The 47,917-nt window shown below is 64.0% G+C and carries 45 protein-coding genes and 1 pseudogene; 23 read left to right on the top strand and 23 right to left on the bottom strand.

Annotated features, from left to right (window positions below):
- The 3 genes from AWB82_RS29315 to AWB82_RS37365 form a co-directional block, all read left to right on the top strand.
- A partial coding sequence (locus tag AWB82_RS29315) for an effector protein Tle3 domain-containing protein (RefSeq protein ID WP_235023486.1) occupies nucleotides 1-834 on the top strand: 834 nt, incomplete at its 5' end.
- 3 nt (nucleotides 835-837) lie between these two features.
- Nucleotides 838-1,527: a T6SS immunity protein Tli3 family protein gene (locus AWB82_RS29310; protein WP_086972824.1), complete on the top strand. Its 690-nt coding sequence runs from the start codon at nucleotides 838-840 to the stop codon at nucleotides 1,525-1,527.
- A gap of 247 nt (nucleotides 1,528-1,774) precedes the next feature.
- Nucleotides 1,775-2,386 carry a T6SS immunity protein Tli3 family protein gene (locus tag AWB82_RS37365; protein WP_143756908.1) on the top strand — a complete coding sequence of 204 codons (612 nt, stop codon included), beginning with the start codon at nucleotides 1,775-1,777 and terminating at the stop codon, nucleotides 2,384-2,386.
- 96 nt (nucleotides 2,387-2,482) lie between these two features.
- Here the strand turns inward: AWB82_RS37365 and AWB82_RS29305 are convergent, their stop codons facing one another.
- From AWB82_RS29305 to AWB82_RS29255, 10 genes are all read right to left on the bottom strand, one after another.
- Nucleotides 2,483-3,703 carry an SAM-dependent methyltransferase gene (locus AWB82_RS29305; RefSeq protein WP_086972823.1) on the bottom strand — a complete coding sequence of 407 codons (1,221 nt, stop codon included), beginning with the start codon at nucleotides 3,701-3,703 and terminating at the stop codon, nucleotides 2,483-2,485.
- Nucleotides 3,700-4,470, bottom strand: a complete 771-nt coding sequence (locus tag AWB82_RS29300) for a DUF1365 domain-containing protein (RefSeq protein WP_235023485.1) — start codon at nucleotides 4,468-4,470, stop codon at nucleotides 3,700-3,702. The genes AWB82_RS29305 and AWB82_RS29300 overlap by 4 nt, the downstream gene beginning before the upstream one ends.
- Nucleotides 4,467-5,777: an NAD(P)/FAD-dependent oxidoreductase gene (locus tag AWB82_RS29295; RefSeq protein ID WP_086972821.1), complete on the bottom strand. Its 1,311-nt coding sequence runs from the start codon at nucleotides 5,775-5,777 to the stop codon at nucleotides 4,467-4,469. Before AWB82_RS29295 ends, AWB82_RS29300 begins: the two co-directional genes overlap by 4 nt.
- A 114-nt stretch (nucleotides 5,778-5,891) precedes the next feature.
- The gene (locus AWB82_RS29290; RefSeq protein WP_086972820.1) at nucleotides 5,892-6,497 is read right to left on the bottom strand and encodes a lipocalin family protein; all 606 of its coding nucleotides are present in this window, start codon (nucleotides 6,495-6,497) and stop codon (nucleotides 5,892-5,894) included.
- Complete coding sequence (locus tag AWB82_RS29285) at nucleotides 6,494-7,564, bottom strand: SAM-dependent methyltransferase (RefSeq protein WP_407643057.1); 1,071 nt, start codon at nucleotides 7,562-7,564, stop codon at nucleotides 6,494-6,496. The genes AWB82_RS29290 and AWB82_RS29285 overlap by 4 nt, the downstream gene beginning before the upstream one ends.
- 56 nt (nucleotides 7,565-7,620) lie before the next feature.
- The gene (locus AWB82_RS29280) at nucleotides 7,621-8,424 is read right to left on the bottom strand and encodes a DUF1295 domain-containing protein (RefSeq protein ID WP_086972818.1); all 804 of its coding nucleotides are present in this window, start codon (nucleotides 8,422-8,424) and stop codon (nucleotides 7,621-7,623) included.
- Between the two features lie 171 nt (nucleotides 8,425-8,595).
- Entirely contained in the window at nucleotides 8,596-9,324 is a 729-nt protein-coding gene (locus AWB82_RS29275) for an anti-sigma factor (protein ID WP_086972817.1), read from the bottom strand.
- Nucleotides 9,321-9,926 carry a sigma-70 family RNA polymerase sigma factor gene (locus AWB82_RS29270; protein ID WP_086972831.1) on the bottom strand — a complete coding sequence of 202 codons (606 nt, stop codon included), beginning with the start codon at nucleotides 9,924-9,926 and terminating at the stop codon, nucleotides 9,321-9,323. The genes AWB82_RS29275 and AWB82_RS29270 overlap by 4 nt, the downstream gene beginning before the upstream one ends.
- Before the next feature lie 105 nt (nucleotides 9,927-10,031).
- On the bottom strand, nucleotides 10,032-10,472 hold the full coding sequence (locus AWB82_RS29265; RefSeq protein WP_086972816.1) for an SET domain-containing protein: 441 nt from the start codon (nucleotides 10,470-10,472) through the stop codon (nucleotides 10,032-10,034).
- A 457-nt stretch (nucleotides 10,473-10,929) separates the two neighbouring features.
- Complete coding sequence (locus tag AWB82_RS29255) at nucleotides 10,930-12,183, bottom strand: MFS transporter (RefSeq protein WP_086972814.1); 1,254 nt, start codon at nucleotides 12,181-12,183, stop codon at nucleotides 10,930-10,932.
- 130 nt (nucleotides 12,184-12,313) lie between these two features.
- On the opposite strand from AWB82_RS29255, the gene AWB82_RS29250 reads away from it, so the two are divergent.
- On the top strand, nucleotides 12,314-13,186 hold the full coding sequence (locus AWB82_RS29250) for a LysR family transcriptional regulator (protein WP_086972813.1): 873 nt from the start codon (nucleotides 12,314-12,316) through the stop codon (nucleotides 13,184-13,186).
- A 23-nt stretch (nucleotides 13,187-13,209) separates the two neighbouring features.
- Here the strand turns inward: AWB82_RS29250 and AWB82_RS29245 are convergent, their stop codons facing one another.
- The gene (locus AWB82_RS29245; RefSeq protein ID WP_086972812.1) at nucleotides 13,210-13,488 is read right to left on the bottom strand and encodes a hypothetical protein; all 279 of its coding nucleotides are present in this window, start codon (nucleotides 13,486-13,488) and stop codon (nucleotides 13,210-13,212) included.
- 109 nt (nucleotides 13,489-13,597) lie between these two features.
- Here AWB82_RS29245 and AWB82_RS29240 point away from each other — a divergent pair, with 109 nt between their 5' ends.
- Nucleotides 13,598-14,986, top strand: a complete 1,389-nt coding sequence (locus tag AWB82_RS29240) for an FAD-binding oxidoreductase (RefSeq protein ID WP_086972830.1) — start codon at nucleotides 13,598-13,600, stop codon at nucleotides 14,984-14,986.
- Here AWB82_RS29240 and AWB82_RS29235 read toward each other — a convergent pair.
- Nucleotides 14,983-16,050, bottom strand: coding sequence for a DMT family transporter (locus AWB82_RS29235; RefSeq protein WP_086972811.1), 1,068 nt, complete (start codon nucleotides 16,048-16,050; stop codon nucleotides 14,983-14,985). The genes AWB82_RS29240 and AWB82_RS29235 overlap by 4 nt on opposite strands.
- Nucleotides 16,051-16,176: 126 nt before the next feature.
- Between AWB82_RS29235 and AWB82_RS29230 the strand changes: the two genes are divergently transcribed.
- Nucleotides 16,177-16,467, top strand: coding sequence for a hypothetical protein (locus tag AWB82_RS29230; protein ID WP_086972829.1), 291 nt, complete (start codon nucleotides 16,177-16,179; stop codon nucleotides 16,465-16,467).
- A 93-nt stretch (nucleotides 16,468-16,560) separates the two neighbouring features.
- On the top strand, nucleotides 16,561-16,899 hold the full coding sequence (locus AWB82_RS29225; RefSeq protein ID WP_086972810.1) for a cupin domain-containing protein: 339 nt from the start codon (nucleotides 16,561-16,563) through the stop codon (nucleotides 16,897-16,899).
- On the opposite strand, the gene AWB82_RS29220 is transcribed toward AWB82_RS29225, so the two are convergent.
- Nucleotides 16,896-17,798: a LysR family transcriptional regulator gene (locus AWB82_RS29220; RefSeq protein WP_086972809.1), complete on the bottom strand. Its 903-nt coding sequence runs from the start codon at nucleotides 17,796-17,798 to the stop codon at nucleotides 16,896-16,898. The genes AWB82_RS29225 and AWB82_RS29220 overlap by 4 nt on opposite strands.
- A 121-nt stretch (nucleotides 17,799-17,919) precedes the next feature.
- Between AWB82_RS29220 and AWB82_RS29215 the strand changes: the two genes are divergently transcribed.
- From AWB82_RS29215 to AWB82_RS29195, 5 genes are all read left to right on the top strand, one after another.
- Nucleotides 17,920-18,873 carry a hydroxymethylglutaryl-CoA lyase gene (locus tag AWB82_RS29215; RefSeq protein WP_086972808.1) on the top strand — a complete coding sequence of 318 codons (954 nt, stop codon included), beginning with the start codon at nucleotides 17,920-17,922 and terminating at the stop codon, nucleotides 18,871-18,873.
- Nucleotides 18,870-20,018, top strand: a complete 1,149-nt coding sequence (locus tag AWB82_RS29210; protein WP_086972807.1) for a CaiB/BaiF CoA transferase family protein — start codon at nucleotides 18,870-18,872, stop codon at nucleotides 20,016-20,018. Before AWB82_RS29215 ends, AWB82_RS29210 begins: the two co-directional genes overlap by 4 nt.
- 59 nt (nucleotides 20,019-20,077) lie before the next feature.
- On the top strand, nucleotides 20,078-21,517 hold the full coding sequence (locus AWB82_RS29205) for an MFS transporter (protein WP_086972806.1): 1,440 nt from the start codon (nucleotides 20,078-20,080) through the stop codon (nucleotides 21,515-21,517).
- 237 nt (nucleotides 21,518-21,754) lie between these two features.
- Nucleotides 21,755-22,144, top strand: a complete 390-nt coding sequence (locus AWB82_RS29200; RefSeq protein ID WP_086972805.1) for a hypothetical protein — start codon at nucleotides 21,755-21,757, stop codon at nucleotides 22,142-22,144.
- Between the two features lie 102 nt (nucleotides 22,145-22,246).
- On the top strand, nucleotides 22,247-22,504 hold the full coding sequence (locus AWB82_RS29195) for a hypothetical protein (protein ID WP_086972804.1): 258 nt from the start codon (nucleotides 22,247-22,249) through the stop codon (nucleotides 22,502-22,504).
- Nucleotides 22,505-22,562: 58 nt separating this feature from the next.
- On the opposite strand, the gene AWB82_RS29190 is transcribed toward AWB82_RS29195, so the two are convergent.
- Nucleotides 22,563-22,874 (bottom strand): hypothetical protein, encoded by a 312-nt coding sequence (locus tag AWB82_RS29190; RefSeq protein ID WP_086972803.1) that lies wholly within the window; start codon nucleotides 22,872-22,874, stop codon nucleotides 22,563-22,565.
- Between the two features lie 896 nt (nucleotides 22,875-23,770).
- On the opposite strand from AWB82_RS29190, the gene AWB82_RS29185 reads away from it, so the two are divergent.
- Both AWB82_RS29185 and AWB82_RS29180 read left to right on the top strand, forming a co-directional pair.
- The gene (locus tag AWB82_RS29185; RefSeq protein ID WP_086972802.1) at nucleotides 23,771-24,928 is read left to right on the top strand and encodes a porin; all 1,158 of its coding nucleotides are present in this window, start codon (nucleotides 23,771-23,773) and stop codon (nucleotides 24,926-24,928) included.
- A 192-nt stretch (nucleotides 24,929-25,120) separates the two neighbouring features.
- On the top strand, nucleotides 25,121-26,878 hold the full coding sequence (locus tag AWB82_RS29180) for a ShlB/FhaC/HecB family hemolysin secretion/activation protein (RefSeq protein WP_086972801.1): 1,758 nt from the start codon (nucleotides 25,121-25,123) through the stop codon (nucleotides 26,876-26,878).
- A gap of 4 nt (nucleotides 26,879-26,882) precedes the next feature.
- Here the strand turns inward: AWB82_RS29180 and AWB82_RS29175 are convergent, their stop codons facing one another.
- From AWB82_RS29175 to AWB82_RS29155, 5 genes are all read right to left on the bottom strand, one after another.
- Entirely contained in the window at nucleotides 26,883-29,240 is a 2,358-nt protein-coding gene (locus AWB82_RS29175) for a beta strand repeat-containing protein (protein ID WP_086972800.1), read from the bottom strand.
- 286 nt (nucleotides 29,241-29,526) lie between these two features.
- Nucleotides 29,527-29,895: a hypothetical protein gene (locus AWB82_RS29170; protein ID WP_200818222.1), complete on the bottom strand. Its 369-nt coding sequence runs from the start codon at nucleotides 29,893-29,895 to the stop codon at nucleotides 29,527-29,529.
- Nucleotides 29,896-30,036: 141 nt separating this feature from the next.
- Complete coding sequence (locus tag AWB82_RS29165) at nucleotides 30,037-31,320, bottom strand: ATP-binding protein (RefSeq protein ID WP_086972799.1); 1,284 nt, start codon at nucleotides 31,318-31,320, stop codon at nucleotides 30,037-30,039.
- Nucleotides 31,317-31,979, bottom strand: coding sequence for a response regulator transcription factor (locus tag AWB82_RS29160; RefSeq protein ID WP_086972798.1), 663 nt, complete (start codon nucleotides 31,977-31,979; stop codon nucleotides 31,317-31,319). Before AWB82_RS29160 ends, AWB82_RS29165 begins: the two co-directional genes overlap by 4 nt.
- A gap of 198 nt (nucleotides 31,980-32,177) precedes the next feature.
- The gene (locus AWB82_RS29155) at nucleotides 32,178-33,323 is read right to left on the bottom strand and encodes a porin (protein WP_086972797.1); all 1,146 of its coding nucleotides are present in this window, start codon (nucleotides 33,321-33,323) and stop codon (nucleotides 32,178-32,180) included.
- A 280-nt stretch (nucleotides 33,324-33,603) separates the two neighbouring features.
- Here AWB82_RS29155 and aldA point away from each other — a divergent pair, with 280 nt between their 5' ends.
- From aldA to AWB82_RS29125, 6 genes and pseudogenes are all read left to right on the top strand, one after another.
- Nucleotides 33,604-35,028, top strand: coding sequence for an aldehyde dehydrogenase (aldA, locus tag AWB82_RS29150; protein WP_086972796.1), 1,425 nt, complete (start codon nucleotides 33,604-33,606; stop codon nucleotides 35,026-35,028).
- 139 nt (nucleotides 35,029-35,167) lie between these two features.
- Entirely contained in the window at nucleotides 35,168-36,472 is a 1,305-nt protein-coding gene (locus tag AWB82_RS29145; RefSeq protein WP_086972795.1) for an MFS transporter, read from the top strand.
- The gene (locus AWB82_RS29140; RefSeq protein WP_086972794.1) at nucleotides 36,469-37,686 is read left to right on the top strand and encodes a mandelate racemase/muconate lactonizing enzyme family protein; all 1,218 of its coding nucleotides are present in this window, start codon (nucleotides 36,469-36,471) and stop codon (nucleotides 37,684-37,686) included. The genes AWB82_RS29145 and AWB82_RS29140 overlap by 4 nt, the downstream gene beginning before the upstream one ends.
- Nucleotides 37,687-37,703: 17 nt before the next feature.
- Complete coding sequence (locus AWB82_RS29135; RefSeq protein WP_086972793.1) at nucleotides 37,704-39,353, top strand: GMC family oxidoreductase; 1,650 nt, start codon at nucleotides 37,704-37,706, stop codon at nucleotides 39,351-39,353.
- Nucleotides 39,354-39,509: 156 nt separating this feature from the next.
- A complete protein-coding gene (locus tag AWB82_RS29130) occupies nucleotides 39,510-40,430 on the top strand; it encodes a LysR substrate-binding domain-containing protein (RefSeq protein WP_086972827.1) in 921 nt (306 codons plus the stop codon).
- An 11-nt stretch (nucleotides 40,431-40,441) separates the two neighbouring features.
- Nucleotides 40,442-41,322, top strand: a pseudogene (locus AWB82_RS29125) (LysR substrate-binding domain-containing protein).
- Nucleotides 41,323-41,329: 7 nt separating this feature from the next.
- On the opposite strand, the gene AWB82_RS29120 reads toward AWB82_RS29125, so the two are convergent.
- From AWB82_RS29120 to fae, 4 genes are all read right to left on the bottom strand, one after another.
- Nucleotides 41,330-42,700 carry an MFS transporter gene (locus tag AWB82_RS29120; RefSeq protein WP_086972792.1) on the bottom strand — a complete coding sequence of 457 codons (1,371 nt, stop codon included), beginning with the start codon at nucleotides 42,698-42,700 and terminating at the stop codon, nucleotides 41,330-41,332.
- Nucleotides 42,701-42,809: 109 nt separating this feature from the next.
- The gene (locus tag AWB82_RS29115) at nucleotides 42,810-44,249 is read right to left on the bottom strand and encodes an NAD-dependent succinate-semialdehyde dehydrogenase (protein ID WP_086972791.1); all 1,440 of its coding nucleotides are present in this window, start codon (nucleotides 44,247-44,249) and stop codon (nucleotides 42,810-42,812) included.
- Nucleotides 44,246-45,283 (bottom strand): aldo/keto reductase, encoded by a 1,038-nt coding sequence (locus AWB82_RS29110; protein WP_086972790.1) that lies wholly within the window; start codon nucleotides 45,281-45,283, stop codon nucleotides 44,246-44,248. The genes AWB82_RS29115 and AWB82_RS29110 overlap by 4 nt, the downstream gene beginning before the upstream one ends.
- A gap of 12 nt (nucleotides 45,284-45,295) precedes the next feature.
- On the bottom strand, nucleotides 45,296-45,805 hold the full coding sequence (gene fae / locus AWB82_RS29105) for a formaldehyde-activating enzyme (RefSeq protein WP_086972789.1): 510 nt from the start codon (nucleotides 45,803-45,805) through the stop codon (nucleotides 45,296-45,298).
- Nucleotides 45,806-46,084: 279 nt separating this feature from the next.
- On the opposite strand from fae, the gene AWB82_RS29100 reads away from it, so the two are divergent.
- The 3 genes from AWB82_RS29100 to bamE all read left to right on the top strand — a co-directional run.
- On the top strand, nucleotides 46,085-46,777 hold the full coding sequence (locus AWB82_RS29100; RefSeq protein ID WP_086972788.1) for a 4'-phosphopantetheinyl transferase family protein: 693 nt from the start codon (nucleotides 46,085-46,087) through the stop codon (nucleotides 46,775-46,777).
- Nucleotides 46,778-46,813: 36 nt separating this feature from the next.
- The gene (locus AWB82_RS29095; protein ID WP_086972787.1) at nucleotides 46,814-47,575 is read left to right on the top strand and encodes a phosphatase PAP2 family protein; all 762 of its coding nucleotides are present in this window, start codon (nucleotides 46,814-46,816) and stop codon (nucleotides 47,573-47,575) included.
- A gap of 58 nt (nucleotides 47,576-47,633) precedes the next feature.
- Nucleotides 47,634-47,917, top strand: a 284-nt coding sequence (gene bamE / locus AWB82_RS29090; RefSeq protein ID WP_086972826.1) for an outer membrane protein assembly factor BamE domain-containing protein, incomplete at its 3' end; no start/stop codon positions are given.

The raw sequence follows: 47,917 nt of genomic DNA, 5'->3' as shown, positions 1-47,917 counted from the left end.
CCACACGACCGAATCATGGGCATGACGCCGCTCCAGAGTATTGGCTGGCAGGGCGTTGAGCCCAAGCTGTTGGACGAACTGGACGACACAGTAAAGCAGCGCATGCTAGCGCGGGTTACGCCAGTAGGGGATGAGCCGGGCGTCAAGCCTTTTGGCAAGTTGCCGCCTATCCAGGATCCCGTTCCGGGAGTTGATCCTAGCGCCTTTTGGAACGGCAATCGTGGTATCCCGAGGCTTTGGGCTAAACCACCGTTGGACCAGACGGTGCGTATCAATGCGGAATCCGTACCTAATCCATTAAGCGCCGAGGACATGCGTCCTTTTGAGCAGTCGCGAAACAAACAACCCGCGATGGGTGCAATTGATCCAAAAACAGGACGCCTTCGCGAGCCTTCTAATCCGTATCTGGCTTCGGCAGTCGATCCTCACAGAACACTAGAGCGTGCCCCCGATCCATACACGCAAGGGCGGGTGTATAGCCGCGAAACAGAGGAGGAAAAGATGGAGTTCTTGAACAACTACCACCCCGAACCGACCAATCACAGCACAATTCCTGACAGCGTCGAGTTCATGAAGCGGGTGGTTGCCTATGACTTGCCGATCGGTTTCTGCGATGCCGCTGACGATGTCGAATTCTGGAGCGAGCTAATTAAGCGAGCTGACTGGACGCAAGGTTATGACGTGTACTTCAATTCGGGCACGTTTGAACCGGTCGCCAAGCCTTCTACGGTCGATTGGAAGACCGTAAGGGATGAAGTGAATGAGGCCGATGCGATGAGACTGAAGCAAAAGCTCGAAGGCGATCAGCGATTTGAACTGTACGGACGGCGCTAAATCATGAAGAGAGTTCTACTTACTGGGGTGCTTTTCTTGATGTTGCAAGCGTGCGCGAACAGCGGGCCGAAGCCGTTTATCTACGCGGACTTTGAGCGCGCAAAGGTTCTGCCCTACGATTCGCCCCCACAAGTAATTTATAGAATTGACGATCATCGTTTTGTCACTTTGGAGCGCTATCGCGACTGCAATTATGGTGATACATACTTCAACGACACAAAGACCTCAGTGCGAACGTACTTGGGTCGTGCCGGTATCGAGAATTTCCAAGGAAAACTCATTATTTCCGATCCGACAGAAAGGAATATCGTGATTCCTTCATCAGCTCCGCCCCAATATGTCTGTGGAGATCGTGGGTGTTCCGTCTCACTGATCTACTCGATTGATGGCGGTGTGACTTTCGACTGGAACCCTTTCATACACTCTTTCGTTCCGTACAAAGACACGAGTGAATATACGGTTTTGGTGACTTCGGATTCATACTATATAGCACGAGCAGAAGGGTCTGGAGCATACGTTAAGAAGTTTCCATTGGTATCTGGATACCGCTATGGGCAAGGTGAGATTCCGGGAGGGCGTCACATCGAGTACGGCGTCAAATTGCCTTCCGACATGCACTCTCCATCGGGCCAAGAGCGCTTTTCCTGTGATGCCTCTATCCGTCCGACCAACCCCGACGCTCCGCTAAAATAGGTCTCTGCAACATGAACCCCGTCCGTTTTGGCGATTTCACCACCCATAATGGCGTTGTTAAAACGCATCGTCGACTTTCTCGCTCGCCGGCAAGGCCCAAGGTGAAACGTCGAGTGCCGGCGAGCGTGCAAATTGATCCGAATATCATCGTAGGGACGGGGCTATATCATGAAGAGAATTTTACTTACCGGTCTGCTTTTCTCGATGTTGCAAGCGTGCGCGGGCAGCGGGCCGAGGCCGTTCGTCTATGGAGACTTTAAGGCCATCAAAGGTTCTGCCCTACGATTCGCCCCCACAAGTAATTTATAGAATTGACGATCATCGTTTTCTCACTTTGGAGCGCTATCGCGACTGCAATTATGGTGACACATACTTCAACGACACAAAGACGTCAGTTCGAACGTACTTGGGTCGTGCCGGTATCGAGAATTTTCAAGGCAAACTCATTATTGCCGATCCGACAGAAAGGAATATTGTGATTCCTTCATCAGCTCCACCTCAATATGTTTGTGGAGATCGTGGATGCTTCGTCTCGTTGATCTATTCGACCGATGGTGGACGTACATTTTATGGAAAACGCTTCATGCACTCCTTCGACCCCTACACAGACACAAGCGAATATACAGTATTGGTAACGTCCGACTCGTACTACGTTCAACAAACGGGGCCGGCGAGCGAGTACGTTAAGAAGTTTCCATTGGTATCTGGATACCGCTATGGGCAAGGTGAGATTCCGGGAGGGCGTCACATCGAGTACGGCGTCAAATTGCCTCACGGCATGCATTCTCCATCAGGCCAAGAGCGCTTTTCCTGTGATGCCTCTATCCGTCCGACCAACCCCGACGCTCCGCTGAAATAGATCTCGGCAACACGAAGAACCCGTCTGCTTTGGCGATTTCACCATCCACGATGGCGTTGGGAAAAAGCCATCGCTTGATGACAGAACCGCACACGATCAACGCCCACACGCCTCGCGCGACACCACGAAGTGCATGACATCGGTGCGCGCTTCATCGAAACCGGCTTCGCAATAAGCCAGATACAACCGCCACGTGCGCACGAAGGCTTCGTCGAATCCCTGCGCGCGGACCGCATCGGTATGCGTTTCGAACGCATGTCGCCAATAGCGCAGCGTGCGGGCGTAGTCCGCGCCGAACGAGAGCGTCGCGCGCGCATCGAGTCCCGCGCGCCGCGCCGCGCGCACGAAGCGCTCCGGGCTCGGCAGCATGCCACCCGGAAAAATGGTCTCGCGAATGAAATCGCTCGACGCGCGATACGTGGCAAAACGCGCATCGTCGATAGTGATCGACTGCACGAGCGCCTTCGCACCCGGCGCGAGGCAGCGGCGCAGCACGTCGAAATACGTGGGCCAGAAGCGCTCGCCCACCGCCTCGAACATTTCGATCGACACCACCGCGTCGTACTGGCCGCGCAAATCGCGATAGTCGCGCAACGCGATATCGGCGAGTTCGCTCAGTCCGTCGCGCGCGATTCGCTCCACGGCGAACGCGTGTTGCGCGGGCGAGATCGTCACGCCGTGCACGCGGATGCCGAGGCGCGCCGCGTGCCGCGCGAAGCCGCCCCAGCCGCAGCCGATCTCCAGCACGCGCATGCCGGCCGCGAGCCCGAGCGTATCGACGATGCGCTGATACTTGCCATGCTGCGCCGCTTCGAGCGCAAGCTCGGCGTCGCCATCGAACCATGCGCTCGAATAGGTCCAGGTCGGATCGAGCCAGAGCGCATAGAACGCGTTGCCGATGTCGTAATGCGCGTGAACGTTGCGGCGGCTGCCCGCGCGCGTGTTCAGGCGCAGCCGATGCCGCACGTTGTGCCAGCATTGCGCGACGAAGCCGCCCGCGACCGTGCGCGCGAGCGCCGCCTCGTTGCGGAGCGCGAGTCGCAGCAAGGCGCACGGATCGGGCGTGTCGAGCCATTGCGCGCGATACGCCTGAGCAAAGCCGATGTCGCCCGCGCGCAGAATCGCGCGGCAGGCGCGCCAGTCGTGGATGAACAGACACGCGGCCGGTTGCATGAGCGGATCGCCGAATACGCAGCGTGCGCCGTCGGGCGTGACGAGCACGAGATGTCCCACGTCGATTCGGCGCAAGAGGCCGAGAAAAATCCGCGCGGACAGCGGCATTGCCGATGGCGCGGAAAAGGACCGCAGCAAATTCATGATCGAGCCTTTTTTTTCGTTTCTTCCGCGTTCGGCGGATGCTTGCCGTGAAAAGGCACGCGCTTCATCCAAAGCCGTAGCGCCTGCCAGTGAATCCTCACGATGACGCCCGCGGCGAATAGCGGCGCGAGCAGCAGCGCGCGCCACGCGAGCGCGCCGGTGAGCGGCTGCGCGACGAGGCCGATCGCGGTGCGGATCAGAAGACCGTCGCGGTCGCGATAATCGATCGAGATGCTCAAACGATCGCCACGCCGCCGCACGCGAAACGCGTAATCGCCGACGACATCGCAAAAAGGCGAGACGTGCAGCGTCTTGCGGCAGACGAGCACGGTGTCGTCGGTGATCGGCGCGTGATCCTTCGCGCTCAGCAAGTAGCCGCGATGCTCGCCGAAGGTGTTGCGCACATCGGCGTAAAGCGCGCGCAACGCGCCCGCGCGGTCGTGGCAGAACCAGAAGCTCACCGGATTGAACGCGTAACCGAACACGCGCGGAATCGTCAGCAGATGGATTTCGCCGTCGGCGGGAATGCGCGCCTGCGCGAGGCACGCGCGCATCCAGAGATCGAGATCGCAGTCGTTGCGCGGACCGTAGTCGCGTCTGAAAAGCGCGAGCGGCCGAATGCGGTCGATGCCGAACCACGCGCAGCGCAGCGCATCGAGGCGCGCGACATCGCAACGGACGTATCGCACCGGATAGTCGAAGCGATGTCGCGCCGGACGCAGCCGCTCGTGCATCACGCGGCCCGTCAGCCATTGCGCCGTTCTCATGGTTTCGCCCATGCCGGTTGGACGCCGAAATCGCGCGCGACGCGCAACGCGGATTTCAAGCCGTCTTCGTGAAAGCCATAGCCGGTCCATGCGCCTGCGTGCCACGTCCGGCGCGCGCCCTGAATGCGCGGCAAACGCGCCTGAGCGTCGATGGCCGCGAGATCGAAGAGCGGATGCTCGTACTCGTAGCGGCCGAGTTGTGCGCCGGGCGCGGGTTCATCGACGGGATTGAGCGTGAGGACGACCGGCGTCCTGAAAGGCAAGGGCTGAAGCTGATTGAGCAGATAGCTCACGCAGACCGGCGCGGCCGCGTCGCGCACGAAGCCCGCACGCCCCGCACGCGCACCGATGTAATTCCACGCCGACCAGACGCGGCGGCGGCGCGGCAGGAGCGCGCAATCCGTATGCAGCACCGCGAGGTTGCGCTGATAGCGCACGGCGCCGAGCACCGCGCGCTCTTCGGCGGACGCGTCGTCGAGCAGGCGCAGGCTCGTCGGCGCGTGCGTCGCGAGCACGATGGCGTCGAAGCGCTCGGGGCCGGCATCGTCGGTCATCACGATCACGCCGTCGTCGTCGCGGCGAACGCCTCGCACGCGCGCGTGCGTGCGCACGTCGTCGAGCGTGGCCGCAATCCGCCGCACATACTCGCGCGCGCCGCCCACGACCGTTCTCCACGGCGGCCGGCCGTTCACCTGCAACAGCGCGTGATTGAGACAGAAGCGCAGAAAGGTCGCGGCGGGAAAGCGCAGGATGTCGTTCGCGGCGCTCGACCAGATCGCCGCGGCCATCGGCAAAAGATAGTGGCGCTGAAACGGCGCGCCATAACCGCCCTCGACGAGCAGTTCGCCGACCGAGCAGCGATTCGCGCTCACCCGTTCCAGATGCATATGAGCCGATGCGTTGAAGCGCACGATGTCGCGCAGCATGCCGATGAACGACGGCGAAAACAGATTGCGCCGCTGCGCGAAAACGGTATTGAGATTCGTGCCCGCCCATTCGAAGCGTCCGCCGTCGAGCGACACGGAAAACGACATGTCGCTGCGATGCGCGGCCACGCCGAGTTCGTCGAAAAGCGCGATCAGATTCGGATACGTGCGGTCGTTGAACACGAGAAAGCCCGTATCGACGGGATGTTGCACGCCATCGAGCGCGATATCGACGGTATGTGTATGGCCGCCGAGATAATCGGCCGCTTCGAAAAGCGTCATGCGATGCGCGCGCGAAAGCAGATACGCGCTCGCGAGACCGGCGATCCCCGCGCCGATCACCGCGATGCGCAGCTGTCCTTCTTTTGTCGATGAATCCATGCTGGACGGTCTCCTCGCGCCAAAAGGTCTCCTCGCGCCGCGTGGACGTGGCTGTTTCCGACAGATACGAGAGAGACGCGCGCGCGGATGCACGCGCGTCGCGCTTGAGTCAGGTCAGTCGCGCTGGCCCGGACTTTGAAACCCGGGCTGGCCGATTTGCCCGGGCGATTGCGGCACGCGACGAAAACGCGCGGTGTCGTAGCCCATCGCGTCGAGACGCGCGAGCATCGAGCGATAGACGTCGTCGTTCATCGACGGTTCGCGCGAGAAAATCCAGCCGAGCTTCCTGTTCGGATAGCCGAGGATCGTGTAGCGATAATCCGGATCGACGTAGAGAGTGAGTTGCGTCACGTGAATGGGCCAGAAAGGTTGCACGCTCCATTCGCCGCCGTTGCTGCCCGGCTTCACCGTATCGATGAAGTGATACGTCGTTTCCTCATGCTCGAAACCGTTCTTGCGGCCGTGAAAGACGTCGTCGATTTTTCCGTCCGCGCGCAGCGACCACTGCACGTGCGTGCCGACGAAATCGCGCTCCGCGAAGTACGGAATATTCGCGATGACGTACCAGCGTCCCATGTAGCGCGGCACGTCGACCGGCACGGTTTCAAGCGGCTGGTTTGCTCGCGGATTCGGGTTCGGCGGACTCGAACAACCCGCCACCGCCACGACGACGCCAGCCGCCAGCAACGCAACGACGAGCGCCCGTTTCGTGTTTGTCATGACGTCACCTTCATCGGACGTTTCTCGAACAGATAGTGCGCGACGCCCCATTCGCGGCCGCGCGCATAGCCGAACAGTTCGGCCACCGCCATGTAGAACATGCGCCAGCGCTGGAACCAGATCGCGGCGGCGTCGCCGTAGACGTCGCGAAGCATCGGCATGACGCGAACGCGCGCGGCATCGAGTGAATCGAGCCACTGATTCGCGGTGCGCGCGTAGTGCGTGCCGTTCACCCACCATTCACGCGTCACGCGCAGATCGTCCTGAAAGTGCAGCAGCAAGGACGCGGACGGCATCGTGCCGCCGGTGAAGAAATAGCGCGACATCCAGTCGCCGCCGTCGCGCGACGTGAAGTGATACGCGAGCGTCGCGTGCGCGAAGTGGTGGACAAAAAGTCGTCCGTCGTCGGCGAGCCAGCGAGCGATCTTCGCGAGCAGAAGGCCGTAGTGCTTCATGTGCTCGAACATTTCGATCGACAAAATGCGATCGAACGGTCTCTCGTCGCGCGCGAAATCGAAATCGACGATGTCGCCCGTCACGACGCGCAAGTTGATAAGCCCGCGCTGCTTCGCCCGTGCTTCGATGAACGCGCGCTGCCCGCGAGAGTTCGACAGCGCGACGACTTGCGCGCGCGGATAGCGCTCGGCCATCCACAGCGCGAGCGAGCCCCAGCCGCAGCCGAGATCGAGAATGCGCTGACCATCCGCGAGTTGCGCGCGCTTCGCATACCGTTCGAGCATCGCGAGTTCGGCCTGGGCGAGCGTCTCGTCGCCACGCGGATAAAAACCGCACGAGTACTTCAGACGCGGTCCGAGATGCGCCTCGAAGAAGGCGTCCGGCAGCTCGTAGTGCTGCGCGTTGGCGGCGTGCGTATCGATGGCGATCGGGCTCGCGCGCAGTTCGCTCAGGAAACGTTCGAACGCTTGCGTGCGCAACGCGTTGTCGTTCGCATGCTCGTCGATGAGACGCTGGCGGATCAGCATGCGCATGCCGGCGCGCACGAGCGCATCGGGCAAGAGGCCGCGCTCGCACGCGCGAATGATGCGGCTTTCGTCGAACGCGGGCATGTCGGCGGGAGCGACGGAGGCGACGGATGCGGCGGGCGTTTCGCGAGCGGCGATGTTCATCGGTTTGTCCTTGCTTTGTTCATGCGGGTTTTGCGCGGCCACGGAATCAGCGCGCTCGTCGTGCGCATGTAGTCGCGATAGCCGTCACGCGTCTCGGCGAGATGCGCTTCCAGAATCGGAATGCCCGATACCTTCAGCAGCAGCCACGCCATCAGCACGGGCGGCGCGAGCGTGGCCCAGTCCCACGGCATGTCGATCGACAGCACGGCGTACGCGATCCAGTGCACGCATTCGAAGAAGTAATTCGGATGACGCGAATAGCGCCACCAACCCTCGCGGCACACTTTTCCGCGATTCGCGGGATCGGCGACGAAGCGCTTCAGTTGTCGATCCGCCGCCGCTTCGCCCGCAACGGCGACGATCCAAACGACGACGAAGCCCGCGATGCAGAGCGGGCTCGGCGCATCGCGCGCGTAGGCGGGCACGAAGAACGCGATGGCGAGCAGCATCGAAATGAATGCCTGCAACTGGAAGAAGCCGAACATGTTGCGCGCGGCGTGTTTGCCCCAGCGTTCACGAAACGCGTGATAGCGCGTGTCTTCCGGCTTGCCGCGATTGCGCCGCCACAAATGCCACGCGAGCCTCGCGCCCCAGACGGCGCCGCCCGCCGCGACGCACACGCGATTGACCGCCGCGCCCGTCCCGCAAACGCCGATAAAAAGCGCGGCCGCGCCGAGCGAGGCGGCCCAAACCGGATCGACCATGCCGGCGTTTTCCGTGCGCAACTGCCAGAGCCACGCGACGGAAAAGATCAGCACGAATCCAATGACGACGATGAGGACAGCGACGGCGACAGGCATGGCGGCTCCGCGAACACGCGTTCACCGAGCAATACGGACGCCGAGCGCGCGCGGATGCAGCGAACGAAAAATGGACGCTTGCCGTGAGAAAAGGCACGACGCGACACCGACGCCGCCATCGCGTGTTAGGCGATGGGCGGCGCACGGCGTGCAAAGACTGCAATCGTCAGGTCAGGTCGAATGCATCTGACCGGTCGCGAGCACGGGGCCGGTCGGTGCGCCGGTCGGTGAGCCACCGGGCGGCTCGTCCGACACCGCGAGCACGGCCTGCGTGCTCAACTGAGCGACGATCTCGGGCGGCAGCGTCATCGTCGCGGGACGATCGGACGGGAAGACGCCGAGCGCAATCGGCTTCGCGTTCGGCGGGATGAGCCACAGTTCCGTCGCGCGATTCGCGGGGATCGTCACGCGTGACGTGGGCACGACGACCATGCGCGCGGCCCGCACATCGACGGTCGCGGTCCAGTGCACGACGCCATCCTTGCGCGCGATCGACGCAACCATGTATTCGCTCGGCGCGGCTGCCGTCACCGGCGCTTCTGGCGCTTGCCGCAGCAAGGTGAAGGTCACGCCGAGCAGGACGAGCGCGGCGACGCTCGCGCCGATCGTGAGCCAGCGCCACACGCTCAGGCTGTCCCACCAGCGTTCGCGCTTCTTCTGCGGCGTCAGGAAACCCAGATCGCGGCGGATGCGCGTCCACACGCGCTCGGGCGGCGCGAGCGCGCGTACATCGTCGGCGAGTGGCGCGAGCCGTCGCTGCCAGTCGTCGAGCGCGCGCTGCAATGCGGGATCGCGCGACACATCCGCTTCGAGCGCGGCGCGTTCCCGCGCGTCGAGCACGCCGAGCGCGTATTCGGCGCAGCGCAGATCGTCGTCGTCGTTGCGAGCGGGCGTGTTCATTGTTCGAGACAAGTCTTGAGTTGCATCAGGCTGCGGCGAATCCAGCTTTTCATCGTGCCGAGCGGCACGGCGAGCCGTTGCGCCAGTTCGCTATACGTCGCGCCGGTGAAGAACGCCTCGCGGATCGCGCTCTTCTGCTGCGGCTCCAGCCGGTCGAGGCACCATTCGAGCCGCCGCCGTTCCTGGCTCGATTCGGCCGCGACGGCGGGCGTGGGAGCTTCGTCGGCGATCTCGCTTGCATCGTGTTCGCCGAGCAGCTCCTCGCGATGCTGCCGCATGCGGTCGATCGTGCGATTGCGCCCGAGCGTCAAGAGCCACGTGATCGCGCTGCCGCGTGCGGGATCGAAGGTATCCGCGCGACGCCAGGCCGTGGCGAACACCTCCTGCAGAATGTCTTCGGCCTCGCCGCGGTCGCGGATCATGCGCACGATCACGCCGAACACGCGTGCCGAAGTCGCCCGATACAACTCGGCGAACGCTTGCTCGTCGCCCTTCGCGACCTTCGCGAGCATCTGGTCGATGCGCTCGCGGCGCAGGCGATCCGCGTCGCCGGGGGAACCCGGATCGACGTTGCCGGTGCTGCCGGAAAAGGTGTCCGTCATGAGCAGATTGAGTGTGTCGCACTGTGGCATCGCGGTTCGCGGCTCGCATCATGGTTCATGACGATACGAGCGGCGAGGCTTCGAGGATGCTCCAGGATGCGATCGTTATTTGTGCGACAACATCGTTCCGCGGCAACCCGACGCGAGACATCGGCATGCGTAGAGCCGCTTGAGCGCCGCGGTGCGCCGGCCATCGACGGTCAGGCAATAGTCGATGAACAACTCCTGTCCCTTGCCGATCGGCCGGATCGCGCGGATGAACACGCGCTCGCCGTCCTGCTCGGCTTCGCAGTTCGGCGCGCAACTGTGATTAAGCCAGCGCGCGGAATTGCCGCCGCGCGCGCCGTCGATGACGGTGCCGTCATCGAGACCGAAGAAAAAGGTATGACCATCTTCCGCATTCGATTTCGCGTGGAGGCGCTGCGCTTGCTTCCACGACAGACGCAGGCCTTTGTATTCGAGCAGCATCGCGCCCGTGGGCAGGTCGGCGAGAGCGAAAACGCCCCGGCCATGAACCGGAGATGTCCGGACGGTGATTCGACGCATGGTGTGGCGGGCCGCAGTGAGGAGGTTGAATATTTGAGCGCAGGCGTGAGCATCGTTATGATGTGGCCGTCATAAATCGCTGTCACGTCCATGCCCGCAGTTTCTCCCCGCAAGAGCAGAAAGCGCAAGCCATTACGCGGATCGCTTGCACGATATCGCAATAGGATCGTCGAAGTACTCGGGGAGGCGCGCGGTCAGCGCGTGATGATACGGTCGATCCACGACGATGGCGTCGAGCGGCGCACCGCGGTGAAGTGGATCAATCTGCTGCCGGTGGAGACGGAGTTGTTTTAGCTGGCTGCCGGCGCATAGGCGATGCGATGCGATGCAAGCGCGACAAGTCCGCGCTCGGCTGCCTGACGAGCGCCGAGAACTGCTCGACCCGCTGCCCGGTGATGCGCACGCTCGGCCCGAAAAAACATTGCGAACCGGCGACCGTCGGAATCGCGCATTCGTTCTAGGACCGGTCGCGCTTCTGAACGATACGGCTCACCACCGCAAGGCAGATCGCGAGCAACACGCCCGCATAGACCACGACCGCCGGCCATCCGCCGTGTTGCCAGAAAGACCCGCCGATCGACCCGAGCACGCTCGAACCGACGTAGTACGCCAGCAGATAGAGCGACGCCGCATGTCCTTTGGCGCTGCCGGCCAGTTGACCGACCCATCCGCTCGCGACCGAGTGCGTCACGAAGAAGCCGATCGTCACGAGCACGATGCCGACGATCACCGTCACGAGCGAGGTCGAAAGCGTCAGCGCGAGACCGATGGCGAACAGCACGACACCGCTGACGAGAACCGGTGCTCGTCCGAGCCTGTCGGCAAGCGCGCCGGCAGTCGACGACGACACCATCCCGAACAAATACGCCCCGAAGATCAGGCCGCATGCTGTCGCGCTCAGGTTGAACGGCGGGGCGACGAGTCGAAATCCCGCGTAGTTGTACACCGTCACGAACGCGCCCATCGCGAGGAAGCCGATTGCGAACACGAGCGGCAGGACGCCGTGAAACAGTTGAGCTTTCCAGAGCTGGAAATGATGCCGAAGAGTCAGGTCGGTGCGTTTGACGAAACGCCGTGACGGCGGAAGCAGCATCACGAACGCGACGGCCGCGATCAAATCCACGACACCGATCGTCGACATGGCCGTGCGCCACGAGAAATACTCTTCGAGAACGCTCATGCCGATGCGTCCGATCATGCCGCCGAACGCCGTGCCGCCGACATAAAGTCCCATCGCGAAGCCCAGTCCTTCGGCCGCGATTTCCTCCGCGAGATAGGCCATGGCCACGGCGGGCACGCCGCCGAGCGCCAGGCCTTCCATCGCGCGCCACACGAGCATCGAGTCCCAGTTCGACGCGCTCGCCGCCAGCAAATTGAACAATGCCGCCGATGTCATCGACGCGAACATCAGTCCGCGCCGTCCGATTCGCTCGGACAACGCGCCCGCGCACAGAATGGACACCGCGAGAAATCCGGTCGATACCGACAGCGACAGCGAACTGCCCGCCGCGCCGATCTTGAACTCCCGCGCGAAAGCCGGAAGAAGCGGCTGGACGCAATAGAGCAGCGAAAACGTCGAGAAGCCGGCGAGGAAGAGCGCGAACGCGATGCGCCGATACGCGGCCGAAGCCGGCGAAACGCCGCCTGGAAGCGCGCGCGCCGAAGCTGCGCTTTCTTGGGTCGCAGACGATGAAATCGAAGGGGAGGACATGGGCGTTGCCGTCGATGAGTAACCGGGTTCATTCTTGCCAATGCGCGCTCATATGTCCAATATATGAAACCATGCCCAGCGATATGTTTGGCACTGGCTTCGTCGTCTATCTGAGAGGGAAAGCAAGGAAATGGAGCTTCGGCATTTGCGCTACTTCTTGGCCGTGGCCGAGACCGCGAATTTCACGAAGGCGGCGGAGATGCTCGGCATCGGTCAGCCGCCTCTCAGTCAGCAAATAAAAGCGCTGGAGCAGGAACTCGATGTCGTGCTCTTCAAGCGCACCGCGCGCGGCGCGGAACTGACGCTGGCCGGACGCGTGTTCGCCGACGAAGCGCAACGCGTGCTCGATGGCGCGCAACGCGCCGCGCGAGCAGCGAAACGTGCGGCGCGCGGTGAAACCGGACATCTGCGCGTCGGGTTCACGGGCACGGCGGCGTTCAACGAGCGCGTGTCGGGGCTGATCCGCAAATTTCGGGAAGCGTATCCCGACGCGGAACTGACGCTGCACGAAGCGGCTTCCGGCGTGCTCTTGGACGAGATCGAAGCGGGTCAACTCGACGTGGCCATCGTTCGTCCGGAGCGTCGCGTCGCGGATATCGTTCAGCAGCAAAGCTGGGACGACGAGCCGATGCTGGTGGCCTTGCCCATCGGTCATCCGCTTGCTTCCCGCAGGCGAATCGAGTTGGCGGAACTGATCGACGAGCCCTTCGTGCAAGTGCCGCGCGCGGCGGGCGGCACGCTATTCGACGACATCGTCGCCGCATGCGCCGCGGCGGGTTTCGAGCCTCGGCTGGCGCAACCCGCGCCCCAGATGGCGTCCGCCGTCACGCTCGTGGCCGCGGGGCTTGGCATCTCCATCGTGCCGAAGGCGATCACGCAGGTGCGCGTCGCGGGCGTGGTCTATCGTCCGCTCGTGGCGCGCGGTTTGCGCGCGCGGCTCGCGCTGGCGTCGCGGCGCGACGATCCGTCGGCGGTGGTGCGCAATTTCCTCGCGCTCGCGTGACGACACCCGGCCTCGGCCGACGCTCAGTTCGTCAACAGCCCCCGCGCCTGTTCGAGCAACGCGGCGGCGGCGAGAAATTGCTTTCGGCCCGCCATCGTGAGCGCGCCGATTGCGGTGTCCTTGAAAAGCTCATCGTTCGATGTGACGCGCGTACTCGATTCCCCGATCCGTCCCTGACGCAGCCGATAAAACGCCACCATCTCGAACGCCTGCGCGCGCAGATCGCCGTCCACGCCGGCCGCCACCAATTGCGCCGCGCCGGTCAACTGAGCCAGCGCGCTTTCGTAGTCTGCCCGTTCCATCGCCGCGATCTCCCGAATGCTTGCCGATAATTTTCGCGCGTTTTGGGTCAAACTATCGCATCTGGCATCGAACGAAACAACGAACCGAAACAACGAACGGAGACGACGCATGGCAGTAAGCGAAGCAGTGATGGCATTGCGTGAAGCGCTCGGCGCGCAGGTCGTGGCGCTGCCTGACGAGTTCGGCGAGCGGCGCGTCGCGGACTGGAGCGGCTTGCCCGGCGCGACACCGCTCGCGATCGTCCGTCCGCGCAACACGGATGAAGTTGCACAGGCGCTCGCCATCTGCTCGAAGCATAAGCAGCCGGTCGTCACGCAAGGCGGCCTGACCGGACTGGTCGGCGGCGCGAATCTGCTTGGCGGCGAAGTGAGCTTGAGTCTCGACCGCATGAACCGCATCGTCGAGATCGACGAAATTTCCGCGACGATGACCGTCGAAGCGGGCACGCCGCTGCAAGTCGTGCAGGAAGCGGCGAGCGCGGCGGGCTTCTACTTTCCGCTCGATCTCGGCGCGCGCGGCAGTTGCTCCATCGGCGGCAATCTCGCGACGAACGCGGGCGGCAACCGCGTCATCAAGTACGGCATGATGCGCGACCAGGTGCTCGGCGTCGAAGCGGTGCTCGCGAGCGGCGAGATCGTCGGCGGGCTCAACAAGATGATCAAGAACAACAGCGGTTACGACTTGCGGCATCTCCTGATCGGCAGCGAAGGCACGCTCGCGGTGATCACGCGCGTCGTGCTGCGCTTGCGGCCGAAGCCCACGGCGACCGCCACCGCGTGGTGCGGCCTGCCCGATTTCGCCGCGGTGACGACGCTGCTCACGCGCGCGCAGGCGAGCCTCGCGCCGGGTGTGTCCGCGTTCGAAGTCATGTGGGCCGGCTATCACGACACGGTCATCGCGAATCTCAAGAACCTGCGCGCCCCGCTCGCCGGGGCGCATCCGTTCTACGTGCTGCTGGAAAGCGTCGGCACCGATCCGGCGCGGCACGGCGAAGCCTTCGAGGAATTTCTCGGCGGCATGCTCGAAGCGGGCATCGTGACCGACGCGGCGATCGCATCGAACGAAGCGCACGCGCGCGATTTCTGGGCGATCCGCGACGCGCCCGGCGAATACGATCGCTTCATCCCGAACCACGCGGCGTACGACGTGAGCTTTTCGATCGCGCAAGTCGGCGACGCGGCCGCGCAATGCGAGGCGCGTTTGCGCGCGCGCTGGCCGGGCGCGATCGTGATGACCTACGGCCATCTCGGCGACGGCAACATTCACATCGTCGTCGATATTCCCGGCCGAGGAAAACAGGATCACGACGACGTCGATGCCCTCATCTACGATGTCACGCGCGAGTTCGAAGGATCGATTTCGGCGGAGCACGGCATCGGCCTGAAGAAGCGCGCGTATCTGCATCTCGTGCGCCGCGAAGCCGATATCGCGTCGATGCGCGCGATCAAGGCGTCGCTCGATCCGCACGGCTTGCTCAATCCGGGCAAGGTGTTCTAGCCGCGCTTGTGCGAATGCCGGTGATGAATGTCGGGAAAATGCGCGTGCGAGTGCGTGATCGGCAGATGCGCGTGCGGGTGCGTGTGCGGTTCATCGCCGGAATACGGAAAGTCGTGCGTGTGCCGATGATGCGCGTCGTGCACATGCCGATGCGTATGTTCCAGCCGCTCGTGCGTGTGTTCGTGCTCGTGCCGCTCGCGCACGTGCAGCCACACGCCGAGCGTCATCAGCGCGGCGGCGATCCAGAACGGCGCGCCCGGCGCCTGCGGCCATATCGCGAGCGAAAGCGCGACGCCGAACACCGGCGCGACCGAGAAGTACGCGCCCGTGCGCGCCGTTCCCAGATGCCGTAACGCGATCACGAACAGCACGAGACTCACGCCGTAGCCGCAAAAGCCCGTCGCCATCGCGGCCATGACGATTCGCGGCGCGCCCGGATGCGCGCCCATCGCGAAGGCGATGCCCAGATTCGTCGCGCCCGCGACGAGTCCCTTCGCGCAGGCGATGACCATTGCGTCGGCGGTCGAGATCTTGCGCGTCAGATTGTTGTCGATGGCCCAGCAGAGGCACGCCAAAGCGATCAGCAGCGCGCCTGTCGTCGTGTGGGTTGCAGCCGTTCCCGCGCCCGTTCCCCACGCAAGCACGACGCCGCCCGCGACGATCGCGGCCATGCCGAGAAAGACCGAAGCATCCACGTTCTCCCGAAAAACGATCCACGCGATCGCCGCCGTCAGCACGCCTTCGAGGTTGAGCAAGAGCGAGCTTGTCGCGGCGGGCGTGCTCGTCAAGCCGAGCATCAACAGCGCCGGCCCGGCGACGCCGCCGAACGCGATCGCGCCGCCAAGCCACGCGATCTCCCGCGCGCGCAGGCCGTGGCCGGTCGCGCGCCAGAACCGGCGGCCGAACAGAATCGCGCCGAGGCCGAAGCCGCTGCCGAGATAGAAGAGGCCCGCGACCATGAACGGCGGCAGCGGGCCGAGCAGCGCCTTTGCGACCGGCGTGGTCGCGCCGAAAAGCGCGGCGGCGGTGAGGGCGACGAGGATCGCGGAGAATCGGCTTCGCATAGTCCAAAAGTGTAGTTCACGTCGATTCCGCCGATGATTCGACGCTCGCCGCGCTCTCATTCTTCGCTCATTTTCGCCGCGCAGAATGCCTCCATCGACAAACAACTGCAGCGCGGGAGACAGGAAATGAGGACGATCCAATACGTGATAGTGGCCGCCAAACTGACCTTCGGCCTCGTGACGGTCGCGCAGGCGCATCCGTTCATCGGCGTGGGCATCGTGGGCGGGCCGGTGTTTCCGGTCGCATCGAGCGCGCAGAGTGCGCCGCCGTTGCCGGTCTATGCCCGCGCGACCGGTTTCGGTCCCGCGCCGTTGCCGCCCGAAGCGCCGCCGGTGCGTTACGCGGAACCGGCCATCGGCAATATCGCGGCGATCATGGGGCACGCGAATGCTTCGGTTCTTCAGAACGGCGTGTGAAGCGGCGTGCGGCGCGGCGCTTCGCAATCGCGTTCACATCGAAGCTAAAAAGATTCGTTTGTCCCGTCTCGCGCGCCGCGTTAGCCTGAGCGCATGACCCAAATCATCGACTACGCAGCCATCGCCGATGCCGCGCGCGACGGCTACATGAATCGCGTTATCTCCAGCGTCAACGATCACGACGTTCATATCAGCGTGATGGACGCGCCGTATCCGTGGCACTTTCATCCGAACTCCGACGAGACCTTCGTTTCGGTCGAAGGCACGCTCGTCATCGAGTTCGAGGAAGGCGCCGTCGAATTGCGCGCCGGGCAATTGCTGACCGTGCCCGCCGGCAAACCGCATTGCACGCGACCGGGCGGCGCGCGCTCCGTCAACTTGACGGTCGAGAAAACGGACGCGCAAACCGTGTTCTGCGACGCGCCCACCTAGCGTGCCGCGCGCGTTTCCAGATGCTTCACGAGCCGTTGCGCGGCGGGCTGCAACGCGTCGAAGTTCCGGAAGCACACGACGAAGCGGCGCTTCGCGAACGCATCGGAAAGCGGAATGGCTTCGATGCCGAGCGCCTGCCGATACGTTCCCGCCACTTCCATCGGCACGACGCTGATGCCGAGGCCCGCCGCGACGACGCGAAACGCGGCGTCGAAGCTCGACACGATCACGCGATACGACATCGACTTGCCCGCTTGCGCCGCCGCGCGTTGCAACATCGTATGCACGGCGGTCGCGGGCGGCAGACCGACATGCTCGAATTCCAGCGAATCCTCGAAACTCACCGAGCGCCGCTTCGCGAGCGGATGACCGGCCGGCACCGCGAGCGCAAGCTGGTCATGCCGATAAGCGCGATGTTGCAGTCCGCGCAGATCCACGCTGTCCCAGCACACGCCGACCGACGCCACGCCTTCGCGCAACTGCCGCACGAGATCGTTCGATAGCCGTTCCTCGACATCGACCTTGATGTTCTGGTTGGCCGGCTCGCGCATGAACGACGCGATATCGTCGAGCAACGCCTCCGCAATCGCCGATGCCGACGCGCAAATGCTCACGCGCCCCATCAAGCCGCCGCCGAACGCCGCGACGTCGTTGGCGATGCGCTCCATCGTGAACAACACGCTGCGCGCGTGTTCGAGCAACGCGATGCCCGCGGGCGTCGGCTCGACGCCGCGCCGCGAGCGCGAGAACAACGGCACGCCGAGCGATGTCTCCAGTTGCGCGATGCGCTTGCTGATCGCGGAAGGCTCGATATGCGACTCGTGCGCCGCGCGCGCAATGTTCTGATGCTCGCAGACCGTCACGAAAAGACGCAGCGTTTTCAGGTCGATATCGCGCATGGTGATGGCCGATTCCTCTGACGTTCCGAACGGGAAGCATGAGCCTGCCAAATTACCGCTTTTACGGCATTTGCGGAATCTCTAAAGTCGAGTCCATACACACAAGACCCGGAGACGAAACATGCCCGCGTTCCCACCGAACGCCGTAATCCGCGAAGTCGGCCTGCGCGACGGCTTGCAGAGCATTCGCACGATCTTGCCGACCGAACGCAAGATCGAATGGATCGGCGCTGCCTACGCCGCCGGTCAGCGCGAAATCGAAGTTGGTTCGTTCGTGCCCGCGCACCTGCTGCCGCAACTCGCGGATACAGCCGAACTCGTCGCCTACGCGAAGACGCTGCCGGGTCTTCTGGTTTCGGTGCTCGTGCCGAATCTGAAGGGCGCGCAACGCGCCATCGAAACGCAAGCCGATTTGATGCTCGTGCCGCTTTCCGCGAGCCGCGCGCACAGTCTCGCGAATCTGCGCAAGACGCCGGAGGAAGTCGTCGATGAAGTCGGGCGCATGCGTGCGGCGCGCGACGCGGCGGGTGCGAAGACGCTGATCGAAGGCGGCATCGGCACCGCGTTCGGGTGCACGATGCAGGGCCGCGTCGACGAGGCCGACGTGCTTCGCTTCATGCAGGCGCTGCTCGATGCGGGCGCGGACCGCGTGAGCATCGCCGATACGGTCGGTTACGCCGGTCCTCGTGCGGTGCGCGAACTCTTCGCGAAGGCGCGCGATATCGCGGGCGAGCGCTTCTGGTGCGGCCACTTTCACGACACGCGCGGCCTCGCGCTCGCCAATGTCTGCGCCGCGCTGGAAACCGGCGTCGCGCGTTTCGATGCGACGCTCGCGGGCATCGGCGGCTGTCCGCATGCGCCGGGCGCGAGCGGCAATGCGGCGAGCGAAGACCTCGCGTTCATGCTCGCCGATATGCGCATCGACACCGGCATCGACATTCCCGCGTTGCTGGACTTGCGCGCGAAACTCGCGCGCTGGCTCGGCGGCGAAACGCTGCGCGGCGCGCTCGCGCTCGCGGGCTTGCCGCTCATCCACGAATCGAATCCTGCAATCGAAGCTTTGAGGACGATATGAGTCATTCAACTCTGCCGCTGGAAGGCGTGCGCGTGATCGAGTTCACGCATATGGTGATGGGCCCGACCTGCGGCATGATCCTCGCGGATCTCGGCGCGGAAGTCATCAAGATCGAGCCGCCCGGCGGCGACAAGACGCGTAATCTGCCGGGACTCGGCATCGGTTTCTTTCGCTCGTTCAATCGCAACAAGAAGAGCGTGGTCATCGACATCAACACGGAAGAGGGGCGTGAAAGCGCGCTCGAACTGATCGGCGAATGCGACGTGCTGCTCGAAAATTTTCGCCCTGGTTTGATGACGAAGCTCGGCCTCGGCTACGAAACCTTGTCGAAGGCGAATCCGAAACTGATCTACGTGTCGCACAAGGGTTTTCTGCCGGGACCTTACGAAAAGCGTCTGGCGCTCGATGAAGTCGTGCAGATGATGGGCGGCCTCGCCTACATGACCGGTCCGGCGGGCAGGCCGCTGCGCGCGGGGACGTCGGTCAACGACATCATGGGCGGCATGTTCGGCGCCATCGGCGTGCTTGCCGCGCTGCGCGAACGCGATCTCACCGGGCGCGGCCAGGAAGTGCAAAGCGCGCTCTTCGAGAACTGCGTGTTCCTCTCAGCGCAACACATGCAGCAATACGCGATGACGCGCGAAGCGCCGCCGCCGATGCCCTCGCGTGTATCGGCATGGAGCGTGTACGACGTGTTCACGCTGGCCGAAGGCGAGCAGTTGTTCATCGGCGCGGTGAGCGACAAGCAGTTCGTCACGCTCTGCGATGTGCTCGAACGTCCCGATCTCGCCCAGATGCCCGAGTTCGCGACCAATGCGATGCGCGTCGAGGTGCGGGCGCATTTGCTTGCGCGGCTCGGCGAGATTCTCGCGGATCATCGCGCGGACGAGCTTGCGCCGAAGCTCGAAGCGGCCGGCATTCCCTATGCGCCGATCATGCGGCCCGAGCAGTTGCTCGACGATCCGCATCTGAAAGCAAGCGGCGGTCTCGTGCCGATGCAGACCGACGACGGCGGCACCACCGAGGTCGTACTGCTCCCGCTCACGATGGGCGGACGTCGCCCGGGCGTGCGGCAACCGCTCGCGCGCGTCGGCGAGCATACGGACGAAGTGCTCGGACGACTGTCGAAGCGCGTCACGGCATGAAGCAACGCGACAGGCGCATATAAAAACGAAGCGCCGTCGCCAACTCAGGAGACAAGACAATGCAGCCAACTTTAAGCACGGTCGCCGGGCCGCTCGCTTCGCCCGATGTTCGCGTCGACACGACGCCCGGCGCGCAAATCTCGGCGCGCATGGATCGACTGCCGATCACGCGGCATCTGTGGATGCTCGTGTTTCTCATCTCGCTCGGCGGCTTCTTCGAAATCTACGATCTGATTTTCACGGGCTATATCGCGCCGGGCATGGCGAAGAGCGGCCTCTTGCAAACCGCCACGCACGCGTTCTTCGGCTTCACCGGCATCGCGGGTTTCATCGCGGCGACGTTCGCGGGACTGTTCATCGGCACGTTCTTCTTCGGCTGGCTGCCGGACCGTTACGGGCGACGCAGCGTGTTCACGTTCTCGCTGCTGTGGTATTCGATCGGCTCGGCGATCATGGCGTTTCAGACGACGCCGGAAGGCGTCATCTTCTGGCGCTTCGTGACGGGCATCGGCGTGGGCATCGAGATCGTCACCATCGACAGTTACGTGACCGAGCTCGTGCCGCAGCACATGCGCGGCCGCGCGATGGCCTTCAATCAGATGGTGATGTTCGCGGCAGCGCCCGTCGCAGCGCTGCTTTCGTACTGGCTCGTGCCGGAAACGGTGTTCGGTCTCGACGGATGGCGCGTCGTCGTGCTCGCGGGATCGGTCGGCGCGGTCGTCGTGTGGTTCATCCGGCGCGCGGTGCCGGAAAGCCCGCGCTGGCTCGCGATGCACGGCCGCCACGAGGAAAGCGAACGCGTCGTGAGCGACATCGAGCGCGTGGTTCAGCGCGAGTCGGGCGCCGCGTTGCCGCCGCCGGCGCCTGTCGTCGAGCAGCCGGCGCATCGGCGGGCGTCGCTTGGCGAGCTGTTCGTCGCGCCGTATCGCTCGCGTCTTGTCATGCTCGTCGTCTTCAACTTCTGTCAGGCGATCGGCTATTACGGCTTCGCCAACTGGGTGCCGACGCTGCTCATCGGGCAGGGCATTACCGTGACGAAGAGCTTGCTGTATTCGTTCATCATCGCGTTCGCCTTGCCCATAGGGCCGCTCTTCGCAATGTTCTACGCCGACCGCGTGCAACGGAAGTATCTGATCGTCGGCGGCGCGCTCGTCGTGATCGCGAGCGGGCTCGCGTTCGGGCAGATGAAATCGCCTGTCGCGCTCATTGCGCTCGGCGTGCTGATCTCGCTTGCGGGGCAAACCATCTCGGTGTGCTATCACGCGTATCAGACCGAGCTCTTTCCGACGGCCGTGCGCTGCCGGGCGAGCGGCATCGTCTACTCGGCGAGTCGCGCGGGCGCGATGATGTCGGGGTTCATCATCGCGTCGCTGCTGAAGGATTTCGGCGTGCCGGGCGTGTTCACCGGTATCACCGTGTGCATGTTGATCGTCGTGCTGGCGATCGGGCTGTTCGGACCGAAGACGAACGGGCTGCGGCTCGAAGATCTCAACCGCTGAACGCTTTCACCTACCCGTGCGCGAGCTTACGTTCGAAACGCAGTGCAATCGGACAGGCGCTCGCGCACGCGGCATCCTATGCTAGAGCGGGAACGACTCCTGCTCGCGCGGCTCCAGGCGAGCGGTGCAGGCGAAACAGGCTCGCGATCATCCTTCTTCTCGATCACGACAGCGCTCTCTCTCGCATGAGACGTCGTATTGTTTCGGCCTCCGGCGACGAGCGCAGGCTTGAGCCTTATGAACACGCAATTCAGCGAACAATGTAAGTCCCGGCTGTACCGGTTGAAGTTCGAGACGCCTGTCGAAAGCGTCGCGTTCGTGCTCGCCGACAGCCGCGAGGCCGCGTGGCGCATCGGCAAAACGGTGATGGCGGTGTTGCTCGGCGTGGGTGTGCAGCACGTATCGCTGCACGATATTCGATCGTTTCGCGAACTCGTGCGCGTCGGCGTGAGCGATGACGAAGACATGCGTGTCTTCGAACTCGCCATCGTGGGCGGAAAGGTCGCCGAATGGACGCACGCGCCGTACTTCCTCACCGACGACGCCACGCTGCTCGGCAAATGGGCCGAACTGCGCGCCGATCTCGCCGCGGACGTCGCGCGCACGGCGCTTCGCCGCGCGAAATAAGCCGCTTCGCGCGAGCACGATTCACGGGTACGCCGCGTGCTCAAGCCACGCCATATTCGCGGCGCGTCTATGTGCGCCGTCCGAGAATGACGGGGTGCCCCGATGATACGGTCGTATAACCACAAAGGCTTCGTGCTCGAAGTCGCCATCGAATCGAGCAGCAGGCTCGTGCCGTCGCCCGGCGAAGTGCGCTATCTGGCGAGCGTGACGATCAGCCGGTCCGGAAGGCCGGTCACGGCGTTTTCGCCGTTATCGATCAAGAACACGCGCTATTCGAGTTTCACGTCGGTCGAGGATGCGCTGATGAACGCTCACACGGCGGCATGCAGATTGGTCGACGAATTGATGCGAGCGGCGTGATGTCGTGCCGCGAGACGATGACGAAGCTAGCCGTCTTCGTCATGCGATGCGGATCGGGCTAGGCGGCGGCGCGCCGGCTTTGTTGCCCTTCCTGGGCGTCGGCGGCGGTATCGAGCGCCTCATCGAGCAACGCGAGCTTGCGTTGAAGCGACGCCACGCGCTGACTTTGCGACGGCACGAGATCGTATTGCGCATCCAGTTGCGAAATGCGCATGTCCCAATAACTGGCGGGAAGACGATCCGAAGTCACGCCGACTTCTACGAAACTCGCCAGAATCGTTTCCAGATGGATGAGTTCGCGTTCCGCGAGTTGAGCGGGGCGTCGCTGTCGAAATGCTGGGACGGTCGTTGCAGTGTCACTTCTTTTCATGTAGCTATTTCCGGCTAGATTTGCAGAGACCTCTATTAGAGCAATCAATGTTCCGTACAGGCGATTCAAGCTAATTCATTTTGTTTCGAAATGAAACGCCCGGAGCGCGAGAACCACTGGGCGTCACGGCAAACGTTTGCCGGACAGTTACATTTTTTTTAGAACTGGTTCCTGATTTCCGAAGATCGGCGGCGATATTTGCAACTTCGTCGCCCTCGGCGCGTGCGAATTCTGCGCAAAAATTTCAACGCGCGCGATATTCAGGAACACATATCGCGAGGGAATTTTGAGTTCGATCCATCTGAATGCGATTCGTTCCAATGCATCGAAAATACGTGTATTCGATAGCAAATTGAAAGGAAACGATGAAAACCGACAAATGCTTCGGGTAACTGATCGATTACGATCAAAAAGAAAAGAGGGGGATTTGAAAGACGCGCATTATGTGCGCGATATTGGCAGCCGTGAAATCGGCCAGATTAAATGCAGGCGTGTTAAAACAGAGCGGTTTCCTCTCGCGAAACCGCTCCGTGTCCGCAGAATATCCGCTCGGAGAACTTTAGACCGGAACCAGCTTAACAAACCATGTTTGTTTTTATAAACCGCATGGGCCGCAATGGACTCTTCCTGAATGCGCAGTAATAACGTCGTCGATGTGCAACAGACAATTCAGCCTCGCGACCGCCGCATCGCCGCTAAGCGCTTGAGCTAAAAAGAATATGAAGCGTCTTGCATGCCGATTCACAGAATCGGCAAATGATTATTGCGTCCGATACGCGGACACATTCAAGTGCCCGTCGCATAAAGTGTGACCCAGTTTCCCCGAGGACAAGTCGCCATCCAATCGGCTCTTCGATCCCTGGAAGCTTCCGCATTAAACAGGACACTAGAGAACCATGAAAAAAACCCTTCTCATCGCGGGCATTCTCGGCACGTTCGCGGCAGCGGCCCACGCGCAGAGCAGCGTTACGTTGTACGGCACGCTGGATGCAGGTCTCGTCTATACGAACAACTCCGCCGGCCATAGCAACTGGCAGCAAGGCAGCGGCTCGGTTTCCGATACTTACTTCGGCCTGAAAGGCAGTGAAGATCTGGGCGGCGGGCTGCACGCGCTCTTCAGGTTGGAGAGCGGCTTCAACCTGAATAACGGCAGCTATTCCGAAAGCAACACGATGTTCAATCGTCAGGCATATGTCGGCCTTCAGCATGATCAATACGGCACCGTCACGCTCGGCCGCCAATACGATTCGATGGTCGATTATCTGTCGCCGATCTCGGAAGCAGGCGCGGGTTACGGCAATAATCTGAGCGCGCATCCGTTCGACAACGACAATCTCGATCATTCGTTCTCGATCAAGAACTCGGTCAAGTATCAGAGTGCGAATTACGCGGGCTTCAAGTTCGGCGGCCTGTATGGATTCTCGAACGACGCAGGCCAGTTCGCGAACAACCGCGCATGGAGCGTCGGCGCGTCTTACGGCCTCGGGCCGCTGAACGTCGCCGCGGCCTATTTGCAGACGAACAATTCGCGCAACAACCTGAATGCGAACGGCGCGGTTTCGGCGGGTCAGGGCAACAACGCCAATCTGACGGCCGAGCAGCAGCGCACGTTCGGCGCGGGCGTGAACTACGCGTATGGCCCGGCGACGGTCGGCTTCGTGTGGACCAACACGCACTACGACAACCTGCTCGCCGCGTCGCAAGGCGGCACGACGTTCGCGCTGCCGGGCGCCTCGAACCTGCACCTGAACAACTTCGAGTTGAACGGCCGCTACTTGCTCACGCCGGCGCTGAGCCTCGACGCCGCGTACACGTACACGGACGGCAAGGTGTCGGGCGCGAACGGCTCGGGCGATCCGAAGTGGCACACCGTTTCGCTGCAAGCGGACTACTCGCTCTCGAAGCGCACCGATGTGTACGTCGAAGGCGTGTACCAGCACGCGTCGGGCGAACTGGGCAATGCAGGCGCGAACGTCGCGATGATCAACACGCTGTCGCCGTCGTCGACGGGGAATCAGGTTGCGGCGACCGTAGGTCTGCGTCACCGGTTCTAAGCGCAGCGTCGTAAAAGCGGCCGCGATCGATGAGATCGCGGCCGTTTTGCATTATTTCTTCTCCAGCTCCGCCACGAAGCATGAGCACGCGCTTCATCGCCCGCTGCTAACATGCGTTGCCGACCCACGCGAGCAACACGCGACCAACGCCGGAGGAGACATGCCGCATGATCCCCGCGCGCGCCTGAGCGATTGACGCGCGCACGCATCGCCGCGACGGTCTTCTCGACCACGATCGCGTGCATAGTCGCCGCGCGCGATGCCACCGCGCAGTCGTATCGCGATGTCGCGCCGATTGCGCCGCCCGCCGTCGACCGGCCGCGCGCGTCGCCATCGCCGCCCGAGCCGCGTGACGACTCGCACACCGTCGCGATTGCGGAACTGCGCGGCATCGCGTTCGTGCGCGCGGATGCTGCATCGGCCGCGACGCAATCGGGCGCGAACGGCGCGATCACGTCGACGGGCATTGCGTTGCTCACGCCCGATTTTCTCGACGCCTTCTCCGTCGATCTCCACAAGCCTCTGACCTTCGCGCGTCTCGCGGAAATCCGGCGCGCCGTCGTGCAACGCTATCGCGCGGCGGGCCAGCCGCTCGTCGATGTGTACGTGCCCGAGCAGGACGTGAGCAGCGGCGTCGTGAGGATCGTGATCGCCGAGTTTCGCGCGGGGCGCGTGATCCCGAAAGGCAATCGCCATTTCTCCGACGCGCTGCTCGCGCGCGAGATGCCGCTCGCGAGCGGCGAGCCGATCCGAGAAGCCGATGTCGCCGCGGGACTCGCGCGGCTCAACGCGAATCCGTACCGGCGCGTGGACGTGGTCTATGCGCCCGGCGCCGCGCCCGGCACGACCGATGTCGTGCTGCAAACGGAAGATCGCTTTCCGTTTCGCGTCTACGGCGGCTACAACAACGATGGCGTGCCCGACCTCGGCCGAGACCGCATTCTCGCGGGATTCGACTACGGCAATCTGTTCGGCATCGATGCGCGCATCGGCTATCAAATGACCGCGAGCAACGACCTATTGAGCGGCAATCCGGATATCGAAGGACGGCCCGATCGTCCGCGTTATATCGCTCACGCGTTCAACGTGGTCGCGCCGTTGCCGTGGCTCGATCGCGTCGAGTTGTTCGGCGTGTTCGCGCAAAGCACGCCGCGTTTGCCCGACAGCTACGGCCAAACCGGTCTCAGCGCGCAGCTCAGCTTGCGCTACGACTGGCGCCTGCCGCCACTCGATAATGCGGGCGCGTGGCAACAGCAGATGCAGTTCGGCTACGACTTCAAGCGCTCGAACAACGACCTCGAATTCGGCGGCTTTCAGGTGTTCAATGCGAACACGCACATCCATCAGTTCGTGCTCGCCTACGATCTTTCAAAGAGCGATGCATCGGGCGATACGCATCTGAACGCAGCGCTCTTCGTGAGCCCCGGTTACTTCGACAGCGCCAGCAACGACGCCGCCTACGACGCCGCGCGTCTCGGCGCGAAGCCGCGCTATCAATACATGCAGTTGTCGGCGCAGCGCGACATGCCGCTCGGCAAATCGGGCTTTTCGATATCGGCGCGCGGGTTGTGGCAGTGGACCGGCAGCACGCTTTTGCCGAGCGAGGAACTCGGGCTCGGCGGCGACGCCACGGTGCGCGGCTACGAGCCGTATTCCGCGCAGGGCGATCGTGGCTGGAACCTGCAAACCGAATTGCGCGCGCCAGCGATATCGGCGGGCGCGGCGGCGCTGCAGCCGTTCGTGTTCTTCGACGCGGGGCACGTGTGGAATCGCATCGCCGAATTCGGCGAAGTGAACAATGCGTCGCTGGCGAGCGTCGGCGCGGGCATTCGCGTGCAGGTCGGCCGCTTCGTCGGCTTTCGCGGAACGTATGGCTTTCCGTTGAAGGCGGTCGTGCCGAATGGATCGAAGGCGCCGGTCGGGGAGCTATTCCTCGTGATCGGAAGCTAGCGTTTCAAGGCTGCGCCTGCTGCCACTGCAAGACCGGATGCGTCGCGCCCGCCGGTATCGCCCAGACGCCGCCCGACGGAATGTTCCAGTCGAGATAGTTCGACGCGTTGCTCATCTGCGCGGTCGTGAGCCCGTTCGAATCCGGCGGCGCGGTGCCCGAATTCGAGCCGGCCGCGCTGGTGCGAATCGTCGTCTCCTTGTTCCAGTAGACGTTGTTGTGAATCGCCCCCTGGTTGGACGCCGCGATGCCGCCTTCCGGATCGCCCGGAGGTCCGCCGCCGCCGACTTGCCCCACCGCGAACGACTCGTTGATCACGCCCGTCGCGCCGTTGACGTACACGAGCCCGCCGCCGCCGAAGCCGCCCACGCTGCCCGTCGCATACGACTGCGTGATGAGTCCGTTGTTGTACGCGACGAGCCCGCCGGTCACGCCATGCGTTCCGGCCACCGTGGCGCCGGTCGCGTAAGACTGCGCGATCGTGCCGTTGTTGACGCCCACGAGACCGCCCGCGGGAATCTGATAGCCGACGTCCGCCGTGCTCGACGAGCGCTCGATCACCCCGTTGTTCACGCCGACGAGCCCGCCCGCGCCGGCCCCGCCGAAGCCGAACTGTCCGACGCTGCCCGTCGTGTTGACGTAGGTGACGAGTCCGTCGTTCTGGCCCGCGAGCAAGCCATACGCGCCCGACGCATAGCCGCTCGTGCCGGCGTTCGTGAGATTCAGGTCGCGCACCACGCCGCGCGCGCCGATCACGCCGAACATGCCTTGGCGGTCGTCGCCGAGATTCGACGTCGTCGCGAGCTTGTCGATGGTGTGGCCGAAGCCGTCGAACTGACCGGTGAATGGCGTCGCGCTCGCGCCGATCGCCGTGAAGTAGTTCGGATACGCGGTCGCGCTTGCGTCGATGTCCTTGCCGAGCGCGTAGTTGCCCGCGAGGTCTTTCGACACGCTGGAGAGATCGGCGAGGTTGTTGACGAGCTTGTACGCGGTCGCCTGCGTGAGCAGCCCGCTGTACGGCGCGGCGGTCCATCCGCTATTCGTGAGCAGCGTGCCCGGCGCATAGCTGCCGGTCATGTCGTAGAGCGCGCTGACGATGCCGCCGCTCTTCGACCAGTCGATCGTGCCGCTGTTCGCAATGCCGCCGCCGTTGTCGATGCCGCCCGAATCCGCGCGCAGCGTGAGATTGCCGTTGCCCGTGTTGCCGATGCTCGCGCCCGGGCCGATCGCCACGCCGTGCGCCGCGCCCAGCGTAAGCGTCGCGTTGCCGTTCCACTGGACGTTGCCGCCTACGCTCAGATCGCCGGCGCTCGCTTCGACATCGACCGATGTGCCGTTGCTCAAACTGCGCGCGAGGGCGTCCGCGTTCGCCTGATCGACCGTGAAGGTCGGCGCGCCGAGCTTCCACGTGCGTGCCTGCACGTTCGCGCCCGCGACGTCGAGCGCGTTCGCGCGCGTTTCGACCGTGCCGCCGCTGCCGTCCGCGTTCGCCGCGGCGAGCGCGCCGTTGGCGTGGACCGCGCCCTGATCGGCGACGAGCCAGACGTGGCCATCGCGCGTCGCGGTGCCGGTCGCGCGGATCGCGCTGCCGTTGCCGGCGAGCGCGTAGACGTTGCCGTCGGCGGCTTGCAGGTTTGCCTGCGCCGCCTGGATCGTGCCGCCGTTCATCGCCGTGCCGCCGCTGCCCGCCTGCACGAAAACTTGCTGTCCGCCCGACGAATCCTGCAAGAGCACCTGATTGCCGGTCGCGATCTCGACCGTGCCCTGCGGCGCGCCGATGCTGCCGCCGTTCACCGCCGCCGTGCGCGACACGAGGAACACGTCGCCCCCGCTCGATCCGATCGTGCCGAGATTGATGACCATGCCGTTGCCGCCGCCCGCGAGCGTGAGCGGGCCGCCTTGCATGAACGCGTCGTTGCCGACGTCCAGCGCCGACGCGATGAAGCGCCCGCCCGTCGCGACGACGCCGCCCGGCCCCACCAGCACGCCCTGCGGATTGACGAGATACACGCTGCCCGTCGCGCTGAGTTGCCCGAGAATCACAGAGGCATCGCCGCCGGTCACGCGATTGAGCGTCGCGCCGTTGCCGTTGTTGAACGTGACCTGGCGTCCGCCGCCGATCGAGAAACTGTTCCAGTCGATGACGCCGCGCGTCGACGTCTGATTGATCGTGAGCGCCTGAGCGCCGCCGCCGATCGTGCCGCTACCCGCGACGAACTGGCCGCCGCTCGGCAGAGGCGGCGCGGCATTGGCGAAGCTCGCGCATGTCAGGCCCGCGACGAGTGGCACGAGCATCGCGAGCGGCCGCAGGCGCGCGCAATGAATCCCGGTTCGAGGAACAAGCGGACGAATGCTGCGCTGCATGGCGACCTCCGGTCGGTGTCGATCGTTTTCATCGTTCTTGGCCGCTGACGGTGTAGCCGCTTTTCATCCCGGCGATTCAGGATTCGGCCGAGGGCGCGAACATCGATGTGCGAGCAGGCGCCGATGGTAGCGCCGCGTCCGATGCGCCTATGTGGGGTTCCGCACATTCGCGCCGGGCAAAAAATGTCCGCACCCGAACGCGTGACGCATTGGGACGCGCGTGCGCCGCGGCATGAAAATTGATCGCCGCCATGCGCCGAAAAGACTGAAGGAAGAAGGGACCGCGTTAATGCGAAGGCCTGCGCCCGCTCGACAATTCGATCCAGCACTCGTGATAGATGCGCTGCACGAGCACGCTTTCGTAGTCGAGATCCTCGCCTTCGAGAATGCGCTCGATGTCGCCGCGCGAGGCGTCTGCGTCGAGCATCGTGGAGAAGCGCGCGGCGAGTGCGTGCGCCGCCACCGAAAGCCGCGCGGTCTCGATCCAGTCGGCCGCGCGATGATGCCGGTCGAGCCAGCGATGCGCGGCGCGCACCTGAAACGACGTATCGGGCCAGTCGCCTTCGATGTAGTACGCGCCGAGCAAGCCGCACGTGAGCCAGCAGAGCAGATGCACGCGGTCGTCGGGGCCGAGGGGATAGCGCACTTGACTCATGATGGCGGCATCGAAATGACCCATCGGAGGGACGCATCGAAGATAGCATGCCGCGCGCGCGCCCGACATGCGGCTCGCGTATGGTGCGGGGTGCGCTGCATGTCTCCTTAAGCAGCTAACGATCGGGCGCGGCCTCGCCGTTTAGAACGTAACGGTCACGACGAGTCCGCGCGACTCAGCATCCGTAAGCTCGATCTTCGCGCCCATGCGCGCCGCGATCGTGCCGACGATCGAGAGCCCGAGACCGGAGCCGTCCGTATCGCTGCCGAGTACGCGATAGAACGGATCGAAAACGCGCGCGCGTTCTTCGGGCGCGATCCCCGGGCCGCTATCCTCGACGCGAATCCACGGCCGCGCATTGAAAACGCCCGTCGCGAGATCGACGCGCCCGCCCGCCGGCGTATAGCGAATCGCGTTGTCGACGAGATTCCTCACCATGACGGTGAAATCGGCCTGCGGCGCGTGGATGAACACGTCGTCGAAGCTCGACACGCCTATGTCGATGTCCTTCGCCTCCGCGAGCGGCATCAGGTCTTCGAGAACATTGCGAAACACTTCCTGCACGCGCAGACGCGCAAGGTCCGCATCGCTGCGTTGTTGCAAACGCGCGAGCATCAACAGTTGATGCAGCAGCGAACGCGTGCGCGCAAGACCGCGCCGCAACGCATCGAGCCGTTCGCGCGCGCCGTCGGACATCTCGGCCGCGTTCAGCCGCTCGGCCTGCAGCGACAGCGCGGTCAGCGGCGAACGAAGTTCGTGCGCGGCATCGGCGACGAAGCGGCGTTGCAGCGCCACGGACGTTTCCACGCGCGCGAGCAGCCGGTTGATCGCGACGACGAAGGGCGCGATTTCGCTCGGCAGCGCGTCGCCGGAAAGCGCGGAGAGATCGTGTTCGGGCCGCGTGTCGAGCCCCGCCGACAACGCGCTGAGCGGCCGGAACATGCGACGCACGATCAGATGCAGCGCCGCGAGCAGCACGAGCGCGAGCGCGGCGAAGGGCATGACGGTAGCGAGCGCGCTGTTGCGGGCGATCTCGTCGCGGCCCGCCGTTTTCTGGCCGATCACGACGCGCGTGCCGTCGTCGAGTGTCTTGACGGCGAGACGCCAGCGCGTGCCTGCGACGACCGCGTTCTGCAGACCGTCGCGCAGATCGGCCGCGACCGGCAGCGGCGCGCGCTCGGCGATCGTCTGGATGACGAGCTTCGATTCCGGGTCCGCGCCGACGACGCGGCCGAGCGCCTCGCGCTCCATCGCCGCGAGCGTGCGGGGCGTGACGAGCGCGGCGATCTGTTTCAATTGCCCGTCCTGCAACTCGTTGGCCTCGTGAAACGCCGTCTGGAACGCGATGACGCCGCCCGCCGCCGCGATCGCGACGATCAGCGCCGACAGCCACGCCGACAGCTTGAACTGAAGCGACCGCGTCATGCTTGCTTCGAGACCATCCAGCCCACGCCGCGCACGTTCCTGATGGCCGTGGCGCCGAGCTTCTTGCGCAGCGAATGGATCAGGAATTCGACCGCGTTGCTTTCCACTTCCTCGTTCCAGCCGTAGATGCGGTCTTCGATTTCCGCGCGCGAGAGGATCGCGCCCGGGCGGATCATCAGCGCTTGCAGCAGCGCGAATTCGCGGCTGGAAAGACGTATCGCGATGTCGCCGGACGTGGCCTCGCGCGTCGCCGGATCGAGCGTGAGCACGCCGTTCGTCAAGAGCGGCGCGGCCTGTCCGCCGCGGCGTCGGATCACCGCGCGCATACGCGCTTTCAGCTCGGAGATGTCGAAGGGCTTGATGAGGTAATCGTCCGCGCCTTCGTCGAGTCCGCGAATGCGCTCTTCGACGGAGTCTCGCGCAGTGACGATGATGAGCGGCACGTGATTCGCCCCGCGCCGCGCCGCGCGCAACACGTCGAAGCCATCGGCGCCGGGCAGGCCGAGATCGAGCAGGATCGCGTCGTAGACGTGCGTGGTGAGACTCGTGAGCGCGAGCTGGCCGTCGCGCACCCAATCGACGGCGTAGCTGCTTTCGCGCAGTTCGCTCTGGACCGATTCGCCGATCATGCGGTCGTCTTCGACGAGCAATACCCTCATGGCGTGTCTCCGTGCGGTCATGGCGTCCGACGGCGGCGCGCGGCGGCGGGAGCGGGCGTGTGCTTCATCTCGCGGAATCCTCCCGTTCGGGAAAGCCGCAAGATTAGAGGACAAGAGCTTAGGAAATGCTTAGGAAAACGCTGAGAGATTCGGCTGTCCACGCAAAAGACGCGGACAGCGATTGCTTCGGCCCGAACGTCAGAACGCGTGCCGCAACGCCACGCGCGCGACGAACTGCTCCGAATTCGACGACAGTCCCTGCGTGCCCGGAATGAACGCCTGATCCATCGTCGAGCCGGTCGAACTGCCCGCGATCTTCTGATACGCGCCCTGCACGTACACATCGGTGCGCTTCGAGAGGAAGTAATCCGCCATCAGACCGGCCGAGTGGATGTGCGGCTTCACGGCGCCCGCGGTCGAATCGTACGTTTCGGTCGAATAGACGTATTGCGCGCCGACGAAGAAGTCCGGCCTGAACTGATACTTCCCGTTCACTTCGAAGTTCTGATACCTGAGGTTCTTGAGCGTGTTGCCCGCCGATGCGAGCGGCAAGCCGATATAACCGTTCGTCGTCGGATCGCGATAATTCGAGTTCGTGTACGCGAAGCCCGCCGTCGCGTTGCCGAACGTGTAGTTCACGCCCGCGCCGAAAATCTGCATGCGCTGGGCGATGAAGCTCGCGTCGTTCGTCGCGATCGCGCCGTTCGCGTTGGCGCCGACGCCATCGGCGCGCAAGTAAGCCGCGCCGACCAGCAAGCCGCCATTCGCATACGACGCGCCGACGCTGTACTGCCGGTTGTTCGCGAAGTTCGTGTCGTTGCTGAAGCTATACGTGCCCCCGAACTGAAAGCCGTTAAACGTCGGGCTCGCGTACTTGACGGTGTTGTTCACGCGGAACGAGTTGTCGGTGTTGTCGTTGTCGAACGGATGCGCGAAGAGGTAGCCGGCCCAGTTGCCGTTGGCCGTCGTCGGCGCGAGATAATCGACCACCGAATCGTACTGACGACCGAGCTTGATCGACCCGAAACGGTCATTGGTCATGCCAACGTAGGCTTGCCGGCCGAACATGCGTCCGCCTTGGCCGGCCGCGCCGTTGCTCAGATTGACGCCGCTTTCGAGTTGCATCACGGCCTTCGTGCCGCCGCCCAGATCTTCGACGCCGCGCAGGCCCCAGCGGCTGCCCGACGCATAGCCGCTCGCGAGTTCGTAGACGCGACTTCCGCCGACATTGCTCGTGTAGTCGAACCCTTCGTCGAGGACGCCGTACAGCGTCACGCTGCTCTGAGCATGAGCTGAAGTCACGATACACGCGAGCGCGCCCAGGCCGATTGCTTTGATTCTCATGAAAGTCCCAAGTCTTTTACTTATTCGTGAAGAGGTCCCGGCCAGCGGGGTTGGCGGGAACCGCGAGCGATCGATTGTGCGCGATGAAAGCGGGACTGATAAAGGGCTTAGTCGAACGGCGAGCGCGAGTTTTTTGAATGTTCTTCCAGAAAATTCTTCGCTTGTCGTTGCAGCGCGAGGCGCGAAAGAATGAGCCGCAAATGCGTTGCCTTGTCGCAGCGGTTGTCCGATCTGCGGGCAGTCGGGCGCGGCGGCGCGCGACGATCAAGGAAACCGCCACATGAAGCAAGAACGCAATTTCGTGAACGGACGTTTCATCGAGCCCGCGAGCGATGAAGTCACCGCCATCCTGAATCCCGCGACCGAAGAGGTGCTGGGCCACGTTCACAACGCGTCGCGCGAGCAGGCGCTTCTCGCCGTCGATCGCGCCGCCGAGGCGCAACGCCTGTGGCGCGTCATGCCGGCCGCCGAGCGCGGCGCCCATATGCAGCGTCTCGCGGATGCCATCGTCGAAGCCTCCGGCGAGATCGGCGCGGCGCTCGCGGCCGAGTCCGGCAAGAGTCTGCTCGACGCGACCAACGAAGCCGTCTACGCCGCGCAGATCACGCGCTATCACGCGGAATGGGCGCGCCGTATCGAAGGCGAAGTCATTCCGAGCGACACGCCCAATGAAAACCTCGTGCTGCATCGCGAGCCGATCGGCGTCGTCGCCTGTCTGATCCCCTTCAATTTCCCGATCTACACGCTGATGCGCAAGGTCGCGCCGGCGCTGATCGCGGGCAACACGGTCGTCGTGCGTCCGAGCAACAACACGCCGCTGTCGGCGTTCGAGCTGGCGCGCGCCGTCGAGCGCGCGGCGTTGCCCGCGGGCGTCATCAACGTCGTCGCGATGGATCACGCGACGGCTGAAGTCGTCTGCACGCATCCGAAGGTCGGCATGATCACGCTGACGGGCAGCGTCAACGCGGGCCGCAAGGTGCTCGAATACTGCAAGGCGAACATCGCGAAACCTTCGCTGGAACTGGGCGGCAAGACGCCCGCGATCATCGAGCCGGATGCCGATCTGCAGAAGGCCGCGCGCGAACTCGTCGCCTCGAAGCTCACGCACAGCGGTCAGCTTTGCACGGCGATCGAGCGGGTCTACGCGCACGAGAGCATTTACGACGAATTCGTCGGTTTGCTGCGCGAGCAGATGAACGCGAAGTCCATCGGCGATCGCCATCAAGACGCGAGTTGCATGGGCCCGCTCGTGAACGAGGCGTCGCGCGACGGCGTTCACGCAATGGTGCGCCGCGCGCTCGAAGCGGGCGCCACGCTCGAAACCGGCGGCGAAGTGCCGGACCGCAAGGGCTTCTACTATCCGCCGACGCTGCTGTCGAACTGCCGTCAGGACATGGAGATCGTGCAGGAAGAGACCTTCGGCCCCGTGCTCGCGGTGCTGAAATACGCCACCATCGACGAAGCGCTCGCGATGGCGAATGATCACCAGTTCGGCCTTTCATCGGTGCTCTACACCGAGAATTACCGCACCGCGATGAAGGTCGCGAATTCGATCGAAGCGGGCGAGTTGTATATCAACCGCACGCCCGCCGATCCGTATCAAGGTTTCCATTCCGGCTGGAAGCGCTCCGGCATCGGCGGCGACGACGGCAAGCACGGCATGCTCGAATTCACGCAGACGCGTCTCGTCGTCATGAAGTACTGAATCTCGCGGCCGCTGACGGCCGCAAGCACGTTGTTCACCTTCTAGCAAGCACGTTGTTCACCTTCTAATAAAACATATTGAAGGCCCAGCCGCGCGGCGTTCGCACGCCGCGCGCCGCTGACCTTCGAGGAGCACGCCTGTGTCATCGAATCCCGCTCAATCCGGGCAAAGCGTCGCGACGCCGCTCGCGAGCACGCGCGCCGACCGCTATATCCAGCTCGCGCTGCTTGTCGTTGCCGCTGGCGCCATCTATCCGATTCTGTATCTGCGGCAGGTTTATCAGCCGACGATGCTCGAAGTCTTCCATATCAGCGAAGCGCAACTCGGCTATCTCTACTCCGCGCTCGGCACGATCTTCCTCGTGTGCTATCTGCCGAGCGGCTGGCTCGCGGATCGTGTCGCGCCGCGCCTGCTCATCAGCTTCTCGCTGATCGCAACGGGCGCGCTCGGGCTGTGGTACTCCACCGCGCCGTCGTTCGGTTCGCTGATCGTGATCTTCGGCGCATGGGGCTTGACGACCGGCCTCACGTTCTGGGCCGCGATCATCAAGCGCGTGCAGACGATCGCCGCCGCCGACGAGCAAGGCCGCTTCTTCGGCTTTCTAGACGGCGGGCGCGGCCTGATCGAGGCGTTGCTCGCGACCATCGCGATCGGGCTCTTCGCGTGGGTTACGCGCACGCGCGGCGAATCGACCGCCGTGGCCTTTCGGCTCGTCGTCTATATGTACGCGTTCCTGTGCATCGGGCTTGGCGTGGTGCTCGGTCTCGTGCGCGATCCGCAAGGCGCGCGGGCGGCGGCAACGGCGAAGCGCGAAAAGCGCAACGTGCTGCGTGATCTCGCCTCGCTCGTGAAGAATCCGCAGCTCGCGCTGCTCTCGGCGATCGTGTTCTGCGGCTATCAGGTCTTCTGGTCAACGTACAGCTTTTCCGCTTATCTGCATGAGAAGGAAATCGGCCTGACCGTGGTCGTGGCCGGCTTCATCACGACGCTCAAGCTGTGGATGCGTCCGATCGGCGGCATCGGCGGCGGCTTTCTCGGCGACCGCTATTCGAAGACCTCCGTGCTCATCGTCGCGCTGTTTGCCGCTTCCGCCGCGCTCGTCGTGCTGATGGCCGCGCCGGGCATCTCGAATCATGTGATCGTCGCCGTGCTCGTGCTGTTCATCGGTGTGATGACATACGCGATTCGCGGGCTCTACTGGTCGCTGCTCGATGAATGCAAGGTGCCGCCCGAAACGATGGGTCTCGCGATCGGCCTCGTGTCCGTCGTCGGCTATTCGCCCGATGCGGTGCTGCCGCTCATCAACGGCTATCTGACGCAGACCTATCCGGGCGTGTACGGATATCAACTGTACTTCGGCTATATCGCCTTCATGTCCGCGCTCGGCGGCGTGGCGGCCATCATGTTCAAACTTCGACTCGGAAAGCAGGGAGCGCAACAATGAAGATCGCCGCGCTGGAAACGCATATCGTCGCGGTGCCGCCACCGCATGTCGGCGGCATGTACTGGATTTTCGTGAAGCTGCGCACGGCGTGCGGCATCGAAGGCGTCGGCGAGATCTACTCCGCCACGTTTCATCCGAAGGCGATGACGCCGATCATCGAAGACGTGTTCGAGCGTTATCTGCTCGGCCACGATCCGCATCATGTCGAGCGCTTTTATCGCGAGGCGTATTCGAGCGGCTTCACGCAGCGTCCCGATCTCACGATGATGGGCGTGCTCAGCGGCCTTGAAATGGCGTGCTGGGACATCATCGGCAAGGCGGCGGGCAAGCCCGTTTATGAACTGCTCGGCGGACGCGTGCATGAACGTCTGCGTTCCTACACGTATCTCTATCCGAAGAACGCGCGCGGCGAGTACGACTACGACGATCCCGATCTCGCCGCCGAATGCGCCGCGCACAACGTCGCGCGCGGCTTCACGGCAGTGAAGTTCGATCCGGCCGGCCCCTACACCGCATATTCCGGCCATCAGCTTTCGCTCGAAGTGATGGATCGCTGCGAGACGTTCTGCCGCAAGGTGCGCGAGGCTGTCGGCAGCAAGGCCGATCTGCTGTTCGGCACGCATGGTCAGATGGTGCCGTCGTCGGCGATCCGTCTTGCGCAGCGCCTCGAAAAGTTCGATCCGCTGTGGTTCGAGGAGCCGGTGCCGCCCGGACAGGAAAACGCGATGGCGCAAGTCGCCGCGAAGACCAGCATTCCGATCGCGGCGGGCGAGCGCCTCACGACCAAGTACGAGTTCTTCAAGCTGCTCGAAACGCGCGCGGCGTCGATTCTGCAATTCAACGTCGGCCGTGTCGGCGGTCTGCTGGAAGCGAAGAAGATCGCGAGTCTCGCCGAGGTGTACTACGCGCAAATCGCGCCGCATCTCTACAACGGTCCGGTCGGCGCGGCCGCGAGCATCCAGATCGCCGCGTGCTCGCCGAACTTCCTGATCCAGGAAAGCATCGGCACGTGGGACGGCTTTCACGCCGAGGTGCTCAAGACGAAGATCCGCTGGGAAGACGGCTACATCGTTCCGTCGACGGAACCGGGCCTGGGCGTCGAACTGAACATGGACGTCGTGCGTGCCAATACGCCGTACACGGGCGAGCGCCTGCATCTGCAGATGGCCGCGAAACCCGTCGACGTGAAAGATCTCGCGCCCGCGAAGGGCTGAACGAAAAGCAGGGAAACATGGAATTCGATTACATCATCGTGGGTGCGGGATCGGCGGGCTGCATTCTCGCCAATCGCCTCACCGAGTCCGGCGAGCACTCGGTGCTGCTGCTCGAAGCGGGCGGCAAGGACGATTCGTTCTGGTTCAAGATTCCGGTCGGTTTCACGAAAACCTACTACAACCCGGAATTCAACTGGATGTACTACAGCGAGCCGGAAGCGCAACTCAAGAACCGCTCGCTGTATTGCCCGCGCGGCAAGGTGCAGGGCGGCTCCGGCTCGATCAACGCGATGATCTACGTGCGCGGCCAGCCGCACGATTTCGACGACTGGGCGCGCGCGGGCAACGCGGGCTGGGGCTTTAGCGACGTGCTGCCGTATTTCCGACGCCTCGAATCGCACTGGGCCGGCGACACGCCGTATCACGGCGCGAACGGGAAGATCAGCATTTCGTCGATGAAAGAAGGTGCGCACGCCATCTGCGGCACGTTCCTCGAAGGCTCGCGGCAGGCGGGCTATCCCGTGACCGGCGACATCAACGGTGCGGAGTACGAAGGCGCGACCGTCTATGACCTCAACGCGCGCAACGGCGAGCGTTCGTCGAGCAGCCTTGAGTATCTGCATCCCGTGCTCGGGCGCAGGAATCTGCGCGTGGAGCGCAATATCAGCGTGAGCCGCGTGCTGTTCGACGGCAAGCGCGCAACGGGCGTCGCCGCGACGCGCAACGGCGAGTCGCGGCGATTTCACGCGCGGCGCGAGGTGATTCTGTCGGCGGGCGCCGTCGATACGCCGAAGCTCATGCAGCTTTCCGGTCTCGGCGACGCTGCGCTGCTCGCGAAGCACGGCATTCCCGTCGTGCAGGAACTGCCGGCCGTCGGCGCGAATCTGCAGGATCATCTGTGCGTGAGCTTCTACTATCGCGCGACAGTGAAGACGCTGAACGACGAACTGGGAACGCTCTTCGGCAAGGCGCGCGCCGCGATGCGTTATCTGACGGCGCGCAAAGGGCCGCTCTCGATGAGCGTGAACCAGTCGGGCGGCTTTTTCAAAGGCGATGACGACGAGACAGAGCCGAACCTGCAGCTCTACTTCAATCCGCTCTCGTATCGCATTCCGAAGAGCAGCAAGGCGCAACTCGAACCCGAGCCGTATTCGGGCTTTCTGCTGTGCTTCAATCCGTGCCGGCCGACGAGCCGCGGATCGATCGAGATCGCATCGAGCCGCGTGGAAGATGCCGCGAAGATCAGCATCAACGCGCTGACGACGCCGAAGGACCTCCACGAAGCCGTGCAGGGCAGCAAGCTCGTGCGCAAGATAATGCGTTCGCCCGCACTGCGCGCGATCACGGCGGAAGAGATCTCGCCGGGGCCGCAAGTGACGAGCGACGCCGACATGCTCGAATACTTCCGCGAGCAGTCGGGCTCGATCTATCACTTGTGCGGTTCGTGTGCGATGGGCCCGGACGCGCGCACCGCGGTCGTGGACGCGCGCTTGCGCGTGCATGGCATGCAAGGCCTGCGAATCGTCGATGCGTCGATCTTTCCGAACATCACGTCGGGCAATCTCAATGCGCCGGTGATGATGGTCGCGGAGAAGGGCGCGGACATGATTCTCGACGACGCCCGCCCACTCGTCGAACGCGCCCCCGCGCCGGTCGAAGTCGCCTGATCGTCACGGGGGCGAGGGCATGAACGCCTTCGCGCCCCGAAGCGGCATAATTTGCCTCGATTCGTAAAATGTCGCCCAAGAGCGGCACGTTCTGGTCCGGATGCGGGTTCAATGCGCGCGTCGAACGCCGGGAAGGAGACCGATTTGAAGCGAAAGATGCCTGCCCTGAACGCGCTGAGGGCTTTCGAAGTGGCCGGTCACACCGGCAGCTTCACGCGCGCGGCCGAACTGCTGCATGTGACGCAAAGCGCGGTGAGCCGGCAAGTGCGCCAACTCGAAACGCAACTCGGCGAGCCGTTGCTGTTGCGCCGTCATCATCACCTGGAGTTGTCGGCGACGGGGCGGCTCTTGCTGCAGGCGCTCAGGATGTCGTTCGACCGCATCGAACTCACGGTGCGCAGCATCCAGGAAAAGACTCATTTGCGGCGCTTGCGCATCAACGCGCCGCCTACCTTCGCGCGGCGCTGGCTTATGCCGCGTCTGCAATCGCTGCGCGCCGCCGCGCCGGAACTCGAAATCACGCTGACCACGCGCCTGAAGGACGATCTCGTCGAATCGGGCGCGCTCGACTGCGCCATCCGCTTCGGCAACGGCGAATGGGAAGGCCTCGACAATCAGTTGATGATGAACGAGCGGCATATCGCCGTGTGCTCGCCCGCGCTGCTCGGCGATTGCGATACGACCGGCATCGATCTGAACGCTTTCACGTTGCTGCATGTGCTCGCGACCGGCGATCAGCGTTATCTCACGTGGCAGCACTGGCTCAAGGCGGCGAATATCGAAAATGTCGATACGCGCGGCGGCTATGAGTTCGATCTGCTCGATCATGCGATTAGCGCGGCCACCGACGGGCTCGGCGTGACGATCGCCGATCGCAACATGATCGGCCACGAGTTGCGGCAAAGCACGCTCGTGCCGATCGTCGATGTAGAGGTGGACGGGCATCAGTCGTACTGGCTCGTCACGCGAACAGGTCAGGACGATGCGCCGCAGGTCGCGCTCTTTCGCGAATGGCTGCGCGGGGAGATCGAGAAGCAGGCGCGTGCGCTCGGCGGCAAACGAGGCGCGCGCAAATAACGGAGACGATCGTGCGGCGACTGCCATCCCTGACCGCGTTGCGCTTCTTCGAGGAAAGCGCGCGCCACATGAGCTTCAACAAGTCCGCGGCGGCATTGTGCGTGACGCCGGGCGCGGTGAGCCGCCAGATTCGCCTGCTCGAAGATGCGCTCGGCACGAAGCTCTTCGATCGCGATCACAAGGGCATCCGGCTGACTAAGCAGGGCGAGGAACTGCTCGCGTGCCTGTCGGAAGCGTTCGATTCGATCGAGCGCGTCACGCGTTCTTTAGCCACCGTGCAACGCAGCGAACGCAAGCGCCTGACCGTGATCGCGCCGCCTACTTTCGCGACGCGCTGGCTTTCGCCGCGACTCGGTTCGCTGATGGACGCGGTGCCCGACATCGATCTCTCCGTGCGCACCGATGCCGTGGACGACCGCCAGTGCTGCATTCGCTTCGGCTACGAGGCGCGGGCGGATCATCGGTCGGAGTTGCTGTTCATCGAGCGGCACGTGCTCGTCGGCGCGTTGCGGTTCGCGGGGCAGTCGGTCGAAGCGCTGCTGGAGCGGCTGCCCGCGCTGCATGTGCTGCACAACGACACGCGGCTCACGCTTTGGCCCAACTGGCTCGATGCCGCCGGATTGCCGCGCGCGTTCGGCGAGAACGGCATCGAGTTTTCGACGCTCGATCAGGCGATTCACGCGGCGCGCGCGGGTTCGGGGCTGGCGTCGTCGATCGCAACATGATCGCCGATGAGTTGCACGACGGAGCGCTGGTTCTGCTGTCGCCGGTCGAGTCGATCGGGCCTTACGGCTATTGGCTGGATATCGCGCCATCGTTCGCCGGTTCGGATTCCGTTCAGGCGTTTGCGGAATGGCTGCGCAGCGAGGGAGCAAAGGCCGCGCAGCCGTAGCGATCCGTCAGCCTCCGCTCGCCTGATTCAGCGTCAGATGCTTGGTCTCCGGCGCCCACGCGATCGACACCAGCATGCCGACGAGCAACACCGCGGCGAGCGCGAGCATTGTCATCTGAACGCCGGCCTGCGCGATCCCGAGCGGCAACAGAAACGTTCCCACCGCCGAACCGAGCCGGCTGCAGGCAATCGACAGGCCCACGCCGCACGCCCGCGCCTCGGTCGGAAAGCACTCCGGCGGAAACACGCCGACCAGATTCGAGAACGCCGACATCGTCAACGTGAAGACGCCGAACGCGACGATCATCCCGACATTCGCCGATGACGGCAGCATGCTCAACACGAACAGCGACAGGCAGCACACCGCAAACGAGCCGATCAGGAACGAGCGTCGCGACAGTTTGATCGTGAGCCAGATTCCGAGCAACGCGCCGAGCACGAGAAAGCCGTTGAGCAGCAGATCGGCGCCCGAGCCTTCGGGCAGACGGATCGCCGTGAGAATGCTCGGCAAGAACGTGTAGATCGCGAAATACGGAATCACGAGGCACACGAAGAACGCGCAGTTGAATATCGTGCGGCGGATCAAATCCGGCTCGAACAGCCGCGCGAAGCCGCCCTTGCCGGCGAAATGCTCGCCCGAGTCGGCTTCGAGCGTCACGTTCGGGCCGAAGTGCTTGCGCACGATGCGCATCGCTTCGTCCACGCGGCCTTTGCCGAGCAGCCAGCGCGGCGACTCCGGCGTGCCGATGCGCAAGACGAGCACCACGAACGCAGGCACGCCGGCGGAGGCGAGGAGCCAGCGCCACGCATCCGGCGATGCGTCCGCGTAATGCATGCCGAGCACGTTCGCGATCACATAGCCGATCGTCCAGATCACGCTGAACGAGCCGAGCATCACGCCGCGATGTTTGCGCGGCGAGAACTCCGCGAGAATCGCATGACCGACCGCGAAATCGCCGCCCATGCCGATGCCGATCAACACGCGCAAGCCGACGAGCACGGCGGGCGTAGTCGCCCAGAACTGCGCGAATGCAGCCGCCGTGATGATGATGAAGCTCAAGAGGAAAATTTTCTGGCGGCCGAGTTTGTCGGAGAGCCAGCCGAACACGAGACTGCCGAGAAAGATGCCGATCAGCGCGGACGAACCGAGCAGGCCCATCCAGAATGCATCGAGCGGAATCTGCCGGTTCAACGACGACAGCGCGTAACCGATCGTGCCGAGCGCATAACCTTCCGTGAAATGCGCGCCGAAAGTCAGGCCCGCGATTTTCACGTGAAAGCGATTCAGCGGCACGTCGTCGAGGGCGACGGGATTGCGCGGCGTATCGAAGGGCGCGGCGGCGCCCGGTGCGAGCGGCTGCGCGCTCAGGCTTTGCATGTCCAAGAGTATCTCCTCCACTTCCGGGCGGAGCGGCGCGTCGTACGCCGCAAGAAAAACCGCGCACGCGATGGCGTTATCGTTCGTGCGTGCGCGGCGTGGCGATGAATCAGCGGCCGAGGCCGGCCATCATCATGTACTTGAGCTCCATGTACTCGTCGAGCCCGTACTTCGATCCTTCGCGGCCCAGTCCCGACTGCTTCACGCCGCCGAACGGCGCGACTTCCGTCGAGATGATCCCTTCGTTGATGCCGACCATGCCGCTTTCCAGCGCCTCCGCGACGCGCCACGCGCGGCCCAGGTCGCGCGTGTAGAAGTACGCGGCGAGGCCGAAGGGCGTGTCGTTCGCCGCGGCGACGACTTCCTCTTCCGTCGCAAAGCGGAAGCACGCGGCCACCGGACCGAAGGTTTCCTCATCGGCGATCAGCATCGAAGGCGCGGCATCCGTGAGCACCGTCGGCTCGTAGAACGTGCCGCCGAGCGCGTGGGGCTTGCCGCCGGTCAGCACCTTCGCGCCTTTACTCACGGCATCGGCGACATGGGTCTGCACTTTCTTCAACGCGGCCGCGTTGATGAGCGGCCCCTGATCGAACTCGCCTTCGAGCCCGTTGCCAACCCGAAGCTTGTGCACCGCGCGCGTCAATGCTTGCGTGAAGGCGTCGTACACGCCGTCCTGCACGTAGAAGCGGTTGACGCACACGCACGTCTGCCCGGTGTTGCGGAACTTCGACGCCATCGCGCCCTGCACGGCGGCGTCGATATCGGCGTCGTCGAAGACGATGAACGGCGCGTTGCCGCCAAGCTCCAGCGACAGCTTCTTCAACGTATCCGCCGATTGCTTCGCGAGCAGCTTGCCGACGCGCGTCGAGCCCGTGAACGAGAGCTTGCGCACATCGGGCGATGCGGTGAGCACCTCGCCGATGGCAACAGCGTCGCCCGACACGATGTTGAACACGCCTGCCGGAATGCCGGCTTCTTGCGCGAGCACAGCCAGAGCGAGCGCCGACAGCGGCGTTTCTTCGGAAGGCTTCAGCACCATCGTGCAGCCCGCGGCCAGCGCGGGGCCGGCCTTGCGCGTGATCATCGCGAGCGGGAAGTTCCACGGCGTGATGGCCGCGACGACACCGACCGGCTCGCGCGTGACGACGATCTTCGAGTTCGGCTTCGGACTCGGAATGATGTCGCCGTAGCTGCGCTTCGCTTCCTCCGCGAACCATTCGAAGAAACTCGCCGCATACGCGACTTCACCGAGCGCTTCCGCAAGCGGCTTGCCTTGCTCGCGGGTGAGCAGTTCGGCGAGCGTGTTGCGATTGGCGAGCATCAGTTCGCCCCAGCGCCTCACGCGCGCGCCGCGTTCTTTCGCGGTCAGCGCACGCCATGCGGGGAAGGCGCGCTTCGCGGCATCGACCGCCTGACGCGTTTCGCCGCCGCCGCCGTGGGCGACGTTCGCGATGACTTCGCCCGTGGCGGGATTGCGCACGGGATACGTGCTCGCGCTTTCGCGCCATTTACCGTCGATGTAGTGATTCGTTTGCAACAGACCGATCATGCCGCGTGCTCCAGTTCGTGTTCGAAAGCGCCTTGCGCGGCGCGGGCCTCGCGCGTGATGCGCCGCCCCGCCGTGTAATCGTTGATGAGATCGCAAGGCGTGTAATTGCGCTCTAGTTCGTGTAGTTCGTCGTTGTCGAGCCGGGTGTCGAGCGCGGCGAGGGCGCTATCGAATTGCGCCGCCGAATCCGCGCCGACGAGCATGCTCGAAATTCCCGGGCGGCTCAGCACCCACGCCTGCGCGATCTGCGCCGCCGGCACGCCGCGCCGCGCCGCGACCCGCGCAACCGATGCCGCAATGTCCTGCGACGCGCGATCGCCGTACATCTGCGCGGTGAAGAAATCGGTCTGATTGCGCGTGGATTTGGCATCGGAACTCAACAGGCCGCGCGCGAGCGGACTGAACACCGACACGCCGACACCCTGATCGATGCAGTACGGAATCATCTCGCGCTCTTCCTCGCGATACGCGAGGTTCAACTGCAACTGCATGTTGACCGGCTTGTGCCAGCCGTGGCGCTCGCACGCCTGCATGATCTTCGCGAATTGCCACGTGTACATCGTCGACACGCCGATATAGCGCGCCTTGCCCGCGCGCACGATCTCGTCGAGCGCGCTCATCGTCTCCTCGACGGGCGTGTTCACGTCGAAGTAATGCAGCATGTAGACATCGACGTAATCCATGCCGAGACGCTTGAGCGACGCGTCGATGCCATCCATGATGTGCTTGCGCGAATGGCCGCCCGCGTTCGGATGGCTCGCCATGTCGTAGCCGACCTTGGTCGTCACGACGACTTCCTCGCGTTTCACGAGCCGCTTCAGAATGCGGCCGACGACTTCCTCGCCGACGCCCGTCGAATAGAAATCGGCCAGATCGATGAAGTTCACGCCCTTGTCGAGCGCGTGCTTCACGATCGGCTCGCTTTGCGCTTCATCGAAGATCCACGGCTTCCATTGCGGCGTGCCCATGTTCATCGTGCCGAGGCACAGGCGCGAAACCTTCAGGCCGGACTGGCCGAGACGCACATATTCCATTTGGCGATCTCCTTACTTCTTCGGCGTGTAGAACGGATTCGACACGCCGCGGGCGGCCTTGAACACGGCTTCCTTGCGCGGCAGACCTTCCATCGCGGCGACGATCGCGTTCTTGCACGCGCGATAGTTGTTCTCGAAGACGGCGTCGAGATCGTCGGTCTTCGGATTGACCCAGTTCGCGGAGACAACGACCCAGTCGTTCTCGGCTTGCGGCGGCAGCGTGCCGTTTTCGAGCGATTCGGCCACGGCCTTCGCGATGCCCGCCTGCGATGCGCCCCAGGTCGCGTTGCCGTGGAACTCGCCTTCGATCTGCGCCTTGTTGACATAGAGCGTGAGCGGCTTGGTGGGCACGCCCGGCTGCGCGATCACGACGAACGGCGCGTGACCGGTGGAAGGCGTGGCGAGCGCGGTCGCGAAAGCCTGACCGGCCGGGCCGTTGCGCGGGCCGACCAGCACGTTGATGTGAGCGAGATTGACGCCCGGCCCTTCGAAGCCTTCGCCGATGAACAGATTCTTTTCCATTGACTCCTTCCTTGTATCCGCGTGATGTGCAGGGTTCGGCCACCGTGGCGATGGCTCTGAGGCATTCTGCGGCGGGCGTCGCGCGGGGAGGAATCGACGATTTTTGAGGGTGGGATTGATGAAACTTCAACTCGGGGATGACCCGTAGGCCGGAGGCCTAAGCCATTTCCGAAGCTGGCGGGATAAGCGTCCCATAAGCATCGAGCGTGGAAAATGTAAGTTTGTCCTGAATGCGGAGCATTTCGGCGTGAGCGCGCGCCGCCGTCTCCGCCGACGCACATGCCTTCCATCGACCGCATCCCGCCGCGCCCCGCCACCGATGTCTCGTGGCGCTACTACGATCTCGCCAAATTGCGCTTGCAGATTCACGAACCACCCGCGCCCGGCGAAGTCTGTCTATGGCTGGTGCCGAGCGAGTTCCGCTTCGCGTCGGCGTCCAATATCGGGAACTGGCTCAGTCTGGCGGAGCGCAAACGCGCGCGGCTGCATCCGAATTCGGCGCTCGGGCGGCGTTTTGCCGTCGCGCGCGCGACGCTGCGGCTCGTGCTTTCGCACATGTTCCATTGCGAGCCGCACTTGGTGGGCGTCGAGGACGAACCGGACGATCGCATCGTGGTTACGCATCCGCATGCCGATGGCCCGGTTCACGTCGATGTCGCGTACTCGGGCATCTGGATCGTGGTCGCGGTGGCATCGGCGAGAATAGGGCTCGGCTTGACCCTCGAAACGTCTGGCGCGCATGACACGGCCGCGAGACAGGCGATGTGGGACGAAGCCGCGCGCATCGGCCGAACGCGGGCGCAGCGGGCCGAAGCCGGCGAGAAGGCGCATCGGGCGGACTGGCACGGCCTCACATTGCCGATGCCCGGCGGAATCTGCGGCGTGCTCGTCGCGGACAAACCCGTTGCGCGCGTGCAGGCATTCGGCTGGGAACGGCCGCTCGAAGCGCAGGGCCACGCGGTCGCGTCCTGAGCCGGCGCCATCGGGATTAGGAGAAAACCGGACATCATGGAATACACCGCGTTCGCGCAACGCCATGCGGTCGCGATCATCGCGATCGTGCTCCTCGCCGGTCCGGCCATTGCGGCCGGCGCGTGGGCGTGGGCCGCGCGCGAACGGCGGGCGCCGGGCGCGGCCATCGCGCTCGCGGCGGGCGTGGCGATCGTGACCGGCGCGGCGGTGTTCGTCGCCCTCGCGACGCGCATCGCCCACGGCACGGCGTTTTCATCGGCGGATCAGCGTTTGCTCGACGCCGTGCGCGACGGCACGCCCGCGTTCGCCGCGCGATGGTTCGCCGGTCTCACGCATCTCGGCGATCCGTGGTTTCTCACGCTGCTGTGCGCGCTCATGTGCGCGGCGCTCGTCCTCACGCGCCGCTTCGGTCTCGCCGTCTACTTCGCCGCGGTCACGAGCGCGGGCGGCCTGCTCAACCAGGCGCTCAAGGCGACGATGCGCCGCGCGCGTCCCACCGGCGCGACGGTGCCGTTGCCCGAAAACTTCGCGTTTCCGAGCGGACATACGTTCGGTTCGATCGTCTGCTACGGCATGTGCGCCTACGTGCTGCTGCGCCTCGCGCCGACGCGCCGGGACCCGCTCATCGTCGCGCTGGCGTGTTTTGTCGTGTTGGCGATCGGCACGAGCCGCGTCGTGATCGGCGTGCATTTTCCCGGCGATGTGATCGGCGGTTTCGCATCCGGCGGCGCGTGGCTGGCGGCGTGCATCGGCGCGGCGGAGATCGCGCGACGACATCCGCGCACACTTTCAGACTAGTTCGATTGTCGCGCGCACCCGATGCCGTTACTTTCAGTCCTTTTGCGGGGCTGAAGCGATGTTCGAATCGAAAACGTGGGGCGTGGTTGCGCTGATCTCTGTGCTGGTCTCTGTCCTGATCGGCCTGAGCGGGTGTTCGGCCTTCGTGAAAGACCCCGATCCGCGCGAGTACATGAGCCGCGTGAAGATCGGCATGACGCGCGCGGATGTCGAAGACCATCTCGGGCCGCCTGACGGAAATTGGGGCCCGTGGCATTCCCAATGCACCGAATATGCGTTCAACTCCCACGGCGGCGACCGTTACTCGGTCTATTACAACAATCAGAGCCGCGTGGTGTACAC

Origin of the sequence: Caballeronia glebae (assembly GCF_001545035.1) — a bacterium.
GTDB classification, from domain to species: domain Bacteria; phylum Pseudomonadota; class Gammaproteobacteria; order Burkholderiales; family Burkholderiaceae; genus Caballeronia; species Caballeronia glebae.
The sequence above is the reverse complement of the archived record's forward strand: the minus strand, read 5'-3'. Positions and strand labels throughout refer to the sequence as shown.

Coding starts and splice junctions, on each gene's coding strand:
- AWB82_RS29205 (WP_086972806.1), top strand. CDS start 20,078: ATGCAGCCAACTTTAAGCACGGTCGCCGGGCCGCTCGCTTCGCCCGAT.
- AWB82_RS29110 (WP_086972790.1), bottom strand. CDS start 45,283: ATGGAATATGTGCGTCTCGGCCAGTCCGGCCTGAAGGTTTCGCGCCTG.
- AWB82_RS29160 (WP_086972798.1), bottom strand. CDS start 31,979: ATGAGGGTATTGCTCGTCGAAGACGACCGCATGATCGGCGAATCGGTC.
- AWB82_RS29195 (WP_086972804.1), top strand. CDS start 22,247: ATGATACGGTCGTATAACCACAAAGGCTTCGTGCTCGAAGTCGCCATC.
- AWB82_RS29135 (WP_086972793.1), top strand. CDS start 37,704: ATGGAATTCGATTACATCATCGTGGGTGCGGGATCGGCGGGCTGCATT.
- AWB82_RS29165 (WP_086972799.1), bottom strand. CDS start 31,320: ATGACGCGGTCGCTTCAGTTCAAGCTGTCGGCGTGGCTGTCGGCGCTG.
- AWB82_RS29255 (WP_086972814.1), bottom strand. CDS start 12,183: ATGTCCTCCCCTTCGATTTCATCGTCTGCGACCCAAGAAAGCGCAGCT.
- AWB82_RS29190 (WP_086972803.1), bottom strand. CDS start 22,874: ATGAAAAGAAGTGACACTGCAACGACCGTCCCAGCATTTCGACAGCGA.
- AWB82_RS29245 (WP_086972812.1), bottom strand. CDS start 13,488: ATGGAACGGGCAGACTACGAAAGCGCGCTGGCTCAGTTGACCGGCGCG.
- AWB82_RS29280 (WP_086972818.1), bottom strand. CDS start 8,424: ATGCCTGTCGCCGTCGCTGTCCTCATCGTCGTCATTGGATTCGTGCTG.
- AWB82_RS29095 (WP_086972787.1), top strand. CDS start 46,814: ATGGAATACACCGCGTTCGCGCAACGCCATGCGGTCGCGATCATCGCG.
- AWB82_RS29225 (WP_086972810.1), top strand. CDS start 16,561: ATGACCCAAATCATCGACTACGCAGCCATCGCCGATGCCGCGCGCGAC.
- AWB82_RS29185 (WP_086972802.1), top strand. CDS start 23,771: ATGAAAAAAACCCTTCTCATCGCGGGCATTCTCGGCACGTTCGCGGCA.
- AWB82_RS29120 (WP_086972792.1), bottom strand. CDS start 42,700: ATGCAAAGCCTGAGCGCGCAGCCGCTCGCACCGGGCGCCGCCGCGCCC.
- AWB82_RS29155 (WP_086972797.1), bottom strand. CDS start 33,323: ATGAGAATCAAAGCAATCGGCCTGGGCGCGCTCGCGTGTATCGTGACT.
- AWB82_RS29130 (WP_086972827.1), top strand. CDS start 39,510: ATGCCTGCCCTGAACGCGCTGAGGGCTTTCGAAGTGGCCGGTCACACC.
- AWB82_RS37365 (WP_143756908.1), top strand. CDS start 1,775: ATGGAGACTTTAAGGCCATCAAAGGTTCTGCCCTACGATTCGCCCCCA.
- AWB82_RS29215 (WP_086972808.1), top strand. CDS start 17,920: ATGCCCGCGTTCCCACCGAACGCCGTAATCCGCGAAGTCGGCCTGCGC.
- AWB82_RS29220 (WP_086972809.1), bottom strand. CDS start 17,798: ATGCGCGATATCGACCTGAAAACGCTGCGTCTTTTCGTGACGGTCTGC.
- AWB82_RS29310 (WP_086972824.1), top strand. CDS start 838: ATGAAGAGAGTTCTACTTACTGGGGTGCTTTTCTTGATGTTGCAAGCG.
- AWB82_RS29290 (WP_086972820.1), bottom strand. CDS start 6,497: ATGACAAACACGAAACGGGCGCTCGTCGTTGCGTTGCTGGCGGCTGGC.
- aldA (WP_086972796.1), top strand. CDS start 33,604: ATGAAGCAAGAACGCAATTTCGTGAACGGACGTTTCATCGAGCCCGCG.
- AWB82_RS29250 (WP_086972813.1), top strand. CDS start 12,314: ATGGAGCTTCGGCATTTGCGCTACTTCTTGGCCGTGGCCGAGACCGCG.
- fae (WP_086972789.1), bottom strand. CDS start 45,805: ATGGAAAAGAATCTGTTCATCGGCGAAGGCTTCGAAGGGCCGGGCGTC.
- AWB82_RS29300 (WP_235023485.1), bottom strand. CDS start 4,470: ATGAGAACGGCGCAATGGCTGACGGGCCGCGTGATGCACGAGCGGCTG.
- AWB82_RS29115 (WP_086972791.1), bottom strand. CDS start 44,249: ATGATCGGTCTGTTGCAAACGAATCACTACATCGACGGTAAATGGCGC.
- AWB82_RS29210 (WP_086972807.1), top strand. CDS start 18,870: ATGAGTCATTCAACTCTGCCGCTGGAAGGCGTGCGCGTGATCGAGTTC.
- AWB82_RS29100 (WP_086972788.1), top strand. CDS start 46,085: ATGCCTTCCATCGACCGCATCCCGCCGCGCCCCGCCACCGATGTCTCG.
- AWB82_RS29240 (WP_086972830.1), top strand. CDS start 13,598: ATGGCAGTAAGCGAAGCAGTGATGGCATTGCGTGAAGCGCTCGGCGCG.
- AWB82_RS29230 (WP_086972829.1), top strand. CDS start 16,177: ATGAGGACGATCCAATACGTGATAGTGGCCGCCAAACTGACCTTCGGC.
- AWB82_RS29200 (WP_086972805.1), top strand. CDS start 21,755: ATGAACACGCAATTCAGCGAACAATGTAAGTCCCGGCTGTACCGGTTG.
- AWB82_RS29285 (WP_407643057.1), bottom strand. CDS start 7,564: ATGCCCGCGTTCGACGAAAGCCGCATCATTCGCGCGTGCGAGCGCGGC.
- AWB82_RS29235 (WP_086972811.1), bottom strand. CDS start 16,050: ATGCGAAGCCGATTCTCCGCGATCCTCGTCGCCCTCACCGCCGCCGCG.
- AWB82_RS29275 (WP_086972817.1), bottom strand. CDS start 9,324: ATGAACACGCCCGCTCGCAACGACGACGACGATCTGCGCTGCGCCGAA.
- AWB82_RS29270 (WP_086972831.1), bottom strand. CDS start 9,926: ATGACGGACACCTTTTCCGGCAGCACCGGCAACGTCGATCCGGGTTCC.
- AWB82_RS29265 (WP_086972816.1), bottom strand. CDS start 10,472: ATGCGTCGAATCACCGTCCGGACATCTCCGGTTCATGGCCGGGGCGTT.
- AWB82_RS29170 (WP_200818222.1), bottom strand. CDS start 29,895: ATGAGTCAAGTGCGCTATCCCCTCGGCCCCGACGACCGCGTGCATCTG.
- AWB82_RS29175 (WP_086972800.1), bottom strand. CDS start 29,240: ATGCAGCGCAGCATTCGTCCGCTTGTTCCTCGAACCGGGATTCATTGC.
- AWB82_RS29140 (WP_086972794.1), top strand. CDS start 36,469: ATGAAGATCGCCGCGCTGGAAACGCATATCGTCGCGGTGCCGCCACCG.
- AWB82_RS29305 (WP_086972823.1), bottom strand. CDS start 3,703: ATGAATTTGCTGCGGTCCTTTTCCGCGCCATCGGCAATGCCGCTGTCC.
- AWB82_RS29295 (WP_086972821.1), bottom strand. CDS start 5,777: ATGGATTCATCGACAAAAGAAGGACAGCTGCGCATCGCGGTGATCGGC.